This is a genomic window from Pseudomonas sp. NFX5 (genome assembly GCF_049132125.1).
GTDB classification, from domain to species: Bacteria; Pseudomonadota; Gammaproteobacteria; order Pseudomonadales; family Pseudomonadaceae; genus Aquipseudomonas; species Aquipseudomonas marginalis.
The window spans coordinates 1-57671 of the sequence record NZ_JAFMZG010000014.1; the positions used below are offsets into that span (position 1 = coordinate 1).

General features: G+C 59.0%; 50 protein-coding genes and 2 tRNA genes (1 of these 52 running past the window's edge). 19 read left to right on the forward strand and 33 right to left on the reverse strand.

Features of this window, described 5'->3' with window-relative positions:
* Positions 1 to 288: 288 nt before the first annotated feature.
* The 9 genes from msrQ to mrcB form a co-directional block, all read right to left on the reverse strand.
* Complete coding sequence (msrQ, locus tag J1N02_RS08730) at positions 289 to 909, reverse strand: protein-methionine-sulfoxide reductase heme-binding subunit MsrQ (RefSeq protein ID WP_421147279.1); 621 nt, start codon at positions 907 to 909, stop codon at positions 289 to 291.
* Positions 909 to 1922 carry a protein-methionine-sulfoxide reductase catalytic subunit MsrP gene (gene msrP / locus J1N02_RS08735; RefSeq protein ID WP_027605399.1) on the reverse strand — a complete coding sequence of 338 codons (1014 nt, stop codon included), beginning with the start codon at positions 1920 to 1922 and terminating at the stop codon, positions 909 to 911. The genes msrQ and msrP overlap by 1 nt, the downstream gene beginning before the upstream one ends.
* A 63-nt stretch (positions 1923 to 1985) precedes the next feature.
* Positions 1986 to 2843, reverse strand: a complete 858-nt coding sequence (gene pssA / locus J1N02_RS08740; RefSeq protein ID WP_027605398.1) for a CDP-diacylglycerol--serine O-phosphatidyltransferase — start codon at positions 2841 to 2843, stop codon at positions 1986 to 1988.
* 145 nt (positions 2844 to 2988) lie between these two features.
* Positions 2989 to 4005: a ketol-acid reductoisomerase gene (ilvC, locus tag J1N02_RS08745; protein WP_003176099.1), complete on the reverse strand. Its 1017-nt coding sequence runs from the start codon at positions 4003 to 4005 to the stop codon at positions 2989 to 2991.
* A 47-nt stretch (positions 4006 to 4052) separates the two neighbouring features.
* Positions 4053 to 4544, reverse strand: coding sequence for an acetolactate synthase small subunit (ilvN, locus tag J1N02_RS08750; RefSeq protein ID WP_003176102.1), 492 nt, complete (start codon positions 4542 to 4544; stop codon positions 4053 to 4055).
* 2 nt (positions 4545 to 4546) lie between these two features.
* Positions 4547 to 6271 (reverse strand): acetolactate synthase 3 large subunit, encoded by a 1725-nt coding sequence (locus tag J1N02_RS08755; protein WP_421147280.1) that lies wholly within the window; start codon positions 6269 to 6271, stop codon positions 4547 to 4549.
* A gap of 431 nt (positions 6272 to 6702) precedes the next feature.
* Positions 6703 to 7032, reverse strand: a complete 330-nt coding sequence (locus J1N02_RS08760; RefSeq protein ID WP_421147281.1) for a YqcC family protein — start codon at positions 7030 to 7032, stop codon at positions 6703 to 6705.
* Positions 7032 to 7766 (reverse strand): tetratricopeptide repeat protein, encoded by a 735-nt coding sequence (locus tag J1N02_RS08765; protein ID WP_027605395.1) that lies wholly within the window; start codon positions 7764 to 7766, stop codon positions 7032 to 7034. The genes J1N02_RS08760 and J1N02_RS08765 overlap by 1 nt, the downstream gene beginning before the upstream one ends.
* A gap of 16 nt (positions 7767 to 7782) precedes the next feature.
* On the reverse strand, positions 7783 to 10107 hold the full coding sequence (gene mrcB, locus J1N02_RS08770; protein WP_421147282.1) for a penicillin-binding protein 1B: 2325 nt from the start codon (positions 10105 to 10107) through the stop codon (positions 7783 to 7785).
* Positions 10108 to 10225: 118 nt separating this feature from the next.
* Between mrcB and J1N02_RS08775 the strand changes: the two genes are divergently transcribed.
* From J1N02_RS08775 to J1N02_RS08785, 3 genes are all read left to right on the forward strand, one after another.
* Positions 10226 to 11782 (forward strand): AAA family ATPase, encoded by a 1557-nt coding sequence (locus J1N02_RS08775; protein WP_421147283.1) that lies wholly within the window; start codon positions 10226 to 10228, stop codon positions 11780 to 11782.
* A 92-nt stretch (positions 11783 to 11874) separates the two neighbouring features.
* Complete coding sequence (locus J1N02_RS08780; protein WP_027605392.1) at positions 11875 to 12219, forward strand: pentapeptide repeat-containing protein; 345 nt, start codon at positions 11875 to 11877, stop codon at positions 12217 to 12219.
* A gap of 202 nt (positions 12220 to 12421) precedes the next feature.
* Positions 12422 to 12694, forward strand: a complete 273-nt coding sequence (locus J1N02_RS08785; protein ID WP_027605391.1) for a TfoX/Sxy family protein — start codon at positions 12422 to 12424, stop codon at positions 12692 to 12694.
* A gap of 244 nt (positions 12695 to 12938) precedes the next feature.
* Here J1N02_RS08785 and J1N02_RS08790 read toward each other — a convergent pair whose 3' ends face one another.
* From J1N02_RS08790 to J1N02_RS08800, 3 genes are read right to left on the reverse strand one after another with little or no spacing between them, the layout of a single operon-like run.
* Positions 12939 to 13706 carry a heme ABC transporter ATP-binding protein gene (locus tag J1N02_RS08790; RefSeq protein WP_098480923.1) on the reverse strand — a complete coding sequence of 256 codons (768 nt, stop codon included), beginning with the start codon at positions 13704 to 13706 and terminating at the stop codon, positions 12939 to 12941.
* Complete coding sequence (locus J1N02_RS08795) at positions 13706 to 14689, reverse strand: FecCD family ABC transporter permease (RefSeq protein ID WP_177327727.1); 984 nt, start codon at positions 14687 to 14689, stop codon at positions 13706 to 13708. The genes J1N02_RS08790 and J1N02_RS08795 overlap by 1 nt, the downstream gene beginning before the upstream one ends.
* Positions 14690 to 14739: 50 nt before the next feature.
* Positions 14740 to 15618, reverse strand: coding sequence for a heme/hemin ABC transporter substrate-binding protein (locus J1N02_RS08800; protein WP_421147284.1), 879 nt, complete (start codon positions 15616 to 15618; stop codon positions 14740 to 14742).
* A gap of 157 nt (positions 15619 to 15775) precedes the next feature.
* Here J1N02_RS08800 and J1N02_RS08805 point away from each other — a divergent pair, with 157 nt between their 5' ends.
* Positions 15776 to 16093, forward strand: coding sequence for a Rieske (2Fe-2S) protein (locus J1N02_RS08805; RefSeq protein WP_027605387.1), 318 nt, complete (start codon positions 15776 to 15778; stop codon positions 16091 to 16093).
* Here the strand turns inward: J1N02_RS08805 and sfsA are convergent.
* Together sfsA and J1N02_RS08815 are read right to left on the reverse strand one after the other, a co-directional pair.
* Positions 16090 to 16800, reverse strand: coding sequence for a DNA/RNA nuclease SfsA (gene sfsA, locus J1N02_RS08810; RefSeq protein ID WP_027605386.1), 711 nt, complete (start codon positions 16798 to 16800; stop codon positions 16090 to 16092). The genes J1N02_RS08805 and sfsA overlap by 4 nt on opposite strands.
* Positions 16800 to 17972, reverse strand: coding sequence for a pyridoxal phosphate-dependent aminotransferase (locus tag J1N02_RS08815; protein ID WP_027605385.1), 1173 nt, complete (start codon positions 17970 to 17972; stop codon positions 16800 to 16802). Before J1N02_RS08815 ends, sfsA begins: the two co-directional genes overlap by 1 nt.
* Before the next feature lie 320 nt (positions 17973 to 18292).
* Between J1N02_RS08815 and dksA the strand changes: the two genes are divergently transcribed.
* The 14 genes from dksA (at position 18293) to J1N02_RS08885 (ending at position 37720) form a co-directional block, all read left to right on the forward strand.
* Positions 18293 to 18727: an RNA polymerase-binding protein DksA gene (gene dksA, locus J1N02_RS08820; RefSeq protein ID WP_005791430.1), complete on the forward strand. Its 435-nt coding sequence runs from the start codon at positions 18293 to 18295 to the stop codon at positions 18725 to 18727.
* 83 nt (positions 18728 to 18810) lie between these two features.
* Positions 18811 to 19698: a tRNA glutamyl-Q(34) synthetase GluQRS gene (gluQRS, locus tag J1N02_RS08825; protein ID WP_146478300.1), complete on the forward strand. Its 888-nt coding sequence runs from the start codon at positions 18811 to 18813 to the stop codon at positions 19696 to 19698.
* 62 nt (positions 19699 to 19760) lie between these two features.
* Positions 19761 to 19937, forward strand: a complete 177-nt coding sequence (locus J1N02_RS08830; RefSeq protein ID WP_003176118.1) for a hypothetical protein — start codon at positions 19761 to 19763, stop codon at positions 19935 to 19937.
* Positions 19921 to 22875 carry a sensor histidine kinase gene (locus J1N02_RS08835; RefSeq protein WP_027605383.1) on the forward strand — a complete coding sequence of 985 codons (2955 nt, stop codon included), beginning with the start codon at positions 19921 to 19923 and terminating at the stop codon, positions 22873 to 22875. Before J1N02_RS08830 ends, J1N02_RS08835 begins: the two co-directional genes overlap by 17 nt.
* Positions 22876 to 22897: 22 nt before the next feature.
* Complete coding sequence (locus tag J1N02_RS08840; RefSeq protein WP_421147285.1) at positions 22898 to 24337, forward strand: sigma-54-dependent transcriptional regulator; 1440 nt, start codon at positions 22898 to 22900, stop codon at positions 24335 to 24337.
* Positions 24338 to 25033: 696 nt separating this feature from the next.
* On the forward strand, positions 25034 to 26437 hold the full coding sequence (locus J1N02_RS08845) for a polynucleotide adenylyltransferase PcnB (RefSeq protein WP_027605381.1): 1404 nt from the start codon (positions 25034 to 25036) through the stop codon (positions 26435 to 26437).
* A gap of 2 nt (positions 26438 to 26439) precedes the next feature.
* A complete protein-coding gene (folK, locus tag J1N02_RS08850) occupies positions 26440 to 26937 on the forward strand; it encodes a 2-amino-4-hydroxy-6-hydroxymethyldihydropteridine diphosphokinase (protein WP_027605380.1) in 498 nt (165 codons plus the stop codon).
* 213 nt (positions 26938 to 27150) lie between these two features.
* On the forward strand, positions 27151 to 27951 hold the full coding sequence (panB, locus tag J1N02_RS08855; RefSeq protein WP_027605379.1) for a 3-methyl-2-oxobutanoate hydroxymethyltransferase: 801 nt from the start codon (positions 27151 to 27153) through the stop codon (positions 27949 to 27951).
* The gene (gene panC, locus J1N02_RS08860; protein ID WP_027605378.1) at positions 27948 to 28799 is read left to right on the forward strand and encodes a pantoate--beta-alanine ligase; all 852 of its coding nucleotides are present in this window, start codon (positions 27948 to 27950) and stop codon (positions 28797 to 28799) included. The genes panB and panC overlap by 4 nt, the downstream gene beginning before the upstream one ends.
* Before the next feature lie 223 nt (positions 28800 to 29022).
* Entirely contained in the window at positions 29023 to 30687 is a 1665-nt protein-coding gene (gene pgi / locus J1N02_RS08865) for a glucose-6-phosphate isomerase (RefSeq protein ID WP_027605377.1), read from the forward strand.
* Positions 30688 to 30792: 105 nt separating this feature from the next.
* On the forward strand, positions 30793 to 32730 hold the full coding sequence (gene acs / locus J1N02_RS08870; protein WP_421147286.1) for an acetate--CoA ligase: 1938 nt from the start codon (positions 30793 to 30795) through the stop codon (positions 32728 to 32730).
* 15 nt (positions 32731 to 32745) lie between these two features.
* On the forward strand, positions 32746 to 33615 hold the full coding sequence (locus J1N02_RS08875; RefSeq protein ID WP_421147287.1) for an oxygenase MpaB family protein: 870 nt from the start codon (positions 32746 to 32748) through the stop codon (positions 33613 to 33615).
* A 67-nt stretch (positions 33616 to 33682) separates the two neighbouring features.
* Positions 33683 to 34699: a class I SAM-dependent rRNA methyltransferase gene (locus tag J1N02_RS08880; protein ID WP_098480916.1), complete on the forward strand. Its 1017-nt coding sequence runs from the start codon at positions 33683 to 33685 to the stop codon at positions 34697 to 34699.
* 87 nt (positions 34700 to 34786) lie between these two features.
* Positions 34787 to 37720 carry a DUF748 domain-containing protein gene (locus J1N02_RS08885; protein ID WP_421147288.1) on the forward strand — a complete coding sequence of 978 codons (2934 nt, stop codon included), beginning with the start codon at positions 34787 to 34789 and terminating at the stop codon, positions 37718 to 37720.
* 169 nt (positions 37721 to 37889) lie between these two features.
* Here the strand turns inward: J1N02_RS08885 and J1N02_RS08890 are convergent, their stop codons facing one another.
* From J1N02_RS08890 to rlmE, 16 genes are all read right to left on the reverse strand, one after another.
* Positions 37890 to 38510: a BON domain-containing protein gene (locus J1N02_RS08890; protein WP_027605372.1), complete on the reverse strand. Its 621-nt coding sequence runs from the start codon at positions 38508 to 38510 to the stop codon at positions 37890 to 37892.
* 294 nt (positions 38511 to 38804) lie between these two features.
* The gene (pnp, locus tag J1N02_RS08895; RefSeq protein ID WP_421147289.1) at positions 38805 to 40910 is read right to left on the reverse strand and encodes a polyribonucleotide nucleotidyltransferase; all 2106 of its coding nucleotides are present in this window, start codon (positions 40908 to 40910) and stop codon (positions 38805 to 38807) included.
* 195 nt (positions 40911 to 41105) lie between these two features.
* Entirely contained in the window at positions 41106 to 41375 is a 270-nt protein-coding gene (rpsO, locus tag J1N02_RS08900) for a 30S ribosomal protein S15 (RefSeq protein WP_003176135.1), read from the reverse strand.
* Between the two features lie 115 nt (positions 41376 to 41490).
* Positions 41491 to 42408, reverse strand: a complete 918-nt coding sequence (truB, locus tag J1N02_RS08905; protein ID WP_027605370.1) for a tRNA pseudouridine(55) synthase TruB — start codon at positions 42406 to 42408, stop codon at positions 41491 to 41493.
* 3 nt (positions 42409 to 42411) lie between these two features.
* Positions 42412 to 42807, reverse strand: a complete 396-nt coding sequence (rbfA, locus tag J1N02_RS08910) for a 30S ribosome-binding factor RbfA (RefSeq protein ID WP_003176137.1) — start codon at positions 42805 to 42807, stop codon at positions 42412 to 42414.
* A 159-nt stretch (positions 42808 to 42966) separates the two neighbouring features.
* Positions 42967 to 45492, reverse strand: a complete 2526-nt coding sequence (gene infB, locus J1N02_RS08915) for a translation initiation factor IF-2 (RefSeq protein WP_027605369.1) — start codon at positions 45490 to 45492, stop codon at positions 42967 to 42969.
* 27 nt (positions 45493 to 45519) lie between these two features.
* Positions 45520 to 47001, reverse strand: a complete 1482-nt coding sequence (nusA, locus tag J1N02_RS08920) for a transcription termination factor NusA (protein ID WP_003212187.1) — start codon at positions 46999 to 47001, stop codon at positions 45520 to 45522.
* Positions 47002 to 47048: 47 nt separating this feature from the next.
* The gene (rimP, locus tag J1N02_RS08925; protein WP_003235029.1) at positions 47049 to 47507 is read right to left on the reverse strand and encodes a ribosome maturation factor RimP; all 459 of its coding nucleotides are present in this window, start codon (positions 47505 to 47507) and stop codon (positions 47049 to 47051) included.
* Positions 47508 to 47647: 140 nt separating this feature from the next.
* A tRNA-Met gene (locus tag J1N02_RS08930) sits at positions 47648 to 47724 on the reverse strand.
* A 96-nt stretch (positions 47725 to 47820) separates the two neighbouring features.
* A tRNA-Leu gene (locus tag J1N02_RS08935) sits at positions 47821 to 47906 on the reverse strand.
* Positions 47907 to 47928: 22 nt separating this feature from the next.
* The gene (gene secG / locus J1N02_RS08940; protein ID WP_010206600.1) at positions 47929 to 48312 is read right to left on the reverse strand and encodes a preprotein translocase subunit SecG; all 384 of its coding nucleotides are present in this window, start codon (positions 48310 to 48312) and stop codon (positions 47929 to 47931) included.
* Positions 48313 to 48316: 4 nt separating this feature from the next.
* Positions 48317 to 49072, reverse strand: a complete 756-nt coding sequence (tpiA, locus tag J1N02_RS08945; protein ID WP_015885920.1) for a triose-phosphate isomerase — start codon at positions 49070 to 49072, stop codon at positions 48317 to 48319.
* A gap of 66 nt (positions 49073 to 49138) precedes the next feature.
* On the reverse strand, positions 49139 to 50476 hold the full coding sequence (gene glmM, locus J1N02_RS08950; protein WP_027605367.1) for a phosphoglucosamine mutase: 1338 nt from the start codon (positions 50474 to 50476) through the stop codon (positions 49139 to 49141).
* Positions 50477 to 50492: 16 nt separating this feature from the next.
* Positions 50493 to 51344, reverse strand: a complete 852-nt coding sequence (folP, locus tag J1N02_RS08955; protein ID WP_027605366.1) for a dihydropteroate synthase — start codon at positions 51342 to 51344, stop codon at positions 50493 to 50495.
* An 8-nt stretch (positions 51345 to 51352) separates the two neighbouring features.
* Positions 51353 to 53263, reverse strand: coding sequence for an ATP-dependent zinc metalloprotease FtsH (gene ftsH / locus J1N02_RS08960; protein ID WP_027605365.1), 1911 nt, complete (start codon positions 53261 to 53263; stop codon positions 51353 to 51355).
* A gap of 200 nt (positions 53264 to 53463) precedes the next feature.
* On the reverse strand, positions 53464 to 54114 hold the full coding sequence (rlmE, locus tag J1N02_RS08965; RefSeq protein WP_015885924.1) for a 23S rRNA (uridine(2552)-2'-O)-methyltransferase RlmE: 651 nt from the start codon (positions 54112 to 54114) through the stop codon (positions 53464 to 53466).
* A gap of 105 nt (positions 54115 to 54219) precedes the next feature.
* On the opposite strand from rlmE, the gene J1N02_RS08970 reads away from it, so the two are divergent.
* Positions 54220 to 54528 carry a YhbY family RNA-binding protein gene (locus J1N02_RS08970; protein ID WP_017139256.1) on the forward strand — a complete coding sequence of 103 codons (309 nt, stop codon included), beginning with the start codon at positions 54220 to 54222 and terminating at the stop codon, positions 54526 to 54528.
* A 9-nt stretch (positions 54529 to 54537) separates the two neighbouring features.
* Here the strand turns inward: J1N02_RS08970 and J1N02_RS08975 are convergent, their stop codons facing one another.
* The 3 genes in view from J1N02_RS08975 to carB are tightly spaced (at most 28 nt apart) and all read right to left on the reverse strand, a layout consistent with a single transcriptional unit that may run on beyond the window.
* Positions 54538 to 54942 (reverse strand): hypothetical protein, encoded by a 405-nt coding sequence (locus tag J1N02_RS08975; protein WP_027605364.1) that lies wholly within the window; start codon positions 54940 to 54942, stop codon positions 54538 to 54540.
* 28 nt (positions 54943 to 54970) lie between these two features.
* Positions 54971 to 55447, reverse strand: coding sequence for a transcription elongation factor GreA (gene greA / locus J1N02_RS08980; RefSeq protein ID WP_027605363.1), 477 nt, complete (start codon positions 55445 to 55447; stop codon positions 54971 to 54973).
* Positions 55444 to 57671, reverse strand: the 3' portion of a protein-coding gene (carB, locus tag J1N02_RS08985; protein ID WP_027605362.1) for a carbamoyl-phosphate synthase large subunit. It continues 994 nt past the right edge of the window; 2228 of the gene's 3222 nt are visible here — the last part of the coding sequence; the start codon falls outside the window, past its right edge — the gene reads right to left on this strand; the stop codon is at positions 55444 to 55446. The genes greA and carB overlap by 4 nt, the downstream gene beginning before the upstream one ends.

The window sequence follows — 57671 nt, forward strand, 5'->3', positions numbered from 1 at the left end:
TCAACAACTTCAACCACTTGCGCTTCCGATCTCTCGTCAGCGGGAGGCGAATTCTACAGCGTTACACGCTGCTGTCAACACCTCTTTTTCTCCGCTTTCGACCGAGAAGATCGAATCGTTAATAGCGTCAAACAACACGACCCTACCAACGCCTTCTGGGCTTCGATGAACTGAAGCAATCCGCTGCTTTATTCTGCATAACTCGTTGTTTACCAAGGAGTTTTACGTTTCGACTGCGCCGGAAGTGGGGCGAATTATAGACGTCTACAATCTGCGGTCAAGCGTTAATTACGCTTTTGTTGCAGTGGTTGCTTTTTTAGTAATACGTCGGGGGATTCGGCGCGCCACTGGCGGTACACGCAGTACCAGAAGCAACGCACCTATAGAAGCATAGATAGCCCATTCCTTCAGATCAGCCCGCACGATCCACAGCATGTGCAACAGACCAAGCCCAAGAATCACATACACCAGCCGATGCAGCTTCTTCCAGCGACTACCCAGTCGGCGTTGGCTATAGCGATTCGACGTGAGTGCCAACACCAACAAAGACAAGAACCCCAGCGCCCCCACAATAATGTAGGGCCGCTTACGCAGCTCCACACCCAATTGCGACCAATCCAGCCCCAGGACAAACACACAGTAAGCCGCCAAATGCAGCACTACATAGGCAAAGCACCACAATCCAAGCTGCCGGCGCACCGCGATCCACCCCGCCCAACCGCTCAGTTTCTGCAGCGGCGTCATTCCAAGGGTAATCAGCAAGAGGATCAGGGTACCCAGGCCAAGCCGATCAACCAGCACCTTGCCCGGATCCGGCCCCAAGGCAAAACTCCATGCCTCATACAGCCATAATAACGGCCACACTGCCGCAGCTATAAAAACGCCAATGCGCCAGATGGGGTAACGCATCAGTAGTTCTTCCGCAGATCGAGGCCTGTATATAAAGAGGCGACCTCATCCGAGTAGCCATTGAACATCTGCGTCTCACGCACATTGGGACTGAACAGCCCACTTGGCAGACGACGCTCCCGCGCCTGGGTCCAGCGGGGATGATCCACCGTAGGGTTCACATTCGCATAGAAGCCATACTCATCCGCCGCAATACTCTGCCAAGTGGTTTTGGGCTGCTCGCTTACAAGACTGATACGCACGATGGATTTCACGCTCTTGAAACCGTACTTCCAAGGTACGACCAGACGCAACGGTGCACCGTTCTGATTGGGCAACTCGCGCCCATACATGCCAACGGCAAGAATCGCCAAAGGGTTCATCGCTTCATCCAGACGCAGCCCTTCTACATAAGGCCAGTCAATCAAGCCAAAACTCGAACGCTGCCCAGGCATGCTCTTGGCATCCTGGAGGGTTTCAAAGCGGATGTATTTGGCCTTGGAGGTCGGCTCAACCTGCTTGAGTAAGGCAGAGATCGGAAAACCCATCCACGGGATGACCATCGACCACGCCTCGACACAGCGTAAACGGTAGATCCGCTCTTCTAATTGATAGGGCTTCATGAAGTCTTCAAGGGCGTAACGCCCCGGCTTTGCAACCTCGCCATCGATCACCACACTCCAGGGCTCGGTCTTGAGTGAGCCTGCATTTTTCGCAGGATCACCCTTGTCTGTACCAAACTCATAGAAATTGTTGTAGTGGGTTGCGTCCTTGAAGGGGGTGATGGACTCATCCTTGACCGTCACCGCCTGCCATTTCGTTGCCGGCAATTTTTCGGCAAACCAATTGGGCGCCTTGCCAGGCTCAACATCGGGATAACGCGCGGCCTCGTCAGCACTGACCCAACGCGGCAGGCTGCTGGCAGCAATGCCGGCAAGCGCACCACCGAGCAAGCTACGGCGAGAAAGGTAGAACGATTCAGGCGTGACATCCGATTCTTGGCAATCGGACGCTTTGGGCAATTTGATTAACATGGCAACTCCGCAGCATTGGAGAACTGATGCACCAATAGACTGCGGAGTATGGGGGAAATTACATTAAGGCAACGTTTTGTCCCGGCGCATATGCAGCAAGTACTGAATCGGCCCCGAAGCGGCGTAGACCAGGAAGGCCAACAGCAGAATCCGAGGAGGATCACTGAAGACCACCGCAAACACCAGTACCACTGCCAGGATCGCCACGAAAGGTACGCGCCCCTTGAGGTCAAGCTCCTTGAAGCTGTTGTACTTGATATTGCTGACCATCAGCATACCGGCAGCAGCAACCATCAACGCCACCAGGAACGACATTTTCGAACCCTGGATGCCGTAGTCGCTGAACGCCCAGACGATACCCGCCACCACGCCCGCCGCTGCCGGACTGGCCAGACCGATGAAGTAACGCTTGTCAGCAGTCCCCACCTGGGTATTGAAGCGAGCCAGGCGCAACGCCGCACCCGCAACATAGATGAAGGCGACCATCCAGCCAACCTTACCCATATCACCCAGCGCCCAGGCGAAGGCCAGCAGTGCAGGTGCAACACCAAAGGCAACCATGTCCGATAGCGAGTCATACTCGGCACCAAAGGCGCTTTGGGTGTTGGTCATGCGCGCCACACGACCATCAAGGCCATCCAGCACCATGGCCACGAAAATCGCGATGGCAGCAAAGCCGAAATACTTGCTGGCGCTCGCCGCATCACCCGCCGCCAGGGCGCTTTGGGCACTCATTGAGTTGATGATGGAATAGAACCCGGCAAACAGGTTTGCCGTAGTGAACAGATTGGGCAGCAAATAGATGCCACGATGCCGGACCTTACGGCCTTCAGCGTCATGCCCTTCTTCGACATGTTCATCGATCGGTAGCAGGCTTTCGGCGTCAGAAGCCTGGCTTGGCTCTTCGGGACGTTCGCTCATGGACTTTACCTTGCAACGGTGTGAAAAAAATTCGACCAATACTTGCGGCGAGTGTTCGCCCGCAAACGATGCAGCTTTATACCAGAACCCGCCCCTCAAACGAAAAAACGCGGCCTAAGCCGCGTTTTCTGTTGATACGTACGACTTAGTTTTTGGCTTTGTCGACGATCTTGTTGGCACCGATCCACGGCATCATGGAGCGCAGTTGCTCGCCGATGACTTCGATACCGTGAGCAGCGTTGTTACGACGCTTGGCGGTCATCGAAGGGTAGCCGGTAGCACCTTCGCTGATGAACATTTTGGCGTACTCGCCGTCCTGAATACGTTTCAGGGCGTTGCGCATAGCTTGGCGGGACTCGGCGTTGATGACTTCCGGGCCAGTCACGTACTCGCCGTATTCGGCGTTGTTGGAGATCGAGTAGTTCATGTTGGCGATACCGCCTTCGTACATGAGGTCAACGATCAGCTTCAGTTCGTGCAGGCATTCGAAGTAGGCCATTTCCGGCGCGTAGCCAGCTTCAACCAGGGTTTCGAAACCGGCTTTAACCAGCTCAACGGTACCGCCGCACAGAACGGCCTGCTCACCGAACAGGTCGGTTTCGGTCTCGTCCTTGAAGGTGGTTTCGATGATGCCGGTACGACCGCCACCCACACCAGCAGCGTAAGACAGCGCAACGTTCTTGGCGTTGCCCGAAGCATCCTGGTAGATCGCGATCAGGTCAGGGATACCACCGCCTTTGACGAACTCGGAGCGTACGGTGTGGCCCGGTGCCTTCGGCGCGATCATGATCACGTCGAGGTCTGCGCGCGGTACAACCTGGTTGTAGTGGATCGCGAAGCCGTGGGAGAAGGCCAGGGTGGCGCCCTTCTTGATGTTCGGCTCGATTTCGTTCTTGTACAGCGCGGACTGGAACTCGTCCGGGGTCAGGATCATGACCAGGTCGGCGGCAGCAACTGCAGAAGCAACGTCAGTCACTTTCAGGCCGTGGGCTTCAGCCTTGGCAACGGTGGCCGAGCCTTTACGCAGGCCAACAGTCACGTCAACGCCGGAGTCTTTCAGGTTGCAGGCTTGCGCGTGACCCTGGGAGCCGTAGCCGATGATGGCGACTTTCTTGCCCTGGATGATCGACAGGTCACAATCTTTATCGTAATAAACTTTCATGAGGTTCCTCTATATATCCAGGCCGTAAGGCCATTCGCTAATTTGGGTTAGATGCTGAGTACTTTGTCGCCACGGGCAATCCCGGTGACACCACTGCGTACCGTTTCCAGAATCGAGGCCGTCCCGATCGACTGGATGAAGCTGTCCAGCTTGTCGCTCGTACCGGTCAGTTGAACGGTATAAACACTGGCGCTCACATCGACGATCTGCCCGCGATAAATATCGGTAGTGCGCTTGATCTCGGCACGTTGGGCACCCGTAGCCTTGACCTTGACCAGCATCAGCTCGCGCTCGATGTGGGCACTTTCCGACAGGTCGACCAGCTTGACCACTTCGATCAGCTTGTTGAGGTTCTTGGTGATCTGCTCGATCACCTCATCGTGGCCCACGGTGGTCAACGTCAGGCGCGACAAAGTCGGGTCTTCGGTCGGCGCCACGGTCAGGCTTTCGATGTTGTAGTTGCGTTGCGAAAACAGGCCGACAACACGAGACAGAGCGCCGGGTTCGTTCTCCAGAAGCAGGGAGATAATGTGCCGCATGATTAAGTACGCTCCGTCTTGTTCAGCCACATGTCGCGCATAGAGCCGTCTTTGATCTGCATCGGGTAGACGTGCTCACTGGTATCCACCTGAATATCGATGAACACCAGGCGGTCCTTCATGGCGAACGCTTCTTCCATCTTCGGCTTCAGATCTTTCAGATCGGTGATGCGAATGCCAACGTGGCCATAAGCCTCAACCAATTTGATGAAATCCGGCAACGATTCCATATAGGAATGGGAGTGACGGCTACCGTAGCTCATGTCCTGCCACTGACGAACCATGCCCAGCACGCCGTTGTTCAAGCAGACAATCTTCACAGGAAGACCGTACTGCAGGCACGTCGACAGCTCCTGGATGTTCATCTGAATGCTGCCTTCACCAGTGACGCAGGCAACGTCAGCGTCCGGGAAACTCAGCTTCACCCCCATGGCTGCCGGGAAACCAAAGCCCATCGTGCCCAGGCCACCGGAGTTGATCCAGCGGTTAGGCTTGTCGAACTTGTAGTACTGCGCGGCGAACATCTGGTGCTGGCCCACATCGGAGGTCACAAAGGCGTCGCCCTTGGTCACTTCGCAGAGGGTCTCGATCACGGTTTGTGGCTTGATGATGCTGCCGTCGCCCTTGTCGTAAGGGAACAGGCCACGGTCACCACGCCATTCGTCGATCTGCTTCCACCAGCTGGCAACGGATTCCTTGTTCGGCGTCTCGCCGATGTCCTTGAGTGCAGCGACCATTTCGGTCAATACACTTTCTACCGGACCTACGATCGGCACATCGGCCTTGATGGTCTTGGAGATGGACGCCGGGTCGATGTCGATATGGATGATCTTGGCATTCGGGCAGAACTTGCTCGCGCCATTGATCACGCGGTCATCAAAACGCGCGCCCACTGCCAGGATCACGTCGGCGTGGTGCATGGTCAGGTTGGCGGTGTAGCTGCCGTGCATGCCCAGCATGCCCACGAACTGACGGTCCGTACCCGGGAATGCGCCGAGGCCCATCAGGGTGTTGGTGACCGGCAGGTTGAGCAGCTTGGCCAGTTCGGTCAGCGGTGCAGAACCGCCGCCCAGGATCACGCCACCACCTGAGTACAACACGGGACGCTTGGCCGCCAGGAGCATTTCTGCCGCCTTGCGGATTTGCCCCGAGTGTCCACGAACGGCCGGGCTGTAGGAACGCAGCTTGGCTTTCTTCGGGAAAACGTATTCGAATTTTTCAGCCGGGTTGGTCATGTCTTTCGGGATATCGACCACGACTGGACCCGGGCGACCGGACTGCGCGAGGTAGAAGGCCTTTTTCATGACGTCCGGGATTTCCGACGCATGCTTGATCATGAAGCTGTGTTTCACTATCGGCCTGGAGATACCGATCATGTCGGTTTCCTGGAACGCATCGGTCCCCACCATGGTGCTTGGCACCTGGCCGGAAATGATCACCATCGGGATGGAGTCCATATAAGCAGTCGCGATGCCAGTAATGGCATTGGTTGCGCCTGGGCCGGAGGTTACCAGTACCACACCGGCTTTACCGGTGGCACGGGCATAACCGTCAGCCATATGGGTCGCGGCCTGTTCGTGGCGAACCAGGATGTGGGTAACAGCCGGTTCCTTGAACAGTGCGTCGTAAACATGCAGCAGAGCACCACCTGGGTACCCGTAGATATAGTTGACGCCTTCGTCACGCAAAAAGCGGACGAGCATCTCACCGCCAGATAAAAGCTCCACGTTGTTCACCTCTAAAACGCCAGAATACCGTCCGTTGAAAACCGACGGGTCTTAATAGGTTTACTTCTCAACAGAGCATGAGCGACGGTGGTCGCCGACTACGTCAGCACTGACTGAGCAAGTATTGGGATCGTCCCAAGTGTTGCGGGCTTTTCCCACCCAGCGCGAGGTAACGCGTTGCGGGTGTAACAGGTCGGCGCGGATGTGCGCCTCATGATCTGCTGAGCGGGCCTGCTTCTGGCAGTCCCGATACAGCGGACTTTGGATTCTTCTGTTTCAGGCCTCTCAAGTCAAGCAATAATTGCGCTTTTTTCCAACTAAGCGCATGAGAACGTAGAAGAAAGGGCTTTGAGGAGGGATAAAACTCGCCTGAATGTCGTCAAGCGGTAGAAATGTGCGCAAGACTGCCGGAAAAACCGGCAGCCAGGCAATTAACGAGCGTCGACGATCAGTTGATCGAACTTTTTCAGCGCATTACGCAAGCCAAGGCTCTCTCGCGGCCGATCGGCATAGACCATCTCGGCCATTTCGAGAATGCCTGAAGCATTCGGCAACGGCAGGTCCTGTTCGAGGATCTGTTTCATGCGCACCAGGAAGATCCATTGCAACCACTGGTGGAAGTCCAGTGTGTCGACCGCAAACGGCTCGACGCTGCTGAGCGCCTCGACGCTTGGGAACACCTCATCCCACCAGCCCTGCACGCGCAATTCGCGCTCGATCAGCAATAACTGTTCGGCAATCGCGGGAAACCGTGCATCCATCAGAGGCTGACCTTGGCTTTTTGCCGAGCCTGGGCAGCGCCGGCAGCGTCACCTTGTGCTGCACGCGCATCGCCGATCAACGCCCACAGGCTGGCTTGCAGGTCGGGACGACCGTTGGCCAGCGTGAGACCACGACGAGCAAATTGTTCGGCCTGGGGCGCATCGCCCTGGGCCATGCGTACCTGGGCCAGGCGATACAGCACTTGCGGCTCGCGCGGAGCAACACGTTGCGCACGCTCAAGGCTGGATGACGCACCATTCAAGTCACCACCCGCCTGCTGTTGCTGCGCGGTGGTCAGCAAGGCCAGCACCGGGCCGTCCAATTGCTCGTCGGCTGACAAGCCGCCAGCGCTGGAGGACGATGGAATGCCACTCGGCGTCGACGGCATGGTGTAGGTACCCTGGTTGATCGGCGCGGTCTGCATCGGCGCGGCATCGATCGGCCCGGAGGTGCTTGGCCCAGGCGTCCAAGGCTCGGCACTGATTGGCGCCGAGGTAGCTGCACCGCCGCCCGGCACCATCACGACCACACCCGAATCCTGCGGCACGGCCTGAGGCCTGGCCTGGGCCGGACGGTTGGTCACGGTTTGGCGGAAACCGCCATTGGCCGAGATACGGTCATTATTGGAGACAGCTGTACTCGAATCCACCACAGGAATAGAGCCGCGCTGCACGCTGGAGCAACCGCCGAGCAAAGCCAGAGCTGTAATAGCTGGAATCCACCACTTGTTCACTTGAAACCCTCTTTGCTTAATTCATCCAGCCCTTGACCCAATCCATCACCGATTCCGCATCTGCAGGGGCTCCGCCACCGCACGCAGCACCGGCTGGTGGTTCGCTGCCGCGAATATACGGCATCTGCACCGCGCCCGGACAGTTGGCATCGGAGCCCTGGCCGGTATGCGGATCAATCCAGGCCTGCACGATGTTATCCGGCTGCGGCATGTTCAACGGCAGCGGGTCGGCCTTGCGCATGAAACTGGTCCAGACCTGCAGCGCGCCGGTGGCACCGGTGAACGGCGTCTTGCCATTGTCGTCACGGCCCAGCCATACCACGGCGAGCACATCCTGGCCGAAACCTGCGAACCAACTGTCGCGCGAGTCGTTACTGGTACCGGTCTTGCCCGCCAGTGTCAGGTTGGAAGGCAAGACTTTATAGACCGAGCTGCCGGTACCTTCACGCATCACACGTTGCATGGCGTTCTGGATCAGATAGATGGAGCCCGCGTCAAAGCGTTGCTGAATCTGGAACGGATAGCGCTTGAGCGGCTCCCCCTCCGCCGTCAGTACACTGCGGATCCCGCGCATAGGGGTGTTGAAGCCACCGTTGGCAAGGGTCTGGTACATGGTCGCCACTTCAATCGGCGTCATGGCACCGGCCCCCAGCAGAATCGACGGGAAAGCCGGGAATTCGCGGGTGATGCCCAGGCGCGCCAGTGTCTTGAGGACATTCGGCACGCCAACCTCCAAGCCGAGCCGGGACGTGGAAATGTTGTAGGAATGGGCCAAGCCCTGATACAGGAACACCGTGCCGTGGGAGCGGCGATCAAAGTTCTGCGGCGTCCAGACCTGGCCGTCGCCCCCCTTGACCGACAGCGGGTCATCCGACAGCCAACTGGTGAGGGTGTATTTGCTCGGTTTTTCCAGCGCCGTCAGGTAGACCGCCGGCTTGACCAGCGAGCCGATCGGCCGCACGGCATCCAGTGCGCGGTTGAAACCGGCAAAGCTGGCCTGGCGACTGCCGATCATGGCCTGGACTTCACCGGTTTCCGGGTTGGTCACCACCATGGCGGCTTCTACTTCGTCGGCGCCCTTACGGCCCGTCAGGCGCTTGAAGGTGTCGTTGACCGATGCTTCTGCCTTCATCTGCAGGATCGGGTCGAAGCTGGTGAAGATCCGCAGGCCTTCTTCGGTCAAGTCTTCGTCGCGATAGTCTTCACGCAACTGGCGCTTTACCAGATCGATAAAGCCTGGGAATGAACTGTCCGCCAACTTCCCGCGGGTTGTCACACCCAGTGGCATTTTCTTCGCCGCGGCCACTTGTTCCGCCGTGGCAACGCCTTGCTGTTCAAGCACATCGAGCACCAGGTTACGGCGCTCAAGCGCACGCTCCGGATTACGACGCGGGTTGTAGTAGGAAGGCCCCTTGACCATGCCCACCAACAAGGCCACTTGATGCAGCTTCAACTCCGACAGCGGTTGACCGAAGAAGAACTGGCTGGCCAAACCGAAGCCGTGCACCGCGCGCTGACCATCCTGGCCGACGAATACCTCGTTGAGGTACGCCTCAAGGATCTCCTGCTTGCTGTAGTGCAACTCGAGCAGCATCGCCATCATGGCTTCGGTGAGCTTACGGGTCAGGCTGCGCTCGTTGGTCAGGTAGAAGTTCTTCACCAACTGCTGGGTCAGCGTACTGCCGCCCTGGGTCATCCTGCCGCCGGAAGTATTCACCCAGACGGCACGGGCAATCGACTTCGGCGAAACGCCCCTGTGACTATAAAAGTCGCGGTCCTCTACAGCCACCAACGTTTCCAGTAGATACGGCGGCACCTGATCAAGCTTGATCAGGATGCGATCTTCAAGGTTCTTCGGGTAAATCCCGCCGATCATCAGCGGTTCAAGGCGTACCACCGGCAACTTCGAGCCGTTGAGGGACGACAGTTCGGCCACGTAGTCGCCGGAGAAGCGCACGCGCACAGGCTGGGCTTTCTCCAGCCCTTCATAGAACTGAAAACCGCGAGTATTGAGGTCGACGGTGTTGCCGCTGACCGCAGCCGCCCCCGGACCATTGCTCACGGGTTCGCGTCGATAGCCCAGGGCGTCGAGTTCGGTGAGGAAGTCATCCTTGCTCAGCTTCTGGCCGGTGAACAGTTCCAGCGGGCGTGCGTACACCTTGGCCGGGATAGTCCAGCGCTTGCCGGAGAACTTCTCCTGGACCACAGCGTCGAGGTACACCGCAAAGCCAGCGAGCACCACAAGGCCTACAAGGCCGAGCTTGAGCGCCCAGCCAAGCCACGGGCGCAGGCCGCGGGAAGGAGGTTTTTTACGGGAACGGGGAGATCGGGTTCGAGTCATGGCGGCGGATTATACGCACTTTATTGATGATCAACATGAGCCGGACAGCGGTTTGCACGACCGCCCGTAGCAGCCATAATGCGCGCCATGATCTCCCCCCGACTCTGAAGGATCGCCCGTGAGCCAGTCACTGATCGCAGCCCTGCAAAACCCGGCTTTGTACCCTCATCCGGTTGAAGCGTTCCAGGTCATCGAAACGCATATTTCATGGGTGGTCCTGACCGGCCCCTATGCCTATAAATTGAAGAAACCGATGAACTTCGGGTTCCTGGACTTCACCGACCTGGAGAAACGCGGGCACTTCTGCAACGAAGAACTGCGCCTCAACCAACGCCTGACCACAGATCTGTATCTGGAAGTGTTGCCGATTACCGGTACAGCCGAAGCCCCACAATTGGGTGGCGACGGCCCGGTGATCGAATATGCCCTGAAGATGCGTCAGTTCCCGCAAAGCCAATTGCTCAGCACTTTGCAGGCCAATGGCGAATTGACCGCCACGCACATCGATGAAATGGCCAGGCAGATCGCACGCTTTCACCTCACCGCACCAAAAGTGCCGCAGGACCACGCGGCCGGCACCCCCGATGAAGTGATGGCGCCGGTACGGCAGAACTTCGACCAGATCCGTCCATTCCTCAGCGACAAGGCCGACCTGATTCAACTGGAAGCCCTGCAAGCCTGGGCCGAAAGCAGCTTCGAGCGCCTGAAACCGCTGCTGGCACAGCGCAAGCTCGACGGTTTCACCCGCGAGTGCCACGGTGATATCCACCTCGGCAACGCCACCTTGATTGACGGCAACGTGGTGATCTTCGACTGCATCGAGTTCAACGAGCCGTTTCGCTTCACCGATGTGTACGCCGACACCGCTTTCCTGGCCATGGACCTAGAAGACCGCGGCCTCAAGTCCCTGGCGCGGCGCTTTATCAGCCAGTACCTGGAACTGACCGGTGACTATCAGGGCCTTGAAGTGCTGAACTTCTACAAAGCCTACCGCGCCCTGGTGCGTGCCAAGGTGTCGCTGTTCAGCATGCCGAGCGAGGCAAGCCCGGTACAGCGCGCCACCACCCTGCGCCAATACCGCAACTACGCCAACCTGGCGGAAAGCTACAGCACCATTCCATCGCGCTTCCTGGCAATTACCCATGGCGTCTCGGCAGTGGGCAAAAGCCACGTGGCCATGCGCCTGGTGGAAGCATTGGGCGCTGTACGCCTGCGCTCGGACGTGGAGCGCAAGCGCATGTTCGGCGCGCAGCAGGTGGAAAACACGCCCCAGGCCGGCATCTATGCGTCCGACGCCAGCGCCAGGACCTACGCTCGCTTGAATGACATCGCGGATACCGTGCTGCGCGCCGGCTTCCCGGTAGTACTGGATGCCACCTTCCTCAAACGCGAACAACGCGACGCCGCAGCCAAAGTGGCCGAAGCCACGGGGGCGCCTTTCCTGATCCTGGACTGCAACGCGCCACAGGCGGTTATCACCAGTTGGTTGGCGCAACGTCAGGCCGACAAAAACGATCCATCCGACGCGACCCTGAGCGTTATCGAAGAACAACAGGCCAACCGTGACCCACTGACCGCTGAAGAACTGTTACTGAGTAAACGCGTCGAGACCAATCAAAGCGGGACCCTCGATGCGTTGGTCGCACAAATTCGCCAGCGCCTGCCAGGTCTGTAAGAAAAATTTCTTGGGCGTGTCGTCTACTTGGACGCACGCCCAAGAAATAGTGGCACTATAATGGCGTCATAATTCCAACAGGAGTCGTTTTCATGAGTCAGCCCAAGCTTCTAGATACACCGCTCTACGCACTCCTGCATAAAGACGATATCCGTGGTTTCAACCAGGAACGCCCTGCAGGCGGCATTATCGACATGCGTGGTGGCGACTTCCGTGGACTGGACCTGCGCGACCTGAACGCCACCGGCGTGGACTTCACCGACGCGTATTTCCGCTCCGCCGACTTGCGCGGCCTGGATTTGCGCGACTGCTCACTGGAAGGCGCCAGCCTGGCCCATGCGCAGATTTCGGGCACCTACTTCCCGCCTGAATTGACTGCCGATGAGATCCTCATGTCGGTCAATTTCGGCACGCGACTGCGCTACCGCACCAAGTAAGATTCGATCCAAGCCCGACTACGCGCAACGCGTAGCGGGTGCTTCACGCCTGCCCCGCGTCAAAATCCCCGCGCCATTCTTATAAGCTTTTTGGCCGTTTCGGACCAAAGAACTACGCTTTTCCTACTGAGCGCTACACTGCTGTTCAGGCCTGCCTGGTCACGATACCCACCGCACCATTCGGCCGTCGCAAGGAGGCTTGATGAACGATGAGCTGCAACACCTGAAAAACCTCGGCAAGACGTCAGCGCAGTGGCTGCATGCGGTGGGCATCCACAGTGCATCCGACTTGCGCCGCCTGGGAGCGGTCGATGCGTATCGAGCCGTCAGGACTCGCGGGTTTCGCGCATCAAAAGTGTTGCTCTATGCGATCGAAGGGGCCCTGATGGACGTGCACTGGAATGACATTCCGGTCGAGCGTAAGGAGGCGTTGAACCGCCAGCTGGATGCCATTTCAGCGCGCCAGAAGAGCTAGATCGTCAGCAAGGCCCAATGTTTATGCGCACTTCGAACGGACGTTTGAGGAAAAACGCAGATCCTTCAAAAACAACTGTTGACTCTCAAATGAGAATCGTTATGATTATCACAACTGGTCGCGAGATCAGCCGATAACTGAAAGACCATTGGTTCGGACTCTCAGATTATCTCCTCATCAGGCTAATCACGGTTATTTGACCCGGCTTTTGCCGGGTCTTTTTTTGCCTGTGAAAAAGCACGCCTCAGCGAGCAATGATTAACGGGTGGCCCCGCTCCGGGTGCGGCTGAACCAATACTTCCAAACCAAACACGGCCTTAAGCGGCTCGGGCCGCAGCACCTGCGCCGGTGTATCCAACGCGTGGGGACGGCCCTGCTCCAGCAGCAAAATGCGATCACAGTAGCGCGCGGCCAGGTTCAGGTCATGGAGGATCACCAGCACCGCCGCACCACGATCGGCAAAGCGGCGGATCGCTTGCAGGGTCGTGTGCTGATGCAGGGGGTCCAGCATCGATGTCGGCTCATCCAGCAGCAATGCCTGCCCCGCCTCACCCGGCCATAGTTGCGCCAGCACCCGCGCCAAGTGCACACGTTGACGCTCGCCACCAGACAGCGCCAAGTAACTGCGACCTTTCAAGTGTGCGACATCCGCCGCCAGCAAGGCTGCGTGGATAATTTCATCATCGCGCACACGCCCCGCCTGGTGGGGCAAACGGCCCATGCCGACCACCTCTTCGACACGGAACGCGAAGTCCAGGGTCGAGGTTTGTGGCAACACCGCCAGCCGTTGCGCGCGCTGCGGTCCGCTCCAGTCTTTCAACGCCTGCTGCCCCAACCACACCTTGCCCTGATCCGGGTGCAACTCGCCGCACAACGCCCCCAGCAACGTACTCTTGCCCGCACCATTGGGACCCAGCACACCGATCACTTCACCCGGCAGCAACTCCAGAGTGACGTCCGCCAGCACGACCTTGTGGCCACGCCGGATCTGCAGGCCTTCAACACGCAGCATCAGGCACGCCCCCGTAACAACAGGTAAAGAAAAAACGGCGCACCAATAAACGCAGTCACGATACCAATCGGCAATTCAGCCGGCGCCAAGGCCAGTCGCGCAACCAAGTCGGCAAACAGCAACAAACTCGCGCCCGCCAATATCGACGCCGGCAACAGCACGCGGTGATCAGGCCCGGCCAGCAACCTGACCAGATGCGGCACCACCAGCCCGACAAAACCAATCATGCCCGCCGCAGCCACCGCAGCACCTACACCTAATGCGGTACAGAACACCAACTCGCGCTTGAGCCCTTCAACATCAATTCCCAGGTGATTGGCCTCGGATTCGCCGAGCAACAGCGCATTCAACGCCTTGGCCCGGCGCGGCAACCAGAGCGCCACACCGGCACTGACCAGCAATAAGGGCCATAACCGCGAATAGCTCGCGCCGTTGAGGCTGCCAAGGTTCCAGAACGTCAGGGTGCGCAGGGTGGCGTCGTCCGCCAGGTAGGTGAACAGGCCCACTGCCGAGCTTGCCAGTGCGGTGAGGGCAATGCCGGCAAGCAGCATCGTCGCCACATTGGTCTGACCGTTACGGCGCCCCAGCCGATAAACCAGCGCGGTCACGCCCAGCCCGCCTAGAAACGCGCACAGCGACAGCACATAAGGCCCGAATGCCTCCGGTAACCCACCAAAAAACGCACCGCCGACAATGGCGATTGCCGCCCCCAGTGCCGCCCCGCTGGAAACCCCGACCAACCCCGGATCGGCCAGGGGGTTACGAAACAAACCTTGCATGGCCACACCGGACAATGCCAATACGCCGCCAACCGCCAAACCGAGCAACGTACGCGGCAAACGAATCTGCCCCAGGATCAACTCAGCCTGCTCCAGGCCTTGCGCCTCTATCGGCACGCCCATCAAGCGCAATGCCGCCTTGAGTGTATCCAGCAACGGCAAGCTTACCGGGCCCAGTGCCAACGAGAGCCAGGTCGCCATCAGACATAACAGCGCCAGGCCGATGAACAGCGTTTTCGGCTTAACCAGCGTAGTCATGGGGCAGGTTTAGCCTGTGACGGGTAAAAACCGGCCGAGAGCTTCACCAGACTTTGCGGCAGACGAGGCCCGAGCCCGCCAACCAGCAGGGTCGGGTCAAGCTCGAACACGCGGCCACGCTTGGCCGCCGGCGTCGAAGCCAGGATCGGATTCTCCTTGAACAACGCCGCGCGCGCCGCGTCTCCGGTAAGGGCACGATCGGCAAACACCAGCACATCCGGGCTCAACCCTGCCAACGACTCCGCCGAAAACGGCTTGTACCCGCTGTGGGTAGCCAGGTTATGCCCGCCCGCCTGCTGCACCACCCAATCGCCCGCGGTGTCCTTACCGGCAATCAGTGGCTTGCCGCCAGCATGACCGATCAGCAGTAACACGCCCGGTGCCTTCTGCGCGGCCTGCGCCTTGGCGACCCAGCTTTTCTGCTGATCAAGGGCCCGTTCATATCCGGTAAACAATACACTGGCCTTAGCCTCATCTCCCAGCAACTTGCCCAGGTGCTGAAGATTACCCTTCAAGGTCGGCAAATCCGGCTGCGCCGAGAACATCTCGACCTGGACACCTGCACTGCGAATCTGCGCCAGCACCGGTGGCGGCCCCATCTCTTCAGTCCCCACCAGCACCTGTGGGCGCAGGCTGAGAATGCCTTCGGCCGACAATTGCCGCTGATAGCCGATACTTGGCAACGCCTTGAGCGATTCAGGATGCTGGCTGGTGGTGTCCACGCCGACCAACTTCGGCTCACCGCCCAACGCCGTAACCCATTCCGACAGCGCCCCACCGGCACTCACCCAGCGTTGTGGCAGTTCAGAGGCTTGCGCCCCATGGTTGAACAGCAGTCCGACAACAAGCGCAATAGCGCTGGCACTCAGGCGCATAACAGGGTTTCCTTCCAAAGGGCAGGGCCTTTCGAGCACTCATCGATGTGACAGATAACCCCTGGCGGACATCGAACTGAGCACCCAGTCAGCTAACGGGCGAAGCCTGCATTTGATAATTGTTTGCATTTGAACGTCAAGGCACTTAAGGATTGAAATGAAGTTTCTCTGCCCCTCGGACACGCTCGCGCCCAACAGCAGCCTCGGTTTTACGATGGATGGCACGCCGCTGCTGGCGGTACGCCGGGACGGCATCGCCTACTTCTATATCAACCGCTGCCCACATCGCGGCATTCCACTGGAGTGGCAACCCGACCGGTTCCTTGACGACAGCGCCAGCCTGATCCAATGCGCCACCCACGGCGCGCTGTTCCTGATCGAAAGCGGCGAGTGCATTGCCGGCCCATGCGCAGGTAAAAGCCTCAAGGCCCTGCGCGGTCGCGAAGACGCACAGGGCCTGTGGGTGGATCTCTAGTCGAGCAGCACGTCTAACCGACGGTCCACGCAAATCTCCTCGGATGTCACGCGCACCCCATACGCCAACACTTCCACCCCGGCAGCTTTAGCTTCGCGCAAGGCCGCACCATAGGCGGCATCGATTTCCAGCGCCGGACGTACCGCGTCAATCCCCGAGAGGTTGACGCAATACAATTGCACCGCCCGCACACCTTCACGCGCCAGATGCGCCAGTTCCCGCAGGTGCTTGGCGCCACGCTGGGTCACCGCATCGGGGAAGGCAGCAACCCGGGTGTCATCAAACCCCAGCGTGACACTTTTGACTTCCACATACGCCGCGCCGTCGGGATATTCGAGACGAAAGTCGATGCGGCTTTTCTCCTGGCCGTAAGGCACTTCCCGCTTCAACGCGGTGAAACCGTTGAGTTCAGTGATCACGCCAGCGCGCAACGCCTCCTCGACCAACGGATTGGCGCGTGCCGTGTTAACGCACGCCAAGCGGCCCTGGGGCGTTTCGGCAATTTCCCAGGTGCCGGGCAACTTGCGCTTGGGGTCATTGGAGCGACTGAACCAGACCTGCCCGCCTTCCACCATGCAGTTGAGCATCGAACCGGTATTTGGGCAGTGAATAGTCAACAACTCGCCGGTAACGGTTTCGATATCGGTGAGAAAGCGCTTATAGCGGCGAATCAGCCGGCCTTCTTCGAGGGGAGGATAAAAGCGCATCAGCCTTGCCAGCTCCGCAGGCCACGCTGGATTCGTTCCACCGCCTCCTGTAGCCGATCAAGGTTTTGCGTGTAGGCAAAGCGCACATGATGACCCGCTTGATAGCGACCAAAATCCAGACCGGGTGTGAATGCGACATGCTCGGTTTCGAGGAAATGACGACAAAATGCGAAGGCATCTGCGCCGAACGCACTGATATCGGCGTACAAATAGAACGCACCTTCCGGCTCTACGGCAATCCCGAAGCCCAACTCGCGCAAAGCGGGCAGCAGGAAGTCGCGACGCCGGCCAAATTCGGCACGGCGCTCCTCCAGAATGCTCAGGGTTTGCGGGGTAAAGCAGGCGAGCGCGGCATACTGGGCCATGCTGGGCGCGCTGATATACAGATTTTGCGCCAGTTTTTCCAGGTCGCCGACCGCAGCCGGCGGCGCCACCAGCCAGCCCAGGCGCCAGCCGGTCATGCCGAAATACTTCGAAAAACTATTCAGGACGAAGGCCTCATCGTCGACCTCCAGCACGCTGGCGGCGTCAGTGCCGTAGGTCAGGCCGTGATAGATCTCATCCACCACCAAATGGCCGTTACGCGCCTTGATTGCGTCGGAAAGCCCGGCTAATTCATCGCGCGTGAGGATCGTGCCGGTGGGATTCGCCGGGGAGGCAACCAACGCGCCCACGCTGTCCTGATCCCAGTGTCTGGCCACTAGGTCAGCGGTCAGTTGATAACGCACTTCAGGGCCTACCGGCACCAGTTGCGCGGCACCTTCCACCAGGCGCAGGAAGTGCCGGTTACACGGGTAACCCGGGTCTGCCAGCAGCCAATGCTTGCCGGGGTCCACCAACAGGCTGCTGGCCAACAACAGTGCGCCGGAGCCCCCGGGAGTGATCAGGATACGCTCGGGATCGACGTTCAATCCGTAGCGCTGCTGGTAGAAACCGCTGATGGCTTCACGCAATTCCGGCAGGCCACGGGCCGCGGTATAGCGGGTCTTGCCATTGGCCAACGCCGCCTGGCCGGCCTGGATGATCGGCTCGGCCGTGGTGAAATCCGGCTCGCCGATCTCCAGGTGGATCACATCATGGCCTGCCGCTTGCAGCTCATTGGCTCGCGCCAGCAACGCCATGACATGAAAAGGTTCGATAGCGCGACTGCGCGCACTGTAGGGCTGAGCCATTAGCCTTCCTTAACGGTGAGGACAAAATCAGGATTCTACCGAACCCTCGCGGTAAAACATGCTCTATTGCCTGCCTGGCCGTCCAAGATGAACCCGGCAAGCGCTTGCAAAACGACTAAAATCAACATTCGAGACGATGCATACCCAGCCACAGCGGGCTGCTGCAGTTGGCAACCCCTGCGTGACGGGCGTCGACAACCGGGAGTGGCGCACCCTGAATCTATCTGGTAAGTTCGCCCGCTTGCAGCCGCAGGGCCGGCAGGTGTCGGTAACGTTGCAATCCTGCGCAATGGATTAGAAGAGTGAGAGGCGGTCTATTCATGTCCACCCAAGCAAAGCAACAGAGCATCAGCGGCTTCCAACCCTACGTTGAATCGAAGGGTGAGGAATACATGGGCAAGCCCATGCGCGAGCACTTCTCCAAAATCCTGAAGCAGTGGAAGCAGGACTTGATGCAGGAAGTCGACCGCACGGTTGACCATATGAAGGATGAAGCGGCCAACTTCCCGGACCCGGCAGATCGTGCCAGCCAGGAAGAAGAGTTCGCCCTCGAACTGCGCGCCCGCGATCGCGAGCGCAAGCTGATCAAGAAAATCGACAAGACGTTGCAACTGATCGAAGACGAAGAATACGGCTGGTGCGAATCCTGCGGTGTCGAGATCGGTATCCGTCGCCTGGAAGCCCGCCCTACTGCGGACCTCTGCGTAGACTGCAAGACCTTGGCTGAAATCAAGGAAAAACAGGTCGGCAAGTGATCCAGCCGAGCTGAACGAATGGGGCGTGGAAACGCCCCATTTTTGTTTCTGGGATTTACCGATTTTCCAGTAGTATCCGGCCCATGACTGCCTCTACCTATATCGGGCGTTTCGCCCCCACGCCCAGCGGCCATCTGCACTTCGGTTCCCTGGTCGCCGCCCTCGCCTCCTACCTCGACGCCCGCGCCAATCGCGGCCGCTGGCTGATGCGCATGGAAGACCTCGACCCGCCCCGCGAAGAGCCCGGCGCCCAGGTGGCAATCCTGCATGCCCTGGAGAGCTACGGCTTTGAGTGGGATGGCGAACTGGTCCGACAAAGCGAGCGGCAGGACGCCTACGCCAAGGTACTGAACGATATGTTCAACCACGGCCTGGCCTACGCCTGTACCTGTTCACGTAAACAATTGGAGCCCTACGACGGGATTTACCCAGGCCTGTGCCGAAATGCCGGTCACGACCAGCAGGACGCCGCCATCCGCCTGCGTGTTCCCGAGCTGGAGTACCACTTTACTGACCGCGTACAAGGAGAATTCCGACAACACCTGGGCCGTGACGTCGGCGACTTCGTCATCCGTCGCCGCGATGGCCTCTACGCCTACCAACTGGCCGTGGTGCTCGACGATGCCTGGCAAGGGGTTACCGATATCGTGCGCGGCGCCGACCTGCTCGACTCCACGCCACGCCAGCTGTACCTGCAGGAGTTGCTGGGCCTGCGCCAGCCGCGCTATCTGCACGTACCGTTGATCGTCCAGCCAGACGGTAACAAGTTGGGCAAGTCCTATCGTTCCCCGCCGCTGCATCCCGACCAGGCCACGCCGCTGCTATTGAGAGCCCTGCGCGCCCTTGGCCAGCAGCCTGGCGACGAACTGCTTCATGCCAGCCCACGGGAGTTGCTGGATTGGGGCATTGTGCACTGGGATGCCAGCAGGATCCCGCGCACACTGACCCTGGCCGAAGCGCAATTACGCTGAAGGCGCTTGCAGCCTGCCAGCCATCCGTTACCATCGCCGCAGTTTTTTAATCAGAGGCCAACATGTACATCTATCGATTGGTCCTGCTGCTGGTCGTCGGGATCTACTTGTTTTCCCCCGCCATCATGGATTGGTGGATCGACGCCACGGGCGCCTGGTATCGCCCCTATCTGCTGTGGCTGATCCTGATCGTCGTGACCTTCATCCTGCAGAGCCAAAAAGATGCCGATGAGCTTTAGCCTCACCCAGATGCTGCTGATCAGCGCCGCTTACCTGGCGGCACTGTTCGGCGTCGCCTGGATCAGTGAGCGCGGAATGATTCCGCGGGCGATCATTCGCCATCCGTTGACCTACACCTTGTCCCTCGGCGTGTACGCCAGCGCCTGGGCGTTCTATGGCACCGTCGGCCTGGCCTATCAATACGGCTACGGCTTTCTCTCCAGCTACCTGGGTGTGTCCGGCGCGTTCCTGCTGGCACCGGTGCTGCTGTACCCGATCCTGAAAATTACTCGCACCTATCAGTTGTCGTCACTGGCCGACCTGTTCGCCTTCCGCTTCCGCAGCACGTGGGCCGGGGCATTGACTACGGTGTTCATGCTGATCGGCGTGCTGCCCTTGCTGGCCCTGCAGATCCAGGCGGTGGCCGACTCCATCAGCATCCTGACCCGCGAGCCGGTGCAACACCGGGTCGCCCTGGCGTTCTGTGCGCTGATCAGCCTGTTCACGATTTTCTTCGGCTCACGTCACATCGCCACCCGCGAGAAACACGAAGGGCTGGTATTTGCGATTGCGTTCGAATCGGTGATCAAGCTGATCGCCATCGGCGGCGTCGGTCTCTACGCGCTCTATGGCGTGTTCGACGGCCCGCAACAGCTGGAGCTGTGGCTGCTGCAAAACCAGACCGCCCTCGCCGCCCTGCACACGCCGTTGCAGGAAGGCCCATGGCGCACACTGTTGCTGGTGTTCTTCGCCTCGGCGATCGTAATGCCCCACATGTACCACATGACCTTCACCGAGAACCTCAACCCGCGCTCGCTGGTCAGCGCCAGCTGGGGCTTGCCGCTGTTCCTGCTGTTGATGAGCCTTGCGGTGCCGCTGATCCTCTGGGCCGGCCTGAAACTGGGGGCCACCACCAACCCCGAGTATTTCACCCTGGGTATCGGTATCGCCGCCAATAGCCCGGCGTTGGCGCTGCTGGCGTATGTGGGCGGCTTGTCTGCTGCCAGCGGGCTGATTATCGTCACGACGCTGGCTCTATCGGGCATGGCCCTCAATCACCTGGTGCTGCCGCTGTACCAGCCGCCCGCCGAAGGCAATATCTACCGCTGGCTGAAATGGACGCGCCGCGCACTCATCGTCGCGATCATCATGGCCGGCTACGGGTTCTACCTGTTGCTCGGCGCCGGGCAGGACCTGGCCAACCTGGGCATTGTCGCGTTTGTCGCCACCTTGCAGTTCCTGCCGGGAGTGCTGTCGGTGCTGTACTGGCCGACCGCCAACCGCCGTGGGTTTATCGCCGGGCTGCTGGCCGGGATCCTGGTATGGATCGTCACCATGCTACTGCCGTTGGTCGGCAACCTGCAGGGTTTCTACATTCCGCTGCTGAACATGATCTACGTGCTGGACGACACCAGCTGGCACATGGCGGCGATTGCCTCGCTGGCCGCCAACGTACTGATGTTCACCCTGATATCGCTGTTCACCAACGCCAGCCCGGAAGAGACCAGCGCCGCCGAGGCGTGCGCGGTGGATAACGTGCGTCGACCGCAACGCCGCGAACTGCACGCGGCCTCGCCCCAGGAGTTCGCCACGCAACTGGCCAAGCCCTTGGGTGCCAAGGCTGCGCAAAAGGAAGTCGAGCAGGCGCTGCGCGATCTGTACCTGCCCTTTGACGAGCGCCGCCCATATGCGCTGCGTCGCCTGCGCGACCGCATCGAAGCCAACCTGTCCGGCCTGATGGGCCCCAGCGTGTCCCAGGACATGGTGGAAACCTTCCTGCCCTACAAGGCCGGCGGCGAAAACTACGTCACCGAGGACATCCATTTCATCGAAAGCCGGCTGGAGGATTACCACTCACGCCTCACCGGCCTGGCGGCCGAACTCGACGCCCTGCGCCGCTACCACCGCCAGACCCTGCAGGAACTGCCGATGGGCGTGTGTTCCCTGGCCAAGGATCAGGAGATCCTGATGTGGAACAAGGCCATGGAAGAACTCACCGGCATCGCCGCGCAACGGGTGGTGGGCTCGCGCCTGAATACCCTGGGCGATCCGTGGAAAGAACTGCTCCAGGGTTTTATCAACCTGCCCGACGAGCATTTGCACAAGCAACACCTGGCCCTCGACGGCCAGACCCGCTGGCTCAACCTGCACAAAGCCGCGATCGATGAACCGTTGGCTCCCGGTAACAGCGGCCTGGTGCTGCTGGTCGAAGACCTGACTGAAACCCAGATGCTCGAAGACAAGCTGGTGCACTCCGAGCGCCTGGCCAGCATTGGTCGCCTGGCAGCGGGCGTGGCCCACGAAATCGGCAACCCGATCACCGGTATCGCCTGCCTCGCGCAAAACCTGCGGGAAGAGCGTGAGGAGGACGGCGAAATCATCGAAATCAGCGGGCAGATCCTCGAACAGACCAAGCGCGTCTCGCGCATCGTGCAGTCGCTGATGAGTTTTGCCCATGCCGGCGGCCATCAGAATCTGGATGAGGCCGTGTGCCTGGCCGAAGTGGCCCAGGATGCCATTGGGCTGCTCGCCTTGAACCGGCGCAATTTCGAAGTACAGTTCTTCAACTTGTGCGACCCCGACCATTGGGTCGACGGCGACTCACAACGCCTGGCCCAAGTGCTGATCAACCTGCTGTCCAACGCCCGTGACGCAACCCCGGCCGGTGGTGCGGTACGCGTCAAGACCGAGGCTTTCGAACATACCGTCGATTTGATCGTCGAAGATGAAGGCAGCGGCATTCCACAGAACATCATGGACCGATTGTTCGAACCCTTCTTCACCACCAAGGACCCGGGTGAAGGTACCGGTCTGGGCCTTGCACTGGTCTATTCCATCGTTGAAGAGCATTATGGACAAATCACCATCGACAGCCCGGCTGACACCGAAAGCCAACGCGGCACCCGTATTCGGGTGACCTTGCCGCGTCATGTCGAAGCGACGTCCGCTGTGAACTGAGACCGTCGAGAGAATTGAATCAATGCCGCACATTTTGATCGTCGAAGACGAAACCATTATCCGCTCTGCCTTGCGTCGCCTGCTTGAACGTAATCAGTACCAGGTCAGCGAAGCCGGCTCGGTGCAGGAAGCACAAGAGCGTTTCAGCATCCCCACGTTCGACCTGATTGTCAGCGACCTGCGCCTGCCCGGCGCACCGGGCACCGAGCTGATCAAGCTTGGCCAGGGCACTCCGGTGCTGATCATGACCAGCTACGCCAGCCTGCGCTCGGCGGTTGATTCCATGAAAATGGGTGCGGTGGACTACATCGCCAAGCCGTTTGACCACGATGAAATGCTCCAGGCCGTGGCCCGCATCCTGCGTGACCGCCAGTCAGCCAGCAGCGCGCCTGCCGAACAGCGCCCCGCCGGCAAGGCGACCAACGGCACCGACAAACCGGGGGTCGACAACAGCAACGGCGAGATCGGCATCATTGGCTCCTGCCCGCCGATGCAGGACCTGTACGGCAAGATCCGTAAAGTCGCGCCCACCGACTCAAATGTACTGATCCAGGGCGAGTCAGGCACCGGTAAAGAACTGGTGGCCCGCGCCCTGCACAACCTGTCCAAACGCGCCAAGGCGCCGATGATTTCGGTGAACTGTGCGGCGATCCCCGAATCCCTGATCGAGTCCGAACTGTTCGGCCACGAGAAAGGCGCGTTTACCGGCGCCAGCGCTGGGCGTGCGGGCCTGGTGGAAGCGGCGGACGGCGGTACGCTGTTCCTTGATGAAATCGGTGAGTTGCCGCTGGAGGCCCAGGCGCGACTGCTGCGTGTGCTGCAGGAAGGTGAGATTCGCCGTGTAGGCTCGGTGCAATCGCAGAAGGTTGACGTACGCCTGATCGCGGCCACCCACCGCGACCTGAAGAGCCTGGCCAAGATCGGTCAGTTCCGTGAAGACTTGTATTACCGCCTGCACGTGATCGCGCTCAAATTGCCGGCCCTGCGTGAGCGCGGTGCCGACGTGAATGAGATCGCCAACGCATTCCTGCTGCGCCAGAGTGCACGTATCAACCGTACCGACCTGACGTTCGCGCCCGACGCCGAGCAGGCGATTCGGCATTACTCGTGGCCGGGTAACGTGCGGGAACTGGAGAATGCGGTCGAGCGTGCGGTGATCCTGTCGGAAAGCCCGGAAATTTCCGCCGAGCTGCTGGGTATCGATATTGAACTCAGTGACTTGGAGGATGACGACTTCATCGGCCTGGTCCCGACACAGGGCGGCGCCAGCAATACCAGCCATGAGCCGACGGAAGATTTGTCACTGGAAGACTATTTCCAGCATTTCGTCCTGGAGCACCAGGACCACATGACCGAGACCGAGTTGGCACGCAAGCTGGGCGTGAGCCGTAAGTGCCTGTGGGAACGCCGCCAGCGCCTGGGCATTCCACGGCGCAAGACCGGGGTGGCCAGCGAAAGCTGAGGGTGCGCCCCCACAGGTAACACCCTCCGATGTGAAAAAACTGTTACCGCGGATATTTCGCGTAACAAAAGCCGGGGCTTACGGTAACGAAGCCCCGGCTTTTTTTCGCCCTTCAAAAACCAAAAACCACCTCAACCCCCCGGTTTTGCTGGGCGACGCAAAAGTTGGCACGCACCCTGCTATATGCTTAGTACAAAAACAATAACAAGCTTTGTACAAGACAATAAAAATAAGACGAATCGACTCACGCATAACAAAAACAACACGGCGGAGGCGCAGCTAACTGATTCTTTTGGAGAGGCGTTGCATTTGGGGCTTGCCCCGCAACCAGGCCGAGAACAACAAAAACTGCCCTAAGGCAGAGCCTGAACTGGTTGGATCGTAGATCAGCAACACAGCGACCAAAGCAATCCGTTTGCTCTTGACTCCCGATTGGGAGTGTCATGAAGGTGAAGCTTCATGGCGAGGGCGATCAACAAAAACAAGAAGCCCGAAATCAATAATAAAAATAGAGCACGCAACTACTTCTGGGGGAGCTTCGGCTCCCCTTGTAGTTTCCGGGATTTGACGATTTAAGGCTTATGGCGCAACGCCGAAGCTTGTTCCTACACCATCCCCTGACTAAATGCTAGAATCCCCGCCCATCATGCGGTCATTCTTCGTTATGGCCGAACATTCCTTCAAACAGTGCATCCCATGCTGAAGAAGTTGTTCCAGTCATTCCGTTCTCCCTTGCGTCGTACGCAACACAAACGCAGCACGCCTGAAGTGCTCAACAGCAGCCAGCATTCGTTGCAGCGCGCTCAATTCAGCCGTTATGCGGTGAATATCGTCGAACGGTTGCAGAACGCCGGTTACCAGGCCTACTTGGTGGGCGGTTGCGTACGCGACATGCTGCTCAATATCACGCCTAAGGATTTCGACGTCGCCACCAGTGCCACGCCTGAGCAAGTGCGTGCCGAGTTTCGCAATGCGCGAATCATCGGTCGCCGCTTCAAGCTGGTGCATATCCATTTTGGTCGCGAAATCATCGAGGTCGCGACCTTCCGTGCCGGCCACCCGCAAAACGATGAAGAGGAAGATACCAATCAGTCTTCCCGCAACGAGAGCGGGCGTATCCTGCGCGACAACGTCTACGGCACCCTGGAAGAAGACGCGCAGCGCCGCGACTTCACCATCAATGCCCTCTATTACGATCCGGTCAGCGAACGCATCCTCGATTACGCCAATGGCGTACACGACATCCGCAATAACCTGATCCGCCTGATCGGCGACCCGACGCAGCGCTATCAGGAAGACCCGGTGCGCATGCTGCGGGCCGTGCGCTTCGCCGCCAAGCTCAACTTCGGCATCGAAAAGCACACCGCCGCACCGATACGCGAGCTGGCACCGATGCTGCGGGAAATCCCGTCCGCGCGTCTGTTCGAAGAAGTGCTCAAGCTGTTCCTCTCCGGCTACGCCGCCGACACCTTCGAAATGCTGGTCGACCTGCAGTTGTTCGACCCACTGTTTCCGGCCAGCGCCGAAGCACTGGAGTACAACCCGACTTATACCCACACGCTGATCAGCGAAGCCTTGATCAATACCGACCTGCGCATCAAGCAGAACAAACCGGTCACGCCGGCGTTCCTGTTTGCCGCCCTGTTGTGGCCGGCCCTGCCCAAGCGCGTACTGCGTCTGCAGGAGCGTGGCATGCCGCCGATCCCGGCCATGCAGGAAGCCGCTCACGAGCTGATCGCCGAACAGTGCCAGCGCATTGCTATCCCGAAACGTTTCACGATGCCGATCCGCGAGATCTGGGACATGCAGGAACGCCTGCCGCGCCGCAGCGGCAAGCGAGCCGACCTGCTGCTGGACAACCCGCGCTTCCGTGCCGGCTACGACTTCCTGCTGCTGCGCGAAAGCGCCGGTGAGCAGACCGACGGCCTGGGCGAATGGTGGACCGACTATCAGGATGCCAATGACAGCCAACGCCGCGATATGATTCGCGACCTCGGCAGCAAGGGTGATGGCGAAGGCGCAGGGCCGAAGAAGCGTCGTCGCAGCGGCACCAAGCGTAAACGCAGTGCGGCCGATGCCTCGGGCGCCGCGGGCGAATAAACGTGGAACGCATCTACATCGGCATGGGCAGCAACCTGGCTGCCCCGGATCAACAATTGCGCAGCGCTGTCGAGGCGTTGGCACAATTGCCAGACACTTGCGTCGCCGGCGTTTCCGCCTTTTACCAAAGTGATTCGCTGCTACCGGGCCAACCGCGCTACACCAACGCGGTTGCCGCCCTAGACAGCCGCCTTGCGCCACTTGACCTGCTGGATGCGCTGCAAGCCATCGAAAACGATCAGGGCCGCGAGCGCCTGGAGCGTTGGGGCCCTCGCACCCTTGACCTGGACATTCTGCTGTTTGGCGATCGCCTGATCGACGAACCGCGCCTGAAGGTGCCCCATTACCAGATGCACCTGCGTGCGTTTGTGTTGTACCCATTGGCCGAACTGGCGCCTGCCGCATTGCAATTGCCGGATGGAAAGCGCCTCAGTGCCCTGCTTGAAGCCTGCCCGTTTGTCGGCCTGGAACGGCTCCCCGTTGCTGAATCGCGTCAGTAACAGCGGTAACACCGCCATCGTAACAATGCGGTAACACATCCAATTGACTTCCCGTGTCCTCCTCACGACTATAGGCGTCCCGCTGCCGCCAACCCGGCGCTGAAGGGCGCAATCCAGGCCTTATAAGCACTGCTCTCAAGACGGTGCGCCTGAATAACGAAGACTCACGCGCGTAACTCGCTGTTTCCAAGCGCCTGAACGAGGACCCTTTTCATGCCAGACATTACCCTGACCACCTTGCAGAGCCTCAAGCTCAAAGGTGAAAAAATCACCATGCTGACCTGCTATGACGCCACCTTCGCCCACGCCTGCTGCCAGGCCGGGGTTGAAGTGTTACTGGTAGGCGACTCCCTGGGCATGGTCCTTCAAGGGAATGACAGCACCCTGCCCGTCACCACCGATGAACTGGCCTACCACACCTCCAGCGTCAAGCGCGGCAACGACGGCGCATTCATCATCGCCGACCTGCCGTTCATGGACTACGCCACCGTCGAACAGACCTTCCTGAACGCCGGCAAACTGATGCGTGCCGGTGCACACATGATCAAGGTGGAGGGCGCCGTGTGGCTCGCCGAGTCGATTCGCCTGCTGGCTGAGCGCGGCGTGCCGGTCTGTGCACATATGGGCCTGACGCCACAGTCCGTGAACATCCTCGGCGGCTACAAGGTCCAAGGCCGCAACGAAGCCCAGGCGCGCCAGATGCGTGCCGATGCCATCGCCCTGGAGCAGGCGGGCGTTGCGATGATCCTGCTCGAATGCGTGCCCAGCGAACTCGCAGCAGAAATCACCCAGGCCGTTAAAGTGCCGGTGATCGGTATTGGCGCGGGCTCGGCCACCGACGGCCAGGTGCTGGTGCTGCACGACATGCTCGGCCTGTCGATTACCGGCCGCGTGCCGAAGTTCGTGAAGAACTTCATGACCGGCCAGGACAGCATCCACGCGGCATTGAGTGCTTACGTCGCCGAAGTCAAAGGCGTGACCTTCCCAGGCGCCGAACACGGATTCTCTGCATGAACACCGTAAAAACCGTACGTGAACTCAGAGCCGCCGTCGCCCACGCCCGCAAGGCCGGCAAACGCATCGGCTTCGTGCCCACCATGGGTAACCTGCACAGCGGCCATGCCAGCCTGGTCAGCAAGGCTGTGCAGCAGGCGGACTTTGTCGTGGCGAGTATTTTCGTCAACCCGCTGCAATTTGGCGCCGGCGAAGACCTGGACAAGTACCCTCGCACCCTGGCCGCCGATCAGGAAAAGCTCCTACAGGCAGGCTGCAACCTGCTGTTCGCGCCGACCGTCGAGGAGATGTACCCCGGCGGCATGACCGGCCAGACCCGCGTCAGCGTCCCGCAATTGTCCGAAGGCTTGTGCGGCGCCAGCCGTCCCGGGCATTTCGAAGGCGTGGCGACCGTGGTCAGCAAACTGTTCAACATGGTCCAGCCGGACATGGCTGTATTTGGCCAGAAGGACTACCAGCAACTGGCCGTGATTCGTGCCATGGTCCATGACCTGAACATGCCGATCCAGATCATTGGCGAGCCCACCGTGCGCGCCGATGATGGCTTGGCACTGTCCTCGCGCAACGGTTTTCTCAGCGAAGAACAACGTGCGATCGCGCCGGTGCTGTACCGCAGCCTCAGCCAGATTGCCGCAGCCATCAAAAGCGGTGATCACGACTTCGCCAGGCTGCGTGCCGAACAGGTGCAGCAGATCGAGGCTGCCGGGTTGCGCCTGGATTACCTCGAAGTGCGCCAGGGCGTGCACCTGCGGGCCGCTACGGCGGAGGATCGGGATATTGTGATTCTGGTGGCGGCCTTTCTAGGCACGACCCGCCTGATCGACAACCTGCATCTGACCCTCGACTGACCTCTCTGAACACCCCGCCGATTGCCCTGATCGCTGTGCCGGTATAAAAAAGTACCGGCCACAGCGCAGACAAAGCCAAGACATATCGACACGCTAGGTTTAATGTAATCGCCCTGCGCTATGGTTAGCGCTGTCTGGAACCCAATCCTTGAGATAAGACTGGATGTTCCGGGCTTTGAAGTGTCCTAAAGGCAGTCCCCGTAATAAAAGGAAACCCGCAGCGATGGCGTACTACCGCACCCCTCATGACGTTACCGCTCTGCCCGCCTGGCAAGCGCTCAATCAACATCGCCAAGCCATGCAGGATTTCAGCATGCGCGAAGCGTTCAATGCCGATCCCCAGCGCTTTTCCCAGTTCACCTTGAGCAGCTGCGGACTTTTCCTCGATTACTCGAAAAACCTGATCACCGGCGAAACCCGCGACCTGCTGGTGGGCCTTGCCAACGAAGTGGGCCTTAAAGACGCAATCAACTCGCTGTATGCGGGCGAGCCGGTCAACTCCTCCGAAGGCCGCCCTGCCCTGCACACCGCCCTGCGCCGCCCGGTGGGCGACAAGCTGTCGGTCAACGGCGTGAACATCATGCCGGACGTGCATAAGGTGCTGAACCAGATCACCGACCTGGTCGGCCGCATCCACGACGGCCTGTGGCGTGGCTACACCGAGAAGCCAATCACCGACGTGGTGAACATCGGCATCGGCGGCTCGTTCCTCGGCCCGGAGCTGGTCTCTGAAGCGCTGTTGTCCTACGCCCACAAAGGCGTGCGCTGCCACTACCTGGCGAACATCGATGGCAGCGAATTCCATGAGCTGACCATGAAGCTGCGCGCCGAGACCACGCTGTTTATCGTCTCGTCGAAATCCTTCAACACCCTGGAAACCCTGAAAAACGCCCAGGCCGCCCGCGCCTGGTACCTGGCCCAGGGTGGCTCGGAAGCCGAGCTGTACCGCCACTTTATCGCCGTGTCGAGCAACAACGCGGCCGCCGTGGCCTTCGGTATCCGCGAAGAAAACATCTTCCCGATGTGGGACTGGGTGGGCGGCCGTTATTCGTTGTGGTCGGCCATCGGCCTGCCAATCGCCCTGGCCATCGGCATGTCCAACTTCAAGGAACTGCTGTCCGGTGCCTACACCATGGACCAGCATTTCCAGAACGCACCGTTCGAACAGAACATGCCGGTGCTGCTGGGCCTGCTGGGCGTGTGGTACGGCAACTTCTGGGGTGCGCAGAGCCATGCGATCCTGCCATACGACCACTACCTGCGTAACATCACCAAGCACTTGCAGCAGCTGGACATGGAATCCAACGGCAAGAGCGTGCGCCAGGACGGCAAACCAGTGTCCACCGACACAGGCCCGGTGATCTGGGGCGGCGTCGGCTGCAACGGCCAACATGCTTATCACCAATTGCTGCACCAGGGCACCCAACTGATCCCGGCCGACTTCATCGTGCCGATCGTCAGCTTCAACCCGGTGTCCGACCACCATCAATGGCTTTACGCCAACTGCCTGTCCCAAAGCCAGGCACTGATGCTCGGCAAGACCCGCAGCGAAGCCGAAGCCGAGCTGCGCGACAAGGGCATCCCGGAAGACGACGTGCAGAAGCTGGCACCGCACAAGGTGATCCCGGGCAACCGTCCGAGCAACACGCTCGTGGTTGAACGCATCAGCCCGCGTCGCCTGGGCGCCCTGGTTGCGATGTATGAACATAAAGTGTTCGTGCAAAGCGTGATCTGGGGCATCAACGCCTTCGACCAATGGGGCGTGGAGCTGGGCAAGGAGCTGGGCAAGGGCGTATACAATCGCCTCACCGGCGCCGAAGAAACCTTGGCCGAAGACGCGTCGACCCAGGGTCTGATCAACTACTTCCGCGGCCGTCACCGCGGCTGATGCAGGCACCGCAAGGCCAACGTCCGTTTGGACGTTGGCCTTGAACCCTCTCCATACAGGGTGCATCTTTATGACTTGTCGCAAAAACAAGAATAAGGATCGCTCATGTTCGATATCAGCACGTTTCCCACCGCCGATGCCGTCCGCCGGGCTGCGCAACTCAGTCAAGAGGACTACCAGCGCCTCTATCGCCAATCCATCGAACAGCCGGACACGTTCTGGGCCGAACAGGCCAAGGGCTTTCTCGACTGGATAACACCGTGGCACACCGTCCAGCAGTCAGACATCCAGACCGGTGCCGCCCAGTGGTTTGCCGGTGGCCAGTTGAACGTCAGCTACAACTGCATCGACCGTCACCTGGCGCAACGCGCCGATAAGCCGGCCTTCATCTGGGAAGGTGACGATCCTGCAAAATCTTCCAAAATCACCTACCGCCAACTGCACCAAAACGTCTGCCGCCTGGCCAATGTGCTGAAAAGCCGTGGCGTGAAAAAAGGCGACCGGGTGTGTATCTACATGCCGATGATCCCGGAAGCGGCCTACGCCATGCTGGCTTGCACACGGATTGGCGCGGTGCACTCGGTGGTATTTGGCGGGTTCTCACCGGACGCCCTGCGTGACCGCATCCTGGACGCCGACTGCCGCACCGTGATCACAGCCGATGAAGGCCTGCGCGGTGGTAAGCCGGTGGCTTTGAAACAGAATGTCGACAAGGCCCTGGCCAGTTGCCCCGACGTCAGCACGGTGCTGGTGGTACAGCGCACCGGCGCCCCAGTGAACTGGAGCGAAGGCCGCGACCTCAAGTATCAACAGGCCCTGGATGCAGCGAGCGACCATTGCCCTCCAGAACCGATGGACGCCGAAGCCCCGCTGTTTATCCTCTACACCTCCGGCAGCACCGGCAAACCCAAGGGCGTGCTGCACACCACGGGCGGCTACCTGCTCCAGGCGGCAATGACCTTCAAGTACGTACTCGATTACCGCGACGGTGAGGTGTTCTGGTGCACCGCCGACGTGGGTTGGGTCACCGGCCATAGTTACATCGTGTACGGGCCGCTGGCCAATGGCGCGACCTCGCTGATGTTCGAAGGTGTGCCGAGCTACCCGGACAGTTCGCGCTTCTGGCAGGTCATCGATAAACACCAGGTGAATATCTTCTATACCGCCCCCACCGCCTTGCGCGCGTTGATGCGCGAGGGTCACGCCCCGCTGCAGACGACCTCCCGCGCCAGCCTGCGCCTGCTGGGCAGCGTGGGCGAACCGATCAACCCGGAAGCCTGGGACTGGTACTTCAACGCGGTGGGCGAACAGCGTTGCCCCATTGTCGATACCTGGTGGCAGACCGAGACCGGCGGCATCATGCTCAGCCCGCTGGTCAGCGCCCAGCGGATCAAACCGGGTTGCGCCACCCAGCCGATGTTTGGCGTGCAGCCCGTGCTGCTGGATGAACAAGGCAAGGTCATCAGCGGTGCCGGCAGCGGCGTACTGGCGATCAAGGCCAGTTGGCCGGGGCAGATTCGCAGCGTCTACGGCGACCCGCAGCGCATGGTCGACACCTATTTCAAACCCTACCCCGGTTACTATTTCACCGGTGACGGCGCGCGCCGCGATGAGGACGGTGACTACTGGATCACCGGGCGTATCGACGATGTGATCAACGTATCCGGCCACCGTATCGGCACCGCCGAGGTAGAAAGTGCGTTGGTACTGCATGACCAGGTGGCCGAGGCTGCCGTGGTGGGCTACCCCCACGATGTCAAAGGCCAGGGCATCTACGCCTTTGTCACCCCCATGAATGGCGTCGAACCCAGCGAGGCGCTGAAAAAACACCTGCTGGAACTGGTCAGCAAGGAAATCGGCAGCTTTGCCAAGCCGGAACTGATCCAATGGGCACCGGCCTTGCCGAAAACCCGATCCGGCAAGATCATGCGCCGGATTTTGCGCAAGATCGCCTGCAATGAACTGGACAGCCTGGGTGACACCTCGACCCTGGCCGACCCCAGCGTCGTCGACGGCCTGATCGACAAACGCCTGAACCGCTAGGAAACCCGAGTCGCCATGGAATTTATCCGCAGCCGTATCGAAACCCAGTTGATGAGCCTCACCGGCTTGTCACTGGGCCAACTGGATCTGGAAAACCCCAAGGGCGATCCGGGCCTGTTCGGGCCGGAGTCGGTCAGTTGGCAAGTCCATGGTGACTTCAGCAGCATGCTTATCGGCGGCATCAGCGCCTTGATGCTGCAAGCCTTGCACCCATTGGCCCTGGCCGGCGTGTGGGACCATTCGAATTTTCGCCAGGACATGCTTGGGCGCCTGCGCCGTACCTCGCAGTTTATTTCCGGTACCACGTTCGGCGCGCGCAAAGACGCCGACTGGCTGATCGAAAAAGTGCGCACCATTCACCTGCAGGTGGTGGGCCATGCCCCGGACGGGAGGCCTTACGCGGCCAGCGATCCAGCGCTGCTGACCTGGGTGCATGTGGCGGAGGTGAGCAACTTTCTTGCTGCCCACTTGCGCTATCGCAACCCGCACCTCTGCGGCCGTGATCAGGACCGTTACTACAACGAGATCGCCGTCGTCGCAGAACGGCTCGGCGCGCAGGATGTGCCGCATTCACGCCAGGAAATTTCCGATTACCTTGAGAGCATCCGCCCGCAATTGCTGTGCGACGAGCGCAGCCGCGAAGTGCTGCGCCTGTTGCTGAACGCGCCCTCCCCCAGCCTGTTGGCCAAGCCTTTTGGTGCCTTGATGATGCAAGCCGGGATCGACCTGCTGCCGGACTGGGCCAGCACCCTGCTCGATCAGCACCAGAGCCCCCTGCAACGCCAGATGATCCGCGCCGGGGTCAAGCGCAGCGCACCGTTGTTGCGCTGGGCGATGCGCAATGGTTCGGTGCAGCGTGCACACCGGCGGATGGGGTTGATGTAGGCGACGCGCCATAGCTGCTAAACTCCGCGCCCTCATTGCCCCCATTTACCTAAGCAAGGCGCGCTCCATGTCTCCCTTGAATCAGGCGCTGCGCGCCGCCCTCGATCATCGCCAGGATCTGATCAGCGAACTGCACGCCCAGGGCACCGACTGCTATCGGCTGTTCCATGGCAGCCAGGAAGGCGCCGGCGGCCTGACCATCGACCGCTATGGCCCGCAGTTACTGGTGCAAAGCTTCCATCAGTCGTTGGAAACCGCCGACCTGCTGGAGCTGCACCAACTGATCAACCAGTACATGGGCCTGGAGTTGCTGCTGGTCTACAACGACCGCTCCCGCGGCAACTCGCGGGTCGATCGCGAAGATTCGGTATACCGCGCCGAACCTGCCGCGCTGGAAGACCTGGTCGGCCACGAATGGGGCCTCAATTACCGTGTCCGTGGGCGCCACGCCGGCCAGGACCCACTGCTGTTCCTCGACCTGCGCAATACCCGCGGCTGGGTCAAGGACCACAGCGCCGGCAAAAGCGTACTGAACCTGTTTGCCTACACCTGTGGGGTGGGCCTGAGCGCCGCTGCCGGTGGTGCGCGCGAGGTATGCAACCTGGACTTCGCCGAGGGCAACCTGGCGGTGGGACGTGAAAACGGCCAGCTCAATCCACAGCTTCCCACCATGGAGTTCGTGCAATCGGACTACTTCCCGGCGATTCGCCAACTGGCCGGGCTGCCGATCACCCAGCGTCGCGGGCAGAAACTGCCGAGCTATCCGCGCCTGGAGCAGCGTCAATATGACCTGGTGTTGCTCGACCCGCCGGCCTGGGCCAAGAGTGCCTTCGGTACCGTCGACCTGTTGCGTGACTACCAGAGCCTGCTCAAGCCGGCACTGCTCGCTACAGCAGACAATGGCGTGCTGATCTGCTGTAACAACCTGGCAAAAGTCAGCATGGAGGATTGGCGTGAACAGGTGCTGCGTTGTGCGCAAAAGGCTGGGCGTCCGGTGCGGGACTGGAAAATCATGACGCCCGGCGCGGACTTTCCCTCACAAGATCAACAACCACCGCTGAAGACTCTGATACTTCAACTGTAAGCAGCATCCTAAAGGCCCGGTTCTTCGGAACCGAAAACCCGTGCCATACTCCAAGGCACTCCTGTTTGACATAGATGGCGCCGCCCCATGCCCAAAGGATTGATTCGCGCCGCTGGCGCCTTGTTGACTGCCCTCGCGTTGTACAGCTTGCTGGGCTTTCTGATTTTGCCTGGCATCGCTCTTCGCATTGCCAACCAACAGTTGGCCAATTACGCCACGGTGCCGGCACGCATCGAACGGATCGAACTTAACCCGTTCAGCCTGGAAGTCACGGTATGGGGCTTGAAGATCGGCGAGCCCGGTAAGGAACAGGTAGGTTTCGAACGGCTTTACGCCAACCTGCAGGTCGATAGCCTGTGGACCCGCGCCCTGCACCTGGCGGATGTGCAACTGGACAAGCCCAGGACCGAGTTGTTGTTCGACAAATCAGGCCAGCTGAATCTGGCGCAGTTGTTCAAGCTGCCACCGAGCGAGCCGACCCCGGCAGACCCTGACGCCAAACCGTTCCCGCTGCGTGTCGACAGCATCAAGCTGGCTGGCGGTTATTTGCATTTCCAAGACCTGCGCCCCAGCGAACCCATCGAATTCCTCTACGATACCCTCGACTTCGAGCTGAAGAACCTCAGCACCCTGCCGGAAGACAATGCGGACATGACCTTGGTCGCCGCCGGCCCTGAAGGCGGACAGATCGACTGGAAAGGCAACTTCAGCCTGGTGCCGATCACGTCCGAAGGTACGCTCAAAGTCACCGGCGGCAAGATGAAAGCCTGGTGGCCGTATGTGCGTGACGCCTTACCCCTGGTACTTGAAGACGGCGTGCTCAACTTCAGTACCGAATACAGGTTCAGTCTGGCCAAAGAAACCGAGCTGAACCTGACCAATACCGCCGCCAGCATCGCACCGTTCGCCATCAAGGCCCCGGATGGCCGGCCGTTGGTGCGCCTGGAGCGTTTGGACGTCAGTGAGACCACGGTGGACCTGGCCAAACAGCAGGTGGTGGTGGGCAAGATCCGCAGCAATAAACTCGAGACCTGGGCGGCTCGTGAAGCGGATGGGCAACTGGACTGGCAAAAACTGTTCGCCGGCCAGCCAGGCAAACCGGCCAAGGCGCCGGAGCCTGCGACTGCACCCGCCACGGCCGACTCGCCAAAGCCTGCGCCCGTCGCCCCAAGCAAGCCCTGGCAAGTGCTGCTCAAGGATGTACAGCTGCGCAACTACCAGGTGCACTTGGCCGACCGCCAGGCCAAACCTGCGGTGGCGCTGGAGCTCGGCCCGTTGAACGTCGACGTGCAGAACTTCGACAGCCTCAACCAGAGCCCCTTCACCCTGAAGGTCGACACCGGCCTGGGCAAGCAGGGCAAGATCCAGGCAACCGGCACGGTCAACCTCAACCCGGTCAGCGCCAAGTTGAAGGTCAATACCAAGGACATCGACCTGCGGGTCGCCCAGTCCTATATCAGCCCGTTTATCCGCCTGGAACTGCGCAGTGGCATGCTTGGCAGCGACCTCGACGTGAACCTGAAAAGCACCGATCCCCTGGCGCTGCAGATCACCGGCCGCGCGCAGGTTGACCAATTGCATACCCTCGACACCCTCAAGACCCGCGACTTCCTCAAATGGCAGCGCCTGGTGCTCGAAGGCGTGAACTACCAACACGGCGACAGCCTGTCGATCGACAAGGTCAACCTGCTGCAGCCCTATGCGCGGTTCATGATCAACGATGACCGCACCACCAACGTCGACGACCTGCTGATCCCGCAGCCGGCCGACAGTGGCGCCAAATCGTCAGCCAAACCTGCCGCGAGCAAAGAAAAATCCCTGGGCATCCATATCGGGCAGATTGCGATCAACGACGGTTCGGCCAACTTCGCCGACTTCAGCCTCACCCCCAACTTCGCCACTGCGATCCAACAGCTCAATGGGCAGATCGGCACCATCGACAGTCGCCAGGCCAAGCCGGCGAGCGTTGACATCAAGGGCAAGGTGGACCGTTATGCACCGGTGACCATCAAAGGCAGCGTGAACCCGTTTGACCCGATGGCGGCGCTGGACATCGCCACCAGCTTCAAACGTGTCGAGCTGACCACCCTGACGCCTTACTCGGGCAAGTTCGCCGGTTTCCGCATCCGCAAGGGCCGCCTCAACCTTGACCTGCATTACGTGATCACCAGGGGCCAGTTGAAGGCTGAGAACAAAGTGGTGGTCGAGCAATTGCAACTGGGCGAAAAAGTCGACAGCGCCGATGCCGTGGACTTGCCGATTCGTCTGGCAATCGCCTTGCTCAAGGACAGCGACGGCAAGATCTCCATCGAACTGCCCGTATCCGGTGACCTGAATAACCCGCAATTCAGCGTAATGCCCATTGTGTGGCAAACCCTGCGCAATCTGGTGGTGCGGGCGGCCACTGCGCCGTTCAAGTTTATTGGCGGATTGGTCACCGGAGGCGGAGCGGAGGACTTGGGTAGCGTGTCGTTCGCGGCAGGCTCCAGCGAGTTGAACAAAGATGCCGAAGGCGCTCTCAACACCTTGGCCAAAGCCTTGAAAGAACGCCCTGCCCTACGCCTGGAAATCGAAGGCACGGCCGCAGCCAGCAGCGACGGCCCATTCCTGGCGGCCCAGCGACTGGAGCGGGAATACCAATACAACTACTACAAAATGCTGCAGCGCCGTGGCGAGAAAGTCCCGGCCCAGGCGTCCTTGCTGGAAGTCCCTGAGAGCGAAAAAGCCCCCTTGCTCGAAGGTATTTACCGCACCCGCTTGAAACAGCAGCCTCCGGCTGAATGGAAGGACCTGAGCAGCAGTGACCGCACCGCCAAGTTGAAAGAGAGCGTGATCAAGTTCTGGAGTGGCAGTGACGTGCTGCTGCGCCAGTTGGGCCAGGACCGTGCGAGCACGATCAAGGACTACCTGGTGGATAAAGCCCAGCTGGAGGACGACCGGGTCTACTTCATTGACGCGCAACTGGGCCAGGCAGAAAAAGACGGTCGAGTGATAACGCCGATGCACTTGGACGCCGAGTAGGCGCCGCTGGCGCATTACTTTCCCGCCCCAATAGAACAGGCCCCGACACAGAAGTGCCGGGGCCTGTAATGACCACATCCGTGTGGTCGGTCGCATGAAACTTAGAGGTGCATTGAGTGGATATCTAACTCACGCGCCGCCGCCGCTAGTTCAGACGAATTCTTGAGCGTTACTCTGCTTTCAGGCCATCGGCCGATACAGCTTTAACGCCTTTGATTTTCTTGGTGATGTTCACCGCGGTCGTTTTCTGTGCCTCGGTCACAGCGACCGAAGAGGACAAGGAAACTACACCCTTGTTGGTTTCGACTTTGATGTCGGTGCCAGGAATGCCTTTCTCGGTGACCAGGTCAGCTTTGACTTTGGTGGTGATCCAGGTGTCGGAGGTTGCGCCTTTGGCGTCAGCCGCTGCACCTTTGGTTTTGTCGATGTTGTCTGCCTTGGTAGCGCCGCCAGCCAACAGGCCGTCAGCCGAAACTGCGGTTACACCTTTGATTTTCTTGGTGATCGCTACGGCAGTTTCTTTCTGCGCGTCCGAAATGGCTACGGTCGAAGACAGGGAAACCACACCTTTGTTGGTCTCAACCTTGATGTCCGAACCAGGGATGCCTTTTTCGGTCAGCAGATCGGATTTAACTTTGGTGGTGATCCAAGTATCCGAAACGCTTTCTTTTGCCTTGGTGGCTTCACCGGCCGCCAGGGTCATTGGAGCTTGGGAAGTCTGGGCAAAGGCCACGTTAGCACCCATGGCCAGGGTCAGAGCGGTAGCAGTAGCGAGAGCGAACTTCTTCATACGAGTAACTCCTGTTTTATTAAAAGTCTGCAGTGTGTGAACCTTGATGCTGCAGCGTTAACAGGGTTATTGCAGGCAGTGTGCCAAGTCGCCACAGAAGATTAAATCGTTAAAAATCATATACTTATAAAAACACTCGAATTTCGGAATCGTGCAACTTGCATGAACGCCATCATGCCTGCGTGCAAGTTGCGGCTTTTGCGATTTACTAAGCGTCTGATTTTTCGGCATTTTCCTTCAGGCGTAAAAAAAGGACTCCGAAGAGTCCTTTTTTTCAGCGTTAGCCTGGGGTAATTAAACGCCCGAAGCCTTGGCTGCTGCTACGTCCTTGATGGACAGCTTGATACGGCCGCGGTTGTCCACGTCCAGTACCAGCACTTCCACTTCCTGGCCTTCTTTCAGAATGTCGGTCACTTTCTCAACGCGAGCGTCGCTCAGCATGGAGATGTGAACCAGACCATCTTTGCCTGGCAGGATGTTGACGAATGCGCCGAAGTCGACGATGCGATCAACCTTACCGACGTAGATCTTGCCGATCTCGGCTTCAGCGGTGATGCCGAGGACGCGTTGACGCGCAGCTTCTGCAGCTTCCTTGGTTTCGCCGAAGATCTTGATCGAGCCGTCGTCTTCGATGTCGATCGAAGCCTTGGTCTCTTCACAGATCGCACGAATGGTCGCGCCGCCTTTACCGATAACATCACGGATTTTGTCGGTGTCGATTTTCATCGCGATCATGGTCGGAGCATTTTCCGACAGTTCGGTACGGGACTGACCAATGATCTGGTTCATCTGACCGAGGATGTTCAGGCGCGCTTCCAGGGCTTGGCCCAGGGCGATTTCCATGATCTCTTCGGTGATGCCCTTGATCTTGATGTCCATCTGCAGCGCGGTAACACCTTTGGCGGTACCGGCTACTTTGAAGTCCATATCGCCCAGGTGGTCTTCGTCACCCAGGATGTCGGTCAGGATGGCGAACTTCTCGCCTTCTTTAACCAGGCCCATGGCGATACCGGCAACCGGCGCCTTCATCGGCACACCCGCGTCCATCAGCGCCAGGGAAGCACCGCAGACCGAAGCCATGGAGCTGGAGCCGTTGGACTCGGTGATTTCCGACACCACACGGATGGTGTACGGGAACACGTCAGCAGCAGGCAGCATGGCCTGGACCGAACGACGGGCCAGACGGCCGTGACCGATTTCGCGACGACCAGCACCGCCCATGCGACCACACTCGCCCACCGAGAACGGCGGGAAGTTGTAGTGCAGCATGAAGGGGTCTTTTTTCTCGCCTTCCAGGGTGTCCAGCAGCTGTGCGTCACGGGCAGTACCCAGGGTCGCAACGACCAGTGCCTGGGTTTCACCACGGGTGAACAGTGCCGAACCGTGAGTCTTCGGCAGAACACCGACTTCGATGTTCAGCGGACGAACGGTGCGGGTGTCGCGGCCGTCGATACGTGGCTTGCCGTTAACGATGTTTTCGCGAACGGTGCGGTATTCGATTTCACCAAAGGCTGCTTTGACTTCGCTGGAAGAAGGCTGGCCTTCTTCGCCGGACAGCTTGGCAACAACCTGGTCCTTCAGCTCACCCAGGCGAGCGTAACGGTCGGCCTTGACGGTGATGGTGTAGGCGTCGGAGATCGCAGTGCCGAACTCGGAGCGGATAGCGCCCAGCAGTTCGGTTGCTTCGGCTTGCGGAGCCCAGGCCCAGGTCGGCTTGGCAGCTTCGGCAGCCAGTTCTTTAACAGCGTTGATCACAACCTGGAACTCGTCGTGGGCAAATAGTACTGCGCCCAGCATCTGGTCTTCGGTCAGCTCTTTGGCTTCCGATTCAACCATCAATACGGCTTCCGACGTACCGGCAACGACCATGTCCAGGCTCGATGCTTTCAGTTGCTCGTAAGTCGGGTTCAGCAGGTAACCGGTGCTTTCGTGGAAAGCAACGCGGGCTGCGCCGATCGGGCCATCGAAAGGAATACCGGAGATGGCCAGGGCAGCCGAAGTACCGATCATCGCCGCGACGTCAGGATCGGTTTTCTTGCTGGTGGAAACGACGGTGCAGACAACCTGCACTTCGTTCATGAAGCCTTCTGGGAACAGCGGACGGATCGGACGGTCGATCAGTCGGGAAGTCAGGGTTTCTTTCTCGGAAGGACGGCCTTCGCGCTTGAAGAAACCGCCAGGGATCTTACCGGCAGCGTAAGTCTTTTCCTGGTAGTGAACGGAAAGAGGGAAGAAGCCTTTGCTTGGGTCGGCGTGCTTGGCGCCAACAACGGTCACCAATACGGTAACGTCGTCGTCAACGGTAACCAGCACTGCGCCGGAGGCTTGACGGGCGATACGGCCTGTCTCGAGGGTAACGGTCGACTGACCGAACTGGAATTTTTTGATAACCGGGTTCACGGTGTCCTACCTTCTTTGTGGCTCTTGGGGAACTTGTCTTCTTGCGAAATTCTTGGGCAATGTCGGGAATCGGCCCAACCCTTGTCCAGGGGTAAAACGTGTATCCAGATAAAACTTGAGGCTGGGAGCCTACCATGGGCCAGCGGGAATCCCACTGACACACGGCAGACAACCAACCTCTAGCGCAATCGCTGATTAGCGACGCAGACCCAGGCGACCGATCAGAGCCTGATAACGACCCAGATCCTTGCCTTTCAGGTAGTCCAGCAGCTTACGGCGCTGGTTTACCATGCGGATCAGACCACGACGGGAGTGGTGATCTTTACCGTTGGCCTTGAAGTGACCCTGCAGCTTGTTGATGTTGTGGGTCAGCAGTGCAACTTGCACTTCTGGCGAACCAGTGTCACCAACAGCTTGCTGGTAGTCAGCTACGATTTGTGCTTTTTCTTGAACGTCGAGAGCCATGAGGCAATCCTTTTTTCAGGAAACCACCCAAAGGGCAGTTTCAACAGGCCAGGGACAAATCCCTGTATCTAAAAATGAGTGTTGACCGTGCCTGTTAACAGCCACACTCGTTCGGTCATTCTGACCGAATCAGTCGACGTGGCGCGATGCGCCCGTCTTCGCTCACTTCACCGATACCGATAAAGCGACCGTTATGATCCTGTACCCGCACCATGCCGAACTTCGGGGCATCCGGGGCGCGTACCGGCTGGCCGTTAAGCCAGTAGAACGCGCTGTGTTCCGAAAAGTGCAGTAATGGCCAATCCAGCAAGCCACTGTCCGACGGCATCAGGAAGCGATCAACCGCTTCGTTGCCACCTTCGGCGTGTACCGCCTCCAACTCTTCCAGTGTGACCGTCTGGGCCAGGCTGAAAGGTCCGGCCTGGGTGCGTCGCAGTTCAGCTACATACGCGCCGCAACCGAGCTGCTCACCAATATCTTCCACCAGAGTACGGATATAAGTGCCTTTGCTGCAGTCCACGGCCAAGCGTGCGGTGTCACCTTCACAGGCGAGCAATTCCAAGCGCGCAATAGTAACAGAACGCGGTTCGCGCTCCACTACTTCGCCCGCACGTGCCAGCTTGTAAAGGGGCTGCCCATCACGCTTGAGCGCCGAGTACATCGGCGGTATCTGACTGATTTGCCCACGAAAAGCAGGTAAAGCAGCTTCGATATCAGCACGACCAACGGTCACGTCGCGAACCTGCAAAACATCACCTTCGGCGTCTGCCGTGGTGGTGGTCTTGCCCAGTTGCATCAGGGTTTCGTAACCCTTGTCGGAATCGAGCAGGTATTGCGAGAACTTGGTGGCCTCGCCAAAGCACAACGGCAGTACACCGGTGGCCAGGGGATCGAGGCTGCCGGTGTGTCCGGCCTTCTCGGCATTGAGCAACCAGCGGACCTTCTGCAACGCGGCATTGGAGGTAAAGCCAATCGGCTTGTCGAGCAGAATGATGCCGCTGACGTTGCGACGGATACGTTTGACCTGAGCCACCGCTTACTCCTTGGCGTCTTCAGGTGTGGATGGGTGCTGGCTGTCTTCAGCCACGGCGCGCTCGATCAGTGCCGACAGGTGCGCGCCACGCACAACGCTTTCGTCGTAGTGGAAGTGCAACTGGGGCACGCTGCGCAGCTTCATTTCACGGGCCAACTGCATGCGCAGGAAACCTGCGGCCGAGTTGAGTACCTTGATGCTTTGCGCGATTTCTTCGCTGTTGTCCTGCCCCATCACGGTGATGAAGATCTTCGCGTGACCCACGTCACGGCTCACTTCAACAGCGGTGATGGTGACCAGGCCAACGCGGGGGTCTTTGACTTCGCGACGGATCAGTTGGGCCAGCTCACGCTGCATCTGATCGCCGATACGCTGGGTACGGCTGTATTCTTTTGCCATGTCTTGTTACCTGTTACTGCCACACGGTGAAACCCATGGGGTCTGAAAGCGGCAAACGCCCGGCCTGACAAAAGCCAGACCGGGCGTTGCGTTTAGAGTCCTCACGCTGCGCGGGGCATTTGCATGCCCACACGCGGCGTGGCTCCTGAAGTGCGCGAGTTAGAGGCTGCGAGCAACCTGAACCTTCTCGTAGACTTCGATCTTGTCGCCAGCCTTGACGTCGTTGTAGCTCTTGACGCCGATACCGCATTCCATGCCGGCACGCACTTCGGAAGCGTCATCCTTGAAGCGGCGCAGGGATTCCAGCTCGCCTTCGAAGATAACGATGTCTTCACGCAGTACACGGATTGGACGATTACGGTACACGGTACCTTCGATAACCATGCAGCCGGCGATCGCACCGAATTTCGGCGAGCGGAACACGTCACGTACTTCGGCGACACCCAGGATGTTCTCCCGGACGTCACTGCCAAGCATACCGGTGAGGGCTTTCTTGACGTCTTCGATGATGTCGTAGATGACGTTGTAGTAACGCATGTCCAGGCCTTCCTGCTCGACGATCTTGCGAGCGCCAGCATCGGCACGCACGTTGAAGCCGAACAGTACAGCGTTGGAAGCCAGTGCCAGGTTGGCGTCGGACTCGGTAATACCACCGACACCGCCACCCACAACACGCACTTGCACTTCGTCGTTACCCAGGCCATTCAAGGCGCCGTTCAACGCTTCGAGGGAACCACGAACGTCAGACTTGAGGACGATGTTAAGCGTCTTCTTCTCGGCCTGGCCCATGTTCTCGAAGATGTTTTCCAGCTTGCCGGCATGCGCGCGAGCCAGTTTGACTTCACGGAACTTGCCTTGACGGAACAGAGCCACTTCACGGGCTTTCTTCTCGTCAGACAGCACGCTCATCTCGTCGCCAGCGTCCGGGGTACCGTCCAGGCCGAGGATCTCGACAGGGATGGAAGGACCGGCTTCCTTGATTGGCTTGCCGTTCTCGTCGAGCATGGCACGTACACGGCCATAGTTCGAACCGACCAGTACCATGTCGCCTTGACGCAGGGTACCGTCTTGAACCAGTACGGTTGCAACCGGGCCACGACCCTTGTCGAGACGCGACTCAACCACAACACCACGACCTGGGGCCGATGGGGTTGCTTTCAGTTCAAGTACTTCAGCTTGCAGCAGGACAGCTTCGAGCAGTTCGTCCACGCCAGTACCGACTTTCGCCGAAACCGAAACGAATGGCGTATCACCGCCCCACTCTTCAGACGTCACGCCATGAACCGACAGTTCGCTACGGATGCGATCGAGATCGGCGCCCGGCTTGTCGATCTTGTTCACGGCAACAACCAGAGGAACACCAGCGGCTTTAGCGTGCTGGACAGCTTCAATGGTCTGCGGCATCACGCCGTCGTCCGCTGCAACGACCAGGATCACGATGTCAGTCGCCTTGGCACCACGGGCACGCATTGCGGTAAACGCGGCGTGACCTGGGGTGTCGAGGAAGGTGACCATGCCGCGCTCGGTTTCAACGTGGTACGCACCGATGTGCTGGGTGATACCGCCGGCTTCGCCAGCAGCTACCTTGGCACGACGGATGTAGTCGAGCAGCGAAGTCTTACCATGGTCAACGTGGCCCATTACGGTCACGACTGGCGCACGGGAGAATGTCTCGCCTTCAAACTTCAGGGACTCAGCCAGGGAATCTTCCAGGGCGGTGTCGCTGACCAGGGTCACTTTGTGGCCCAGTTCTTCGGCTACCAGTTGAGCAGTTTCCTGATCAAGCACCTGGTTGATGGTCGCTGGAGTACCCAGTTTGAACATGAACTTGATGATTTCAGCAGCCTTGACCGACATCTGGTTGGCAAGATCGCCAACCGTGATGGTCTCGCCGATCTGCACATCACGCACGACAGGGCCGGTTGGGCTCTGGAAACCGTGGGCGTTGCGTTTCTTCAGCTTGGCCTTGCCGCGACCACCACGACGGAAGCCATCGCTTTCTTCGTCGGTAGTCCGTGGAGCAACGCGTGGAGCAGGCGCTTTCTCTTTGACCGAAGCACGATGCGGAGCGTTTTTGCGCTCGCCATCGCCACCACCACCGCGACGATTGTTATCGTCGGCACGTGGTTTATCCGGACGACGAGGTTCTTCGCGCTTGCGGGCATCGGCAGCAGGTGCTGGTGCAGCGGCAACCGGAGCGGCCTCACGCACAGCGTCTGCAGGAGCGCCAGGCGCGGCTACCGCTTCAGTGGAAGCAGTTTGCGCAGCAGCAGGCTGACGACGCGCTTCTTCTTCGGCGCGACGCTTGGCTTCTTCTTCAGCCTTCTGACGTGCAGCATTTTCTACTGCGCGACGTTCTTCCAGTTCGCGTTTGCGCTCGGCTTCGATTTCTTCCGGGCTGCGCTGTACGAAGACTTTCTTCTTGCGTACTTCAACGCTGATGCTCTTGCTACCCGCAACCCGCAGGGTGCTGGTGGTTTTGCGCTGCAATGTAATCTTGCGCGGTTCTTCCACTTTCGCCTTGTGGCTGCTCTTCAAGTGAGTCAGCAAAGACTGCTTCTCACTATCGCTCACACCTTCATCGGCGGCGGTGTGCGGCAGACCTGCCTCACGCATCTGCTGCAACAGGCGCTCTACCGGTGTTTTGACCTCATCGGCCAGTTGTTTCACCGTGACTTGCGTCATGCACTTCTCTCCTCAGGCCGCGCCTAATTACTCGAACCAATGGGCTCGGGCGGCCATGATCAACTTGCCGGCACGATCATCGTCAATGCCGTCGATGTCGAGCAGATCGTCAATAGACTGCTCGGCCAGGTCTTCGCGGGTAATTACGCCGCGCACCGCCAGTTCCATCGCCAAATCCTTGTCCATACCCTCAAGCGAGAGCAGGTCTTCGGCCGGATGGGCGTCTGCCAGCTTTTCCTCAGTAGCGATGGCTTTAGTCAACAAACGATCCTTGGCCCGAGCGCGAAGCTCGTTGACGGTGTCTTCGTCAAAGCCGTCGATGTTGAGCATTTCTTCCAACGGTACGTAGGCAATCTCTTCCAGGCTGGTGAAGCCTTCATCTACCAGCACCTGCGCCAGGTCTTCGTCGACTTCCAACTCGTCGATGAAGTTGCGCAGGATGTCACCGGTTTCAGCTTGCTGCTTAGCCTGGATGTCCGATTCGGTCATTACGTTCAGGGTCCAGCCGGTCAACTGGCTGGCCAGACGCACGTTCTGACCACCACGACCAATGGCCTGGGCCAGATTGTCTGCGCCAACGGCGATGTCCATTGCATGGGCATCTTCGTCAACGATAATTGCCGCCACTTCAGCCGGCGACATGGCATTGATCACGAACTGCGCCGGGTTATCGTCCCAGAGGACGATGTCCACACGCTCACCACCCAATTCGCCCGACACTGCCTGGACGCGCGAACCGCGCATACCGATGCAAGCGCCTTGCGGGTCGATGCGTTTGTCCTTGGAGCGGACCGCGATCTTGGCACGCGAACCCGGGTCGCGGGACGCAGCCATGACTTCGATCAGGCCTTCGGCAATTTCCGGCACCTCGATACGGAACAACTCAATCAGCATTTCCGGCGCAGTACGCGACAGAATCAACTGAGGGCCACGGTTCTCGGTGCGGATTTCCTTGAGCAGCGCACGCAAACGCACGCCAACACGGAAGGTTTCGCGAGAGATGATGTCTTCGCGGGCCAGCAACGCTTCAGCGTTGTTGCCCAGGTCGACGATCACATTGTCGCGGGTCACTTTTTTCACGGTGCCGGAGATGATTTCCCCCAGGCGCTCGCGATAGGCATCAACGACTTGAGCGCGCTCGGCTTCGCGAACCTTCTGCACGATGACCTGCTTGGCGGTCTGTGCAGCAATGCGGCCGAACTCGATGGACTCGATCTTTTCTTCAACGACATCACCGACCTGGGCGCCTGGGTGCGTTTCAGCAACCTTGCTTGGCCAGGTTTCGATGGCCGGATCATCAAGATCGGCCTCTTCGACGACCGTCCAGCGACGGAAAGTCTCATAGGCACCGGTGTGGCGGTTGATTTCCACACGCAGATCAACTTCGTCTTCAAAACGCTTTTTGGTAGCAGTGGCCAGGGCCAGCTCCAGCGCTTCAAAAATCACGTTTGCCGGTACGCCCTTTTCATTGGATACCGACTCAACAACCAGCAGTACTTCTTTGCTCATCGTACGCCTCGCCTTTCGCAAGCCATTGGATCCGCGGGATCCGCGTCTCAGTCAAAACTGGGAATAATGTTGGCCTTGTCGATCATATCGATCGGCAACAGGAACTCATGGTCTTCTACCTGCACCACGACATCCTGTTCTTCTACACCGCGCAGAAGGCCCTGAAAGTTGCGACGCCCTTCAAACGGGGATCGCAGCTTGATCTTCACTTGTTCACCGGCAAATTTTGCAAACTGATCAATAGTGAACAGTGGGCGTTCCATGCCTGGCGAGGAAACTTCGAGGGTGTACTCAACGGAGATAGGATCTTCAACATCCAGAACACCGCTGATCTGACGGCTGACAATGGCACAATCGTCCACCAGCACGCCGCCCTCTTTATCGATATAAACGCGCAACATTGAGTGGCGACCTTGAGCCGAAAACTCAATACCCCAGCATTCATAGCCTAGGGCCACGACCACCGGGGCCAACAAGGCCTGCAACTCTTCTAGCTTGCTCGACACCTGAACCCCCTCGTGCATGTATGTGCATGCTGTGCAAAATAAAAAAATGGGCGAAACGCCCATCCTTGAAACGCCGTCGAACAGCGGCGTTGAAAGTGTCCAGCTAACAAAAAGCCCCTTAAAAGGGGCTCCGCTAAAACTGGTTGCGGGGGCCGGATTTGAACCGACGACCTTCGGGTTATGAGCCCGACGAGCTACCAGACTGCTCCACCCCGCGACAAAGCTGGGGCGGAAGTATACGACCGATCCCTTACAGGGTCAATGTAACCTTCCACCTACAAGAAAGCCCGCAACAGCGGGCTCTCCTGATAATTGGTACCGAGAAGGGGACTCGAACCCCTACACCCTATGGGCACAACCACCTCAAGGTTGCGTGTCTACCAATTCCACCACCTCGGCAATACAGCGTTTACAACCCTTCTTACTTCTGCTCTTGAGCTGGAGGTACGTCAGTCGCTGGAGTAGCCGACTTTTGCTCTTGAAGCACCGGGACATCATCAGAAGCCGGTTTTGCTTTTGGAACTTCCAACACTGCTGGGTTTGGCAAACCTACCTGAGTCAGCACATGAGCCTTCTCTTTAGCAAAGTAACCCAACCCCAAGCTGGTTATGAAGAAACCGGCGGCAAGTATAGCAGTAAACTTACTAAGAAAGGTAGAGGAACCTTGGCTTCCGAACACAGTATTTGAAGCACCTGCACCGAAAGACGCACCAGCATCCGCACCTTTACCCTGTTGCAACAAAACCAGGGCAACTACGCCCAGGGCAGCCAACAGATGAAAAACGACTACGACTGTTTCCAGCATTTTTTCAGTTTCCCGCGGCGCGACAAATCGCACCGAACTCATCTGCATTCAGGGAAGCTCCACCAATGAGCCCCCCATCGATATCCGGCATGCCGAACAGTTCGACCGCATTGGCCGCCTTCACGCTGCCGCCGTATAGAAGCCGCACACCTTGTGCGACTTCAGAATTCTCTGCCGCCAACTGCGCGCGGATGGCTGCGTGCACATCCTGCGCCTGTTGCGGTGTAGCAGTCAGCCCGGTACCAATGGCCCAGACCGGCTCGTAAGCAATTACCGCCTTTGCGAACGCACCAACACCCAGCTCCTCGATGATGCTGCCAAGCTGACGCGAGACAACTTCAAGAGTCTTGCCCGATTCCCGCTGCTCAAGGGTCTCCCCAATACACAACACCGGAATCAAGCCACAAGCCTGCGCTGCTGCGAACTTGCGATTGAGTGTCCCATCACGCTCGCCCATCATCTGACGGCGCTCGGAGTGCCCGACAAGCACATAGGAACAACCCGCATCAACCAGCTGACTCGGTGCAATCTCACCGGTCAACGCACCTTGCATGGCTTCCACCGCAGAGTTCTGCGCGCCGACCTGAATCGACTTACCTTTCAAGCCATCCACCACTTGGGTGATATGCAAGCAAGGCGGGAACACCGCGATATCAACACCGCTAGGCAAGGCCAAGTGACGAAGGCCATTGATCAGCTCAGCGACACTGGCGCGGGTACCGTGCATCTTCCAGTTACCAGCTACCATAGTGCGACGCATGCTGTACCTCGTCGGTCAAAGTGGGCGCAGATGTTACCCAACCACATCATCACTGGCAAGCCGAATTCAGGCGCAAACTTCAGTTACCAGTTTTGCCAGGTCTTCGGCATGGCCGCGAACCTGTATTTCGTCGTCACCTTCGACCATGACGCGTACCAAAGGCTCTGTGCCGGACTTGCGTAGCAATACCCGTCCACGACCAGCCATTGCCAGGGTCGCGCGCTCGCAAGCCTCTTTGACAGCAGGGTGCTCGATCGGGTTTTCCCCACCTGCGAAACGCACGTTCAGCAATACTTGCGGGCATTTGCGCAAAGCCTGACGCGCCTGGGCCAGGCTCTCTTCGCGGCGACGCAAAGCCAATAGCACCTGCAACGCCGCAATAATCGCGTCACCGGTGGTGGTGTGCTGGAAGCACACCACGTGCCCGGAGTTCTCACCACCTACCTGCCAGTTACGCTCCAGCAGCTCGGCGATCACATACCGGTCACCGACGTTGGCGCGAACAAAAGGAATACCCAGGTCTGCCAATGCCAGCTCAAGCCCCAGGTTGCTCATCAGCGTACCGACGACACCGCCTTGCAGCTTGTTACGCTCATGCAGGTCGCGGGCAATGATGAACAACAGATCATCGCCGTCCACCACTGCACCGGTATGGTCAACCATCAGCACGCGGTCGCCGTCACCGTCGAAGGCAATCCCAAGGTCGGCGTGCTCGGCCAGGACTGCGGCCTGCAACTGCTCCATATGAGTGGAGCCGCAGTTTTCGTTGATATTCAATCCGTTGGGCTGAGCCGACAGCACTGTCACGTCTGCGCCAAGCTCCCTGAATACGCTTGGCGCGACTTTGTAGGTCGCACCATGGGCGCAGTCGACAACAACCTTCAGGCCGGCAAAATTGGTACTGGTAGGCACACTGCTCTTGCAGAACTCGATATAACGACCGGACGCGTCATTGATGCGCGACACCTTGCCCAGCTTGCTGGACTCGACCACGGTCATCGGCGCATCCAACAGTTCTTCGATCATCAACTCGATCTCATCCGGCAACTTGGTGCCCTGACCGGAGAAGAACTTGATGCCGTTGTCGTCATGTGGATTGTGCGAAGCACTGATCACAATACCGGCCTCAGCGTGAAAGGTACGCGTCAGGTATGCAATCGCGGGCGTCGGCATTGGCCCCAGCAACATCACATCGGCGCCTGCGGCGGATAAGCCGGCCTCAAGCGCTGATTCAAACATGTATCCCGAAATCCGGGTGTCCTTGCCCACCAGGATGCGGCACGCCCCCATGCTGCGGAAAGCCATACCAGCCGCCCATCCAAGCTTGAGCATGAAATCAGGAGTAATCGGAAACTCGCCGACCCGACCACGGATACCGTCGGTGCCAAAGTATTTTTTAGTCATAAGTGCTCCATCATTCTTATTCGGCTGATTCCACAGCTGCAATCATGCGTACCACATCCACGGTCTCAGCAACGTCATGCACACGCAAGATGCGCGCACCCTTGGTCACCGCGAGCGCCGCCAGTGCAAGACCGCCGTACAACCGCTCACCCACCGGACGGCTCAATGCCAGCCCTATCATGCTCTTGCGCGAAACACCGACCAACAGGGGCCGACCAAGGGCATGCAAGGACTCCATGTGTTTGAACAAACTCAAATTGTGTTGCAGGGTCTTGGCGAAACCAAACCCCGGATCAAGGATGATCCTTTCCGGCGCAATACCTACCGCGACGCACTGGGCAACGCGCTCGGAGAGAAAACCACTCACTTCACCAACCAGGTCATCATAGTGCGGGCTGTCCTGCATATTGCCGGGCTCACCCAGCATATGCATCAAACACACCGGCAAACCGGTGGCTGCGGCTGCATCCAGGGCACCGTCGCGCCGCAGGGACCGCACATCGTTGATCAAGCCGGCACCTAATCGCGCAGTCTCACGCATCACGGCCGGGGTGGAGGTATCAACCGAAATGATCACATCCAACTCTCGAGCGATGCGCTCGACAATCGGCGCCACGCGCTCCAACTCCTCCAGAGGAGAAACTGCGCGAGCACCAGGCCGAGTCGATTCACCGCCCACATCAATCAAGGTCGCGCCAGCCGCCACCATGGCTTCTGCGTGGCGCAATGCAGCATCAAGCTGGCTGAAGCGGCCACCATCGGAAAAGGAGTCAGGGGTTACATTAAGAATGCCCATGACATGCGTATGGGCCAAATCAAGAACCCGGTTGCCGCAAGGCAACCGGGGGGAGGACGGAGCAAAAGTCATTTCAAACCTTAATGGTCAGCTGCCGGGCCGCCGATTGGGGTTTCAGGGCGCTCGTTCTGAACCACTGGCGGGGTGCCCGAAGTACCCGAACCACCTTCCCAATCACGAGGCTCACGAGGCGCCCGACCGGCCATAATGTCGTCGATCTGGTCTGCGTCGATGGTCTCGTACTTCATCAGTGCATCAGCCATTGCATCAAGTTTGTCGCGATTATCCGTCAGGATCTGCTTGGCAGTGCCGTAGCACTGGTCAATGATACTGCGCACCTCAGAATCGATCAGCTTGGCTGTCTCACCGGAGAAACTGGCGTTTTGACCACCGCCGCCACGCCCCAGGAATACTTCACCTTCTTCTTCGGCATACATCAAAGGACCGAGTTTTTCCGACAAGCCCCACTTGGTCACCATGTTCCGCGCAATCTGGCTGGCGCGCATGATGTCGTTGGAAGCCCCAGTGGTCACGCCGTCGAAGCCCAAGGTCATTTCTTCAGCAATTCGACCGCCGTACAGCGAGCAGATCTGACTGATCAGCGCACGCTTGGAGAGGCTATAACGATCCTCCTCCGGCAGGAACATGGTGACACCCAACGCACGACCACGAGGAATAATCGACACTTTGTAGACCGGGTCATGCTCAGGCACGACGCGCCCCACAATGGCGTGGCCGGCTTCGTGATAAGCAGTGTTCTGCTTCTCTTTTTCGGACATGACCATGGATTTGCGCTCAGCGCCCATCATGATCTTGTCTTTCGCCAACTCGAACTCTTTCATTTCAACGATGCGCTTGCCGGTACGGGCTGCAAACAGCGAAGCCTCGTTCACCAGGTTGGCCAGGTCAGCACCCGAGAACCCCGGGGTACCACGGGCAATCACAGCCGGTGCAACGTCGTCGCCCATTGGCACTTTGCGCATGTGCACTTTCAGGATTTGTTCGCGCCCACGGATGTCCGGCAGGCCAACCACCACCTGGCGGTCAAAGCGGCCTGGACGCAGCAGCGCAGGATCCAACACGTCCGGACGGTTGGTTGCCGCGATGACGATGATGCCGTCATTCATCTCGAAACCATCCATCTCGACCAGCAACTGGTTGAGGGTTTGCTCACGCTCATCATGACCGCCGCCCATGCCAGCACCACGATGACGACCAACGGCGTCGATTTCATCGATGAAGATGATGCATGGCGCATGCTTCTTGGCCTGTTCGAACATGTCGCGAACGCGGCTCGCACCGACACCGACGAACATTTCAACGAAGTCAGAACCGGAAATAGTGAAGAACGGTACCTTGGCTTCGCCGGCAATGGCCTTGGCCAGCAAGGTTTTACCGGTACCTGGAGGGCCGACCATCAGCACTCCGCGAGGAATACGGCCACCCAGGCGCTGGAATTTGCCTGGATCGCGCAAGAACTCAACCAACTCGCCGACTTCTTCCTTGGCTTCGTCGCAACCCGCTACGTCAGCCAGGGTAGTCTTTACCTGATCTTCAGAGAGCAGGCGCGCCTTGCTCTTGCCGAAGCTCATCGGCCCGCCCTTGCCTCCCGCACCGCCTTGCATCTGGCGCATGAAGAACATGAACACGGCAATGATCACCAGGATCGGGAAGCTTGCCACCAGGAGTTGAGTCCAGATGCTCTGCTGCTCAGGCTGCTTGCCTTCGACAACCACGTGGTTATCCACCAGGTCGCCGATCAGACCGTTGTCCTGAATTGCCGGACGAATGGTCTTGAAGCTGTCGCCATCGTTGCGTTTGCCGGTGATCACGTAGCCATCAACCGCTACGCGCTCGACCTTGCCATCCTTAACTTGCTGGATGAAGTCGGAATAGTTGAGGGTCTGCGGCTCGTTAGGGCTGGAGAAGTTGTTCATCACCGTCACGAGGACAGCCGCGATGATCAACCACAGGATCAGATTCTTTGCCATATCGTTCAATTAACTACCCTCTGAAGCAAGCTCCGCTACTGGCGCGCGCTTCGCATGATATTCACCGGCCTAACTTACTACATTACCTACAACTCTGGCAGGCGCCGTCTGTAACCCTTTGTGAAACTTTGACTACACAATATTCGTAAAGCTTCGTGACGAAAGCGATATAAAAAAACCTATCGCCCTCCTCGAATTCCTCAAAAACGCTCTTCACTCGCCGCGCCTTCGACGCCACGGAAGCCGCGGCACAGCAGGTATTGCTCCCTGGACCGGTCCCGGGAAGAGTCTGGTTTACGCGTCTGCACCTTGTCGAACAATTTGCGGATGTTCTTGTGGTACTCGTCGAAACCCTCTCCCTGGAACACCTTCACCAGGAAATCGCCACCGGGACGCAACACCCGACCCGCCAAATCCAGCGCCAATTCGCAAAGGAACATGGCCCGCGGCATATCAACGGCCGGTAATCCACTCATATTGGGGGCCATGTCGGAAATCACAAGGTCTACCTGCGAATTTCCCACAGCCTCAAGGATCTGGGCGAGCACTGTGTCCTGGGTAAAGTCTCCATGAACAAAGGTCACATCCGGGATGCTGTCCATTTCCAGGATGTCGGAAGCAATCAGGCGACCTTGACCACCAATCAGACGACTGGTCACCTGGGACCAGCCACCGGGAGCCGCGCCAAGATCGATGACGCTCATGCCTGGACGAATCAACTTGTCCTTGTCCTGGATCTCCAACAGCTTGTAGCTGGCCCGGGAACGATAGCCATCCTTTTGCGCCTTTTTGACGTAAGGATCGTTGAAATGCTCTTGCAGCCACTTAAGGCTAGTTTTGGAACGGGCCACGGGCCACCTCGAAAATAAAACGGGTCGTGATTAACTGGGCGGTCCCGGACTCGCTCGGGTAAACTGGCCGCCGCTTTTTACAAGATCAGACGCAGGGGTCAGATTATGCCGCTCACTCAAGAGCAGAAGAAACAGTACAAATCCATTGGCCACCATCTGAAACCAGTTCTGATTGTGGCAGACAACGGTTTGACTGAAGGTGTGTTAGCCGAACTTGAACGCGCATTGGGCGATCACGAACTGATCAAGATCAAGGTCAACATCCTTGACCGCGAGGCGCGCCTGGCCGCCATTGCAGAACTGTGCAAGGTTGGCAAGGCGGACCTGGTTCAGGTCATCGGCAAGATGGCGCTGCTGTATCGCAAGAACTTCAGCGTCAACAAGCAACTGTCGAACGTACACCGCTTCAAGTAATACAAAGGGTCACGGGCGTGCTTCGCGCGCCCCGCCACTCCATCCCGGAGCAGGCTGTATAACCAGCACCAGGCCGGAGAACCCTAGCACAAGATAGCTGAATAGCTGCCAGCGCAACGCTTCCGGCAGCCAGACATGCACAATGCAATACATTGCACACGCATACAGCGCCATCAACAGCAGTTGGCCGCGAATATCCCGCCACAGACTCTCCAAGCCTTCAGCCTTGACCAGCACCAACGCCTGAAGCGCTACGCACGCCGCCGCGAAACCCACCAGCAGCGCACTCAGTAATCCATCGATTTCATCGATCAGCAACGGAGCCAGGCCAATCACGCCCAGCACCGGCAATACACCAAGATGTAACAACCATAGGCCGCCCACCCAAAGCATCTGGGCAAGCTGCCAAAGCATGGCGCCCGCACGAAGCGGGCGCCGCCTTTCAGATGTGACGAACTTCAACAATCTCGTACTCGATCACACCGCCTGGCGTTTTGACAGACACCACATCACCCTCTTCCTTGGCGATCAAGGCACGGGCCAGTGGTGAGCCGACGGAGATCTTGCCGAGCTTGAAGTCAGCCTCGTCCTCTCCCACGATGTGGTAGACCACGCTCTCGTCAGTCTCAACGTTGGCGATCTCCACGGTGGTACCGAAAATCACCTTGCCAGTGTGGGGAATAGTCGTGACGTCGATGATCACCGCATTCTGCAAACGGCCTTCGATATCACGGATCCGCGCTTCGACCATACCCTGCTGCTCACGAGCAGCGTGGTATTCGGCGTTTTCCTTCAGGTCACCCAGCTCGCGGGCCGTACCAATGTCCTGACTCAGCTTTGGACGTACGACCTTGGTCAGATGGGCGTGCTCCTCTTCCAGGGCCTTGGCACCCTGGACGGTCATTGGGTATTTGATCATGCCTTCAATCCTGCATGTAGATCCTGCAAGCGACGCACGGTCTTTTCCGGACCGAACTTGAGCGCTTCGCAGATAGCTTCGCCAGCAGCAATAGTGGTGGTGCAGTAGATCTTGTGCTGCAAGGCATTACGGCGAATGGAGTAGGAATCCGCGATCGACTGGCGACCTTCGGTGGTGTTGATGATCAGCGTGACTTCATCATTCTTGATCATGTCGACCACATGCGGACGGCCTTCCGTCACCTTGTTCACGCGGCGCACTTTCAAGCCGGCCGCTTCGATCAGCTTGGCGGTCCCGGCAGTTGCCACGATTTCAAAGCCCAAGTTGATCAGATCACGGGCCACGCCTGCAACCAGCGGCTTGTCATCATCACGCACGCTGATAAACGCAGTACCGCCGGTCGGCAGCACTTCGCTGGCGCCCATCTGGGCCTTGGCGAATGCTTCACCGAAGGTGTCGCCCACGCCCATCACTTCACCGGTGGACTTCATCTCCGGACCGAGGATCGGGTCCACACCAGGGAATTTGGCAAATGGGAACACTGCCTCTTTCACACTGTAGAAGTTCGGAATGATTTCCTTGGTGAAGCCAATTTCCTTCAGGGTCTTACCCGCCATCACACGCGCAGCGATCATGGCCAGGGACACGCCGATGCACTTGGAAACGAACGGCACGGTACGCGAAGCACGCGGGTTGACTTCAATGACGTAGATGTCTTCGCCCTGCAGCGCCAACTGTACGTTCATCAGGCCGACAACACCCAACTCCAAGGCCATTTTCTTGACCTGCTCGCGCATCTCGTCCTGGATATGTGCAGGCAACGAATACGGCGGCAGCGAGCACGCGGAGTCACCGGAGTGAACGCCCGCCTGCTCGATGTGCTGCATGATCGCGCCGATGACCACGTCGGTACCGTCGCAAACTGCATCCACGTCCATTTCGATGGCGCAGTTGAGGAAGTGGTCCAGCAGCACCGGGCTGTCGTTGGACACTTTTACCGCATCACGCAGGTAACGCTTGAGCTCTTCTTCTTCGTAGACGATTTCCATCGCCCGGCCGCCCAGCACGTAGGATGGACGCACCACCAGCGGGTAGCCGATCTTGCTGGCTGCACGGATGGCCTCGTCTTCGCTGCGCACGGTAGCGTTTGGCGGCTGGCGCAGGTTCAGGCGCTCAACCATTTGCTGGAAGCGCTCACGATCTTCGGCACGGTCGATGGCGTCAGGGCTCGTGCCGATGATTGGCACGCCGGCGGCCTCAAGGGCACGCGCCAGTTTCAGCGGGGTTTGGCCGCCGTACTGGACGATCACGCCTTTGGGCTTCTCGACGCGACAGATTTCCAACACGTCTTCCAACGTTACCGGCTCGAAGTACAGGCGGTCGGAAGTGTCGTAGTCAGTGGAAACAGTTTCCGGGTTGCAGTTGACCATGATGGTCTCGTACCCGTCTTCGCGCAGCGCGAGGGCGGCATGTACGCAGCAATAGTCGAATTCGATGCCTTGGCCGATACGGTTCGGACCACCACCCAGGATGATAATCTTGTCGCGGCCCGACGGCGCGGCCTCGCACTCTTCCTCGTAGGTGGAGTACAGGTACGCAGTGTCGGTGGCGAACTCGGCAGCACAGGTGTCAACGCGCTTGTAGACCGGGAAGATCTCCAGCTTGTGGCGATGCGTGCGCAGGTTTTTCTCGGTCACACCCAGCAGCTTGGCCAGGCGCTGGTCGGAGAAGCCTTTGCGCTTGAGGCGGAACATCATGTCGCGATCGATGCTGGCCAGACCCAGGGTCTTGACCTTCTCCTCTTCCTTGATCAGATCTTCGATCTGCACCAGGAACCACGGATCGATCATGTTCATGCCGAAGATGTCTTCGACAGTCATGCCGGCGCGGAAGGCGTCAGCCACATACCAGATACGCTCGGCGCCCGGCACGGTCAGCTCGCGCTTGAGGATGCTCATGCTTTCCGGATTGCTCAGGTCGAGCTTCTCGTCCAGGCCGCAAACGCCCACTTCCAGGCCACGCAGGGCTTTCTGCAGGGACTCCTGGAAGGTTCGGCCGATGGCCATGACTTCACCCACCGACTTCATCTGGGTGGTCAGGCGCGCGTCGGCTTTGGCGAACTTCTCGAAGGCAAAGCGTGGCAGCTTGGTCACGACATAGTCGATGGACGGTTCGAAGGACGCCGGCGTAGCGCCGCCCGTGATTTCGTTTTGCAGTTCGTCCA

What these genes read in the sequence shown, in the direction of transcription:
- gluQRS (WP_146478300.1), top strand. Translation starts at nt 18,811, where the DNA reads ATGACTGCCTCTACCTATATCGGGCGTTTCGCCCCCACGCCCAGCGGC.
- tpiA (WP_015885920.1), bottom strand. Translation starts at nt 49,072, where the DNA reads ATGCGTCGCACTATGGTAGCTGGTAACTGGAAGATGCACGGTACCCGC.
- ilvC (WP_003176099.1), bottom strand. Translation starts at nt 4,005, where the DNA reads ATGAAAGTTTATTACGATAAAGATTGTGACCTGTCGATCATCCAGGGC.
- msrP (WP_027605399.1), bottom strand. Translation starts at nt 1,922, where the DNA reads ATGTTAATCAAATTGCCCAAAGCGTCCGATTGCCAAGAATCGGATGTC.
- infB (WP_027605369.1), bottom strand. Translation starts at nt 45,492, where the DNA reads ATGACGCAAGTCACGGTGAAACAACTGGCCGATGAGGTCAAAACACCG.
- mrcB (WP_421147282.1), bottom strand. Translation starts at nt 10,107, where the DNA reads ATGACTCGAACCCGATCTCCCCGTTCCCGTAAAAAACCTCCTTCCCGC.
- J1N02_RS08880 (WP_098480916.1), top strand. Translation starts at nt 33,683, where the DNA reads ATGTCTCCCTTGAATCAGGCGCTGCGCGCCGCCCTCGATCATCGCCAG.
- sfsA (WP_027605386.1), bottom strand. Translation starts at nt 16,800, where the DNA reads ATGCGCTTTTATCCTCCCCTCGAAGAAGGCCGGCTGATTCGCCGCTAT.
- J1N02_RS08845 (WP_027605381.1), top strand. Translation starts at nt 25,034, where the DNA reads ATGCTGAAGAAGTTGTTCCAGTCATTCCGTTCTCCCTTGCGTCGTACG.
- J1N02_RS08815 (WP_027605385.1), bottom strand. Translation starts at nt 17,972, where the DNA reads ATGGCTCAGCCCTACAGTGCGCGCAGTCGCGCTATCGAACCTTTTCAT.
- J1N02_RS08780 (WP_027605392.1), top strand. Translation starts at nt 11,875, where the DNA reads ATGAGTCAGCCCAAGCTTCTAGATACACCGCTCTACGCACTCCTGCAT.
- panB (WP_027605379.1), top strand. Translation starts at nt 27,151, where the DNA reads ATGCCAGACATTACCCTGACCACCTTGCAGAGCCTCAAGCTCAAAGGT.
- J1N02_RS08800 (WP_421147284.1), bottom strand. Translation starts at nt 15,618, where the DNA reads ATGCGCCTGAGTGCCAGCGCTATTGCGCTTGTTGTCGGACTGCTGTTC.
- pgi (WP_027605377.1), top strand. Translation starts at nt 29,023, where the DNA reads ATGGCGTACTACCGCACCCCTCATGACGTTACCGCTCTGCCCGCCTGG.
- J1N02_RS08885 (WP_421147288.1), top strand. Translation starts at nt 34,787, where the DNA reads ATGCCCAAAGGATTGATTCGCGCCGCTGGCGCCTTGTTGACTGCCCTC.
- J1N02_RS08785 (WP_027605391.1), top strand. Translation starts at nt 12,422, where the DNA reads ATGAACGATGAGCTGCAACACCTGAAAAACCTCGGCAAGACGTCAGCG.
- J1N02_RS08875 (WP_421147287.1), top strand. Translation starts at nt 32,746, where the DNA reads ATGGAATTTATCCGCAGCCGTATCGAAACCCAGTTGATGAGCCTCACC.
- J1N02_RS08805 (WP_027605387.1), top strand. Translation starts at nt 15,776, where the DNA reads ATGAAGTTTCTCTGCCCCTCGGACACGCTCGCGCCCAACAGCAGCCTC.
- J1N02_RS08830 (WP_003176118.1), top strand. Translation starts at nt 19,761, where the DNA reads ATGTACATCTATCGATTGGTCCTGCTGCTGGTCGTCGGGATCTACTTG.
- panC (WP_027605378.1), top strand. Translation starts at nt 27,948, where the DNA reads ATGAACACCGTAAAAACCGTACGTGAACTCAGAGCCGCCGTCGCCCAC.
- J1N02_RS08790 (WP_098480923.1), bottom strand. Translation starts at nt 13,706, where the DNA reads ATGCTGCGTGTTGAAGGCCTGCAGATCCGGCGTGGCCACAAGGTCGTG.
- J1N02_RS08970 (WP_017139256.1), top strand. Translation starts at nt 54,220, where the DNA reads ATGCCGCTCACTCAAGAGCAGAAGAAACAGTACAAATCCATTGGCCAC.
- msrQ (WP_421147279.1), bottom strand. Translation starts at nt 909, where the DNA reads ATGCGTTACCCCATCTGGCGCATTGGCGTTTTTATAGCTGCGGCAGTG.
- dksA (WP_005791430.1), top strand. Translation starts at nt 18,293, where the DNA reads ATGTCCACCCAAGCAAAGCAACAGAGCATCAGCGGCTTCCAACCCTAC.
- rbfA (WP_003176137.1), bottom strand. Translation starts at nt 42,807, where the DNA reads ATGGCAAAAGAATACAGCCGTACCCAGCGTATCGGCGATCAGATGCAG.
- ilvN (WP_003176102.1), bottom strand. Translation starts at nt 4,544, where the DNA reads ATGCGGCACATTATCTCCCTGCTTCTGGAGAACGAACCCGGCGCTCTG.
- secG (WP_010206600.1), bottom strand. Translation starts at nt 48,312, where the DNA reads ATGCTGGAAACAGTCGTAGTCGTTTTTCATCTGTTGGCTGCCCTGGGC.
- greA (WP_027605363.1), bottom strand. Translation starts at nt 55,447, where the DNA reads ATGATCAAATACCCAATGACCGTCCAGGGTGCCAAGGCCCTGGAAGAG.
- nusA (WP_003212187.1), bottom strand. Translation starts at nt 47,001, where the DNA reads ATGAGCAAAGAAGTACTGCTGGTTGTTGAGTCGGTATCCAATGAAAAG.
- pssA (WP_027605398.1), bottom strand. Translation starts at nt 2,843, where the DNA reads ATGAGCGAACGTCCCGAAGAGCCAAGCCAGGCTTCTGACGCCGAAAGC.
- J1N02_RS08835 (WP_027605383.1), top strand. Translation starts at nt 19,921, where the DNA reads ATGCCGATGAGCTTTAGCCTCACCCAGATGCTGCTGATCAGCGCCGCT.
- J1N02_RS08760 (WP_421147281.1), bottom strand. Translation starts at nt 7,032, where the DNA reads ATGGATGCACGGTTTCCCGCGATTGCCGAACAGTTATTGCTGATCGAG.
- J1N02_RS08890 (WP_027605372.1), bottom strand. Translation starts at nt 38,510, where the DNA reads ATGAAGAAGTTCGCTCTCGCTACTGCTACCGCTCTGACCCTGGCCATG.
- J1N02_RS08840 (WP_421147285.1), top strand. Translation starts at nt 22,898, where the DNA reads ATGCCGCACATTTTGATCGTCGAAGACGAAACCATTATCCGCTCTGCC.
- rpsO (WP_003176135.1), bottom strand. Translation starts at nt 41,375, where the DNA reads ATGGCTCTCGACGTTCAAGAAAAAGCACAAATCGTAGCTGACTACCAG.
- folP (WP_027605366.1), bottom strand. Translation starts at nt 51,344, where the DNA reads ATGACTTTTGCTCCGTCCTCCCCCCGGTTGCCTTGCGGCAACCGGGTT.
- glmM (WP_027605367.1), bottom strand. Translation starts at nt 50,476, where the DNA reads ATGACTAAAAAATACTTTGGCACCGACGGTATCCGTGGTCGGGTCGGC.
- acs (WP_421147286.1), top strand. Translation starts at nt 30,793, where the DNA reads ATGTTCGATATCAGCACGTTTCCCACCGCCGATGCCGTCCGCCGGGCT.
- J1N02_RS08975 (WP_027605364.1), bottom strand. Translation starts at nt 54,942, where the DNA reads ATGCTTTGGCAGCTTGCCCAGATGCTTTGGGTGGGCGGCCTATGGTTG.
- ftsH (WP_027605365.1), bottom strand. Translation starts at nt 53,263, where the DNA reads ATGGCAAAGAATCTGATCCTGTGGTTGATCATCGCGGCTGTCCTCGTG.